At 70.5% G+C, this 57027-nt stretch carries 53 protein-coding genes, 1 pseudogene and 1 riboswitch (2 of these 55 running past the window's edge); of the genes and pseudogenes, 31 read left to right on the forward strand and 23 right to left on the reverse strand.

All coding sequences use genetic code 11. From position 1 onward, the window contains the following. Together aroA and NGF19_RS04325 are read right to left on the reverse strand one after the other, a co-directional pair. Nucleotides 1–1208, reverse strand: the 5' portion of a protein-coding gene (aroA, locus tag NGF19_RS04320) for a 3-phosphoshikimate 1-carboxyvinyltransferase (RefSeq protein WP_252422287.1). It extends 109 nt beyond the left edge of the window; 1208 of the gene's 1317 nt are visible here — the first part of the coding sequence; its start codon is at nt 1206–1208; the stop codon falls past the left edge of the window. 55 nt (nt 1209–1263) lie between these two features. Next, a complete protein-coding gene (locus NGF19_RS04325; protein WP_252422288.1) occupies nt 1264–1986 on the reverse strand; it encodes a M50 family metallopeptidase in 723 nt (240 codons plus the stop codon). Nucleotides 1987–2039: 53 nt separating this feature from the next. On the opposite strand from NGF19_RS04325, the gene NGF19_RS04330 reads away from it, so the two are divergent. From NGF19_RS04330 to NGF19_RS04365, 8 genes are all read left to right on the forward strand, one after another. Next, the gene (locus tag NGF19_RS04330) at nt 2040–2864 is read left to right on the forward strand and encodes an SOS response-associated peptidase (RefSeq protein WP_252422289.1); all 825 of its coding nucleotides are present in this window, start codon (nt 2040–2042) and stop codon (nt 2862–2864) included. Between the two features lie 46 nt (nt 2865–2910). Next, a complete protein-coding gene (locus NGF19_RS04335) occupies nt 2911–3591 on the forward strand; it encodes an alpha/beta hydrolase family protein (RefSeq protein WP_252422627.1) in 681 nt (226 codons plus the stop codon). Between the two features lie 240 nt (nt 3592–3831). Next, complete coding sequence (gene sigR / locus NGF19_RS04340) at nt 3832–4515, forward strand: RNA polymerase sigma factor SigR (protein ID WP_252422290.1); 684 nt, start codon at nt 3832–3834, stop codon at nt 4513–4515. Further along, on the forward strand, nt 4512–4814 hold the full coding sequence (rsrA, locus tag NGF19_RS04345; protein ID WP_252422292.1) for a mycothiol system anti-sigma-R factor: 303 nt from the start codon (nt 4512–4514) through the stop codon (nt 4812–4814). The genes sigR and rsrA overlap by 4 nt, the downstream gene beginning before the upstream one ends. 230 nt (nt 4815–5044) lie before the next feature. After that, nucleotides 5045–6025, forward strand: coding sequence for a tetratricopeptide repeat protein (locus tag NGF19_RS04350; protein ID WP_252422294.1), 981 nt, complete (start codon nt 5045–5047; stop codon nt 6023–6025). 171 nt (nt 6026–6196) lie between these two features. Next, nucleotides 6197–6847, forward strand: a complete 651-nt coding sequence (gene def / locus NGF19_RS04355; RefSeq protein ID WP_252422296.1) for a peptide deformylase — start codon at nt 6197–6199, stop codon at nt 6845–6847. A 352-nt stretch (nt 6848–7199) separates the two neighbouring features. Then, entirely contained in the window at nt 7200–8285 is a 1086-nt protein-coding gene (gene cyc1, locus NGF19_RS04360; protein WP_252422297.1) for an epi-isozizaene synthase, read from the forward strand. Continuing rightward, on the forward strand, nt 8282–9667 hold the full coding sequence (locus NGF19_RS04365) for a bifunctional albaflavenone monooxygenase/terpene synthase (protein WP_252422298.1): 1386 nt from the start codon (nt 8282–8284) through the stop codon (nt 9665–9667). Before cyc1 ends, NGF19_RS04365 begins: the two co-directional genes overlap by 4 nt. A 139-nt stretch (nt 9668–9806) precedes the next feature. On the opposite strand, the gene NGF19_RS04370 is transcribed toward NGF19_RS04365, so the two are convergent. From NGF19_RS04370 to NGF19_RS04395, 6 genes are all read right to left on the reverse strand, one after another. Further along, a complete protein-coding gene (locus NGF19_RS04370) occupies nt 9807–10823 on the reverse strand; it encodes a ribonucleotide-diphosphate reductase subunit beta (RefSeq protein WP_252422299.1) in 1017 nt (338 codons plus the stop codon). Further along, nucleotides 10823–13246 carry a ribonucleoside-diphosphate reductase subunit alpha gene (locus NGF19_RS04375; protein ID WP_252422300.1) on the reverse strand — a complete coding sequence of 808 codons (2424 nt, stop codon included), beginning with the start codon at nt 13244–13246 and terminating at the stop codon, nt 10823–10825. Before NGF19_RS04375 ends, NGF19_RS04370 begins: the two co-directional genes overlap by 1 nt. Nucleotides 13247–13371: 125 nt before the next feature. Continuing rightward, nucleotides 13372–13512: riboswitch (cobalamin riboswitch) on the reverse strand. 78 nt (nt 13513–13590) lie between these two features. Next, nucleotides 13591–14097: a GNAT family N-acetyltransferase gene (locus NGF19_RS04380; RefSeq protein ID WP_252422301.1), complete on the reverse strand. Its 507-nt coding sequence runs from the start codon at nt 14095–14097 to the stop codon at nt 13591–13593. 129 nt (nt 14098–14226) lie between these two features. Further along, nucleotides 14227–15825, reverse strand: coding sequence for a monocarboxylate uptake permease MctP (gene mctP / locus NGF19_RS04385; protein ID WP_252422302.1), 1599 nt, complete (start codon nt 15823–15825; stop codon nt 14227–14229). Beyond that, the gene (locus NGF19_RS04390) at nt 15822–16055 is read right to left on the reverse strand and encodes a DUF3311 domain-containing protein (RefSeq protein WP_252422629.1); all 234 of its coding nucleotides are present in this window, start codon (nt 16053–16055) and stop codon (nt 15822–15824) included. The genes mctP and NGF19_RS04390 overlap by 4 nt, the downstream gene beginning before the upstream one ends. Nucleotides 16056–16303: 248 nt before the next feature. Then, a complete protein-coding gene (locus NGF19_RS04395) occupies nt 16304–17068 on the reverse strand; it encodes a GntR family transcriptional regulator (protein WP_252422303.1) in 765 nt (254 codons plus the stop codon). Nucleotides 17069–17618: 550 nt separating this feature from the next. Here NGF19_RS04395 and NGF19_RS04400 point away from each other — a divergent pair. The 4 genes from NGF19_RS04400 to NGF19_RS04415 all read left to right on the forward strand — a co-directional run bounded on the left by NGF19_RS04400 (nt 17619) and on the right by NGF19_RS04415 (nt 22360). Next, nucleotides 17619–18893: an extracellular solute-binding protein gene (locus NGF19_RS04400; RefSeq protein ID WP_252422304.1), complete on the forward strand. Its 1275-nt coding sequence runs from the start codon at nt 17619–17621 to the stop codon at nt 18891–18893. A gap of 133 nt (nt 18894–19026) precedes the next feature. Next, nucleotides 19027–20013, forward strand: coding sequence for a carbohydrate ABC transporter permease (locus NGF19_RS04405; protein ID WP_252422305.1), 987 nt, complete (start codon nt 19027–19029; stop codon nt 20011–20013). Further along, nucleotides 20010–20858, forward strand: a complete 849-nt coding sequence (locus NGF19_RS04410) for a carbohydrate ABC transporter permease (protein WP_252422306.1) — start codon at nt 20010–20012, stop codon at nt 20856–20858. Before NGF19_RS04405 ends, NGF19_RS04410 begins: the two co-directional genes overlap by 4 nt. 8 nt (nt 20859–20866) lie before the next feature. Beyond that, nucleotides 20867–22360 (forward strand): glycoside hydrolase family 3 protein, encoded by a 1494-nt coding sequence (locus NGF19_RS04415; protein ID WP_252422307.1) that lies wholly within the window; start codon nt 20867–20869, stop codon nt 22358–22360. Nucleotides 22361–22440: 80 nt separating this feature from the next. Here NGF19_RS04415 and nagB read toward each other — a convergent pair whose 3' ends face one another. Then, nucleotides 22441–23226, reverse strand: coding sequence for a glucosamine-6-phosphate deaminase (gene nagB, locus NGF19_RS04420; RefSeq protein WP_252422308.1), 786 nt, complete (start codon nt 23224–23226; stop codon nt 22441–22443). Nucleotides 23227–23847: 621 nt separating this feature from the next. Here nagB and NGF19_RS04425 point away from each other — a divergent pair. Beyond that, nucleotides 23848–25323, forward strand: coding sequence for a sensor histidine kinase (locus NGF19_RS04425; protein ID WP_252422309.1), 1476 nt, complete (start codon nt 23848–23850; stop codon nt 25321–25323). 178 nt (nt 25324–25501) lie between these two features. On the opposite strand, the gene NGF19_RS04430 is transcribed toward NGF19_RS04425, so the two are convergent. Continuing rightward, nucleotides 25502–25759 carry a WhiB family transcriptional regulator gene (locus NGF19_RS04430; RefSeq protein WP_003992873.1) on the reverse strand — a complete coding sequence of 86 codons (258 nt, stop codon included), beginning with the start codon at nt 25757–25759 and terminating at the stop codon, nt 25502–25504. Nucleotides 25760–26079: 320 nt separating this feature from the next. Beyond that, entirely contained in the window at nt 26080–27048 is a 969-nt protein-coding gene (locus tag NGF19_RS04435) for a diacylglycerol/lipid kinase family protein (protein ID WP_252422310.1), read from the reverse strand. A gap of 157 nt (nt 27049–27205) precedes the next feature. Between NGF19_RS04435 and NGF19_RS04440 the strand changes: the two genes are divergently transcribed. Next, the gene (locus tag NGF19_RS04440) at nt 27206–27652 is read left to right on the forward strand and encodes a hypothetical protein (RefSeq protein WP_252422311.1); all 447 of its coding nucleotides are present in this window, start codon (nt 27206–27208) and stop codon (nt 27650–27652) included. 33 nt (nt 27653–27685) lie between these two features. On the opposite strand, the gene NGF19_RS04445 is transcribed toward NGF19_RS04440, so the two are convergent. The 3 genes from NGF19_RS04445 to NGF19_RS04455 all read right to left on the reverse strand — a co-directional run bounded on the left by NGF19_RS04445 (nt 27686) and on the right by NGF19_RS04455 (nt 29661). Further along, nucleotides 27686–28741 (reverse strand): RNA polymerase sigma factor SigF, encoded by a 1056-nt coding sequence (locus NGF19_RS04445; protein WP_252422312.1) that lies wholly within the window; start codon nt 28739–28741, stop codon nt 27686–27688. Continuing rightward, on the reverse strand, nt 28738–29151 hold the full coding sequence (locus tag NGF19_RS04450; protein WP_252422314.1) for an ATP-binding protein: 414 nt from the start codon (nt 29149–29151) through the stop codon (nt 28738–28740). The genes NGF19_RS04445 and NGF19_RS04450 overlap by 4 nt, the downstream gene beginning before the upstream one ends. A gap of 249 nt (nt 29152–29400) precedes the next feature. Next, the gene (locus NGF19_RS04455; protein ID WP_252422316.1) at nt 29401–29661 is read right to left on the reverse strand and encodes a UBP-type zinc finger domain-containing protein; all 261 of its coding nucleotides are present in this window, start codon (nt 29659–29661) and stop codon (nt 29401–29403) included. A gap of 108 nt (nt 29662–29769) precedes the next feature. Here NGF19_RS04455 and NGF19_RS04460 point away from each other — a divergent pair, with 108 nt between their 5' ends. Further along, the gene (locus tag NGF19_RS04460; RefSeq protein ID WP_252422317.1) at nt 29770–31365 is read left to right on the forward strand and encodes a Na+/H+ antiporter; all 1596 of its coding nucleotides are present in this window, start codon (nt 29770–29772) and stop codon (nt 31363–31365) included. On the opposite strand, the gene NGF19_RS04465 is transcribed toward NGF19_RS04460, so the two are convergent. Next, a complete protein-coding gene (locus tag NGF19_RS04465; RefSeq protein ID WP_252422318.1) occupies nt 31316–32323 on the reverse strand; it encodes a 1-aminocyclopropane-1-carboxylate deaminase/D-cysteine desulfhydrase in 1008 nt (335 codons plus the stop codon). The two genes, NGF19_RS04460 and NGF19_RS04465, sit on opposite strands and share 50 nt — an antisense overlap. Before the next feature lie 66 nt (nt 32324–32389). Next, nucleotides 32390–32623: a hypothetical protein gene (locus NGF19_RS04470; RefSeq protein WP_252422319.1), complete on the reverse strand. Its 234-nt coding sequence runs from the start codon at nt 32621–32623 to the stop codon at nt 32390–32392. A 267-nt stretch (nt 32624–32890) separates the two neighbouring features. Between NGF19_RS04470 and NGF19_RS04475 the strand changes: the two genes are divergently transcribed. The 3 genes and pseudogenes from NGF19_RS04475 to NGF19_RS31090 form a co-directional block, all read left to right on the forward strand. Continuing rightward, nucleotides 32891–34297: a family 2B encapsulin nanocompartment shell protein gene (locus NGF19_RS04475; RefSeq protein WP_252422320.1), complete on the forward strand. Its 1407-nt coding sequence runs from the start codon at nt 32891–32893 to the stop codon at nt 34295–34297. A 112-nt stretch (nt 34298–34409) separates the two neighbouring features. Then, complete coding sequence (locus NGF19_RS04480) at nt 34410–35519, forward strand: family 2 encapsulin nanocompartment cargo protein polyprenyl transferase (protein ID WP_252422321.1); 1110 nt, start codon at nt 34410–34412, stop codon at nt 35517–35519. 507 nt (nt 35520–36026) lie between these two features. Next, a pseudogene (locus NGF19_RS31090) lies at nt 36027–36173 on the forward strand (tyrosine-type recombinase/integrase); the annotation flags it as partial. 111 nt (nt 36174–36284) lie between these two features. Here NGF19_RS31090 and sodN read toward each other — a convergent pair. Continuing rightward, nucleotides 36285–36680 (reverse strand): superoxide dismutase, Ni, encoded by a 396-nt coding sequence (gene sodN, locus NGF19_RS04485; RefSeq protein WP_252422631.1) that lies wholly within the window; start codon nt 36678–36680, stop codon nt 36285–36287. Between the two features lie 146 nt (nt 36681–36826). On the opposite strand from sodN, the gene sodX reads away from it, so the two are divergent. Then, a complete protein-coding gene (gene sodX, locus NGF19_RS04490; RefSeq protein ID WP_252422322.1) occupies nt 36827–37261 on the forward strand; it encodes a nickel-type superoxide dismutase maturation protease in 435 nt (144 codons plus the stop codon). Here sodX and NGF19_RS04495 read toward each other — a convergent pair. Beyond that, nucleotides 37165–37794 carry a CGNR zinc finger domain-containing protein gene (locus NGF19_RS04495; protein WP_252422323.1) on the reverse strand — a complete coding sequence of 210 codons (630 nt, stop codon included), beginning with the start codon at nt 37792–37794 and terminating at the stop codon, nt 37165–37167. The two genes, sodX and NGF19_RS04495, sit on opposite strands and share 97 nt — an antisense overlap. 101 nt (nt 37795–37895) lie before the next feature. Here NGF19_RS04495 and NGF19_RS04500 point away from each other — a divergent pair, with 101 nt between their 5' ends. Beyond that, on the forward strand, nt 37896–38663 hold the full coding sequence (locus NGF19_RS04500) for a class I SAM-dependent methyltransferase (RefSeq protein ID WP_252422324.1): 768 nt from the start codon (nt 37896–37898) through the stop codon (nt 38661–38663). Between the two features lie 89 nt (nt 38664–38752). Here the strand turns inward: NGF19_RS04500 and NGF19_RS04505 are convergent, their stop codons facing one another. The 3 genes from NGF19_RS04505 to NGF19_RS04515 are packed head-to-tail and all read right to left on the reverse strand — an operon-like array spanning nt 38753 to nt 41475. After that, nucleotides 38753–39505, reverse strand: coding sequence for an amino acid ABC transporter ATP-binding protein (locus NGF19_RS04505; protein ID WP_252422633.1), 753 nt, complete (start codon nt 39503–39505; stop codon nt 38753–38755). Nucleotides 39506–39558: 53 nt separating this feature from the next. After that, on the reverse strand, nt 39559–40491 hold the full coding sequence (locus NGF19_RS04510) for an amino acid ABC transporter permease (protein ID WP_252422325.1): 933 nt from the start codon (nt 40489–40491) through the stop codon (nt 39559–39561). Nucleotides 40492–40524: 33 nt separating this feature from the next. Further along, a complete protein-coding gene (locus tag NGF19_RS04515) occupies nt 40525–41475 on the reverse strand; it encodes an ABC transporter substrate-binding protein (RefSeq protein ID WP_252422326.1) in 951 nt (316 codons plus the stop codon). A 534-nt stretch (nt 41476–42009) separates the two neighbouring features. Here NGF19_RS04515 and NGF19_RS04520 point away from each other — a divergent pair. From NGF19_RS04520 to NGF19_RS04530, 3 genes are all read left to right on the forward strand, one after another. Next, entirely contained in the window at nt 42010–43233 is a 1224-nt protein-coding gene (locus NGF19_RS04520) for an NAD(P)-dependent malic enzyme (RefSeq protein ID WP_252422327.1), read from the forward strand. A 135-nt stretch (nt 43234–43368) separates the two neighbouring features. After that, nucleotides 43369–44334: a zinc-binding dehydrogenase gene (locus NGF19_RS04525; RefSeq protein WP_252422328.1), complete on the forward strand. Its 966-nt coding sequence runs from the start codon at nt 43369–43371 to the stop codon at nt 44332–44334. A 92-nt stretch (nt 44335–44426) separates the two neighbouring features. Then, on the forward strand, nt 44427–45020 hold the full coding sequence (locus NGF19_RS04530) for a YwqG family protein (protein WP_252422329.1): 594 nt from the start codon (nt 44427–44429) through the stop codon (nt 45018–45020). 47 nt (nt 45021–45067) lie between these two features. Here the strand turns inward: NGF19_RS04530 and NGF19_RS04535 are convergent, their stop codons facing one another. After that, nucleotides 45068–46201: a PadR family transcriptional regulator gene (locus NGF19_RS04535; protein ID WP_252422330.1), complete on the reverse strand. Its 1134-nt coding sequence runs from the start codon at nt 46199–46201 to the stop codon at nt 45068–45070. A gap of 1 nt (nt 46202) precedes the next feature. Next, complete coding sequence (locus NGF19_RS04540; protein WP_252422331.1) at nt 46203–47141, reverse strand: DUF4097 family beta strand repeat-containing protein; 939 nt, start codon at nt 47139–47141, stop codon at nt 46203–46205. Nucleotides 47142–47435: 294 nt separating this feature from the next. On the opposite strand from NGF19_RS04540, the gene NGF19_RS04545 reads away from it, so the two are divergent. From NGF19_RS04545 to fxsT, 8 genes are all read left to right on the forward strand, one after another. Next, nucleotides 47436–47615, forward strand: a complete 180-nt coding sequence (locus NGF19_RS04545; RefSeq protein ID WP_003992906.1) for a DUF6104 family protein — start codon at nt 47436–47438, stop codon at nt 47613–47615. 343 nt (nt 47616–47958) lie between these two features. Further along, nucleotides 47959–48318, forward strand: a complete 360-nt coding sequence (locus NGF19_RS04550; protein WP_252422334.1) for a CU044_2847 family protein — start codon at nt 47959–47961, stop codon at nt 48316–48318. Continuing rightward, nucleotides 48311–50269 carry a VMAP-C domain-containing protein gene (locus tag NGF19_RS04555; RefSeq protein WP_252422336.1) on the forward strand — a complete coding sequence of 653 codons (1959 nt, stop codon included), beginning with the start codon at nt 48311–48313 and terminating at the stop codon, nt 50267–50269. The genes NGF19_RS04550 and NGF19_RS04555 overlap by 8 nt, the downstream gene beginning before the upstream one ends. A gap of 184 nt (nt 50270–50453) precedes the next feature. After that, nucleotides 50454–51449, forward strand: a complete 996-nt coding sequence (locus tag NGF19_RS04560; protein ID WP_252422337.1) for an AAA family ATPase — start codon at nt 50454–50456, stop codon at nt 51447–51449. 5 nt (nt 51450–51454) lie between these two features. Beyond that, nucleotides 51455–54736, forward strand: a complete 3282-nt coding sequence (locus NGF19_RS04565) for an SAV_2336 N-terminal domain-related protein (protein WP_252422338.1) — start codon at nt 51455–51457, stop codon at nt 54734–54736. Further along, on the forward strand, nt 54733–54882 hold the full coding sequence (locus NGF19_RS04570) for a hypothetical protein (RefSeq protein WP_252422339.1): 150 nt from the start codon (nt 54733–54735) through the stop codon (nt 54880–54882). Before NGF19_RS04565 ends, NGF19_RS04570 begins: the two co-directional genes overlap by 4 nt. Beyond that, nucleotides 54879–56102: an FxsB family cyclophane-forming radical SAM/SPASM peptide maturase gene (locus NGF19_RS04575; RefSeq protein WP_372505573.1), complete on the forward strand. Its 1224-nt coding sequence runs from the start codon at nt 54879–54881 to the stop codon at nt 56100–56102. Before NGF19_RS04570 ends, NGF19_RS04575 begins: the two co-directional genes overlap by 4 nt. Nucleotides 56103–56149: 47 nt before the next feature. Next, nucleotides 56150–57027, forward strand: the 5' end (the start) of a protein-coding gene (fxsT, locus tag NGF19_RS04580; protein WP_252422340.1) for an FxSxx-COOH system tetratricopeptide repeat protein. It continues 2125 nt past the right edge of the window; 878 of the gene's 3003 nt are visible here — the first part of the coding sequence; its start codon is at nt 56150–56152; its stop codon lies off the right edge, out of view.

The following is a 57027-nucleotide window of genomic DNA, read 5'->3' on the forward strand; positions in this document are numbered from 1 at the left end:
CCCGCGGTGGCCATGCGGTGGTCGTCGTACGTGTGGAAGACGCCGCCGTGCAGCGGGCGCGGGCGGATGTGGAGGCCGTCGGCGGTCTCCGTGACGTCGCCGCCCAGTTCGTTGATCTCCTTGGTGAGCGCGGCCAGGCGGTCCGTCTCGTGCAGCCGCAGATGGGCCACGCCGCGCAGGGTGGAGGGGGAGTCCGCGAGGGCCGCGACCGCCGCGATACCGGGCGTCAGCTCGCCGACCTCGCCGAGGTCCACGTCGATGCCGTGGAGGGCACCCGAACCGGTGAACTCCAGGCCGCGCTCGGTCAGGACGCAGGAACCTCCCATCTCGGTGAAGACCTCGCGCAGCCGGTCGCCGGGCTGGGTCGTGTGCGCGGGCCAGTCGGGGATCACGACCGTGCCGCCGGTCACCAGGGCGGCGGCGAGGAACGGCTGGGCGTTGGACAGGTCGGGCTCGATCGTGAGGTCACGGCCGAGCAGGGCGCCCGGCGTGACCCGCCAGACGTCGGGCTCGCCGCCCGACTCCGGGGTGTCCACCTGGGCGCCGACCGCGCGCAGCATGTCGACCGTCATCCGGATGTGCGGCAGGGAGGGCAGGGTCGAGCCCGTGTGGCGGACCTCGACACCCTGGTTGAAGCGCGGGGCGGACAGCAGCAGGGCGCTCACGAACTGCGAGGAGGAGGACGCGTCGACCGCCACCGGGCCGCCGTCCAGCGCGCCGTTGCCGTGCACGGTCAGCGGCAGCGCGCCGCGGCCGTCGTCGTCGATCCGGGCGCCGAGGACGCGCAGCGCGTCGATCACGCCGTTCAGGGGGCGCTCGTGGGAGCGGGCGTCGCCGTCGAAGCGGACGGGGCCGTCGGCGAGCGCGGCCACCGGGGGCAGGAAGCGCATCACGGTGCCCGCGTTGCCGACGTCGACCGTGGCCGGGCCCCGCAGCGCGGCCGGGATCACGCGCCAGGCCTCGCCGGAACCGTCGTGACCCACACCCTCCTCGATGCCGACGCCCATCGCGCGCAGCGCGGCGGCCATCAGCAGCGTGTCGCGGGAGCGCAGGGGGCGGCGCAGCCAGCCGGGCTCGGAGGCCAGGGCCGCGAGGACCAGAGCGCGGTTGGTGACCGACTTGGACCCCGGCACGTGGACCGTCGCGTCGACGGCTCCGCTCGCGTGCGGGGCGGGCCAGAGGGCGGTGGGTGCGGGGTTCAGGGTCATGCGCCCCACTTTAGTAGCAGGACAGGACCCAGAACCGTGGGCGGACCTGGGCTTGTCAGGTCTCCAGCAGCCACCGGCCGCCGCCCATCAGCGCGCACAGCGACACCGTGTGGAACAGGAAGAGCCACAGGGCCGCCGGTACCTGCGTGAGCTGGGACAACTGGTCCGCGTCCGAGTCCCCGACGCCTTCGCGCCGCCGCTTCGCCTGGAGCTCGAAGGCCGGTCGTACGCCGCCGACCAGCAGGAACCACACCACCGCGTAGCCGAACGCGCCCTGCACCTGCGGCCCGGCCAGCCAGGACACCAGCAGGAACAGGCCGCCGGTGACCACGACGGTCAGCACCCCGTACGCGTTGCGGATCATCAGCAGCATCGCCACGAGCAGCGCCGTGGCCAGCCACAGCAGCAGGGTGACGTGCCCGGCGGCGAGCAGGGCCGCGCCGCCGAGGCCGAGGAGCGGGGGAGCGGTGTACCCGGCGGCGGCCGTGAGGATCATGCCGAGGCCGTACGGCTTGCCGCGGCTGACGGTCAGGCCGCTGGTGTCGGAGTGCAGCCGGATGCCGGTGAGGGTACGACCGGTGAGCAGCGCCACCAGTCCGTGACCGCCCTCGTGCGCGATGGTGATGGCGTTGCGCGCGGTCCGCCACACACCGCGCGGCACGACCACGGCGAGCGCGGCGACGAGGGTGGCGAATACGACCCATCGCTCCGGGGCGGGCTGGCTGGCGAGCGCCCGGTCCCAGAGACCGGGCAGCGAGGTCAGGGCGAGGCTGTCCATCGGTGGTGGTGACTCCCGGGATCGGTCGCGGCGGATCTGGCAGTGTGGCACGTATGTGCGGACGGTATGCAGCGAGTCGCAGGCCCGAGGACCTCGCGGGGATCTTCGAGATCGAGCTGGGGGTTCCCCCCGAGGGTGCCGAGTCCCCGGCGCCCGACTACAACGTGGCTCCGACCAAGGAGGTCTACGTGGTCCTGGACCGTCCTGTGAAGGACGCCGCGGACCGGCGTCCGGTTCGCCAGTTGCGCAGACTGAAGTGGGGACTCGTCCCGTCCTGGGCCAAATCACCCGAGGGCGGTGCCCGGATGATCAACGCCCGCGCGGAGACCGTCCACGAGAAGCCGTCCTTCCGCCGTCCCTTCGCCGCCCGCCGGTGCATCGTCCCCGCGGACGGCTACTACGAGTGGGTCACCGGGAAGCAGGAGCGCGACCTGGAGGTCGAGGGGAAGAAGAAGCGACCGCGCAAGCAGCCGTACTTCGTCCTGCCCGCCGACGGCTCGGTCTTCGCGATGGCCGGTCTCTACGAGTTCTGGCGCGACCGGACGCTCCCGGACGACCATCCGCAGGCCTGGTGGACGACCTGCTCGGTGATCACGACGGAGGCGGAGACGACCCCGCTGGCCGCGGCCCCGCCCGACGGCCCGCGCTCCCTGGCCGAGATCCACCCCCGGATGCCCCTGATGCTCACCCCGGACCGCTGGGACGCCTGGCTCGACCCGGCCCGCACGGACCCCGGCGAGCTGCGCGCGCTGCTCACGCCCCCGCCCGCCGGACGCATGCGCGCGTACCCGGTCTCCACTGCGGTCAGCAACGTCCGCAACAACGGCCCGGAGCTGCTGAAGGAGCTGGACGGCCCCGAAGAAGGCACACTCTTCTGACGTGACGGACCCCGACGTGACAGACCCTGACATGACGGACCCTGACATGACGGACGTGGCGCTTGTGGCGGAGAACACCGAGAACACCGAGAACACCGAGCACACTGAGCACATCGAGACCGGGGCCGGTACGGCCCGCCTCACCTGGCACCGGGCCGCCCGCGCGCGGCTCGTTCTCGCCCTCGGCCACGGCGCGGGCGGCGGCATCGAGGCGCGGGACCTGCAGGCGCTGGCCCGGGTGCTGCCCGCGCACGGCGTGAGCGTCGCGCTCGTCGAACAGCCCTGGCGCGTGGCGGGCAAGAAGGTGGCCCCGGCGCCGAAGACGCTGGACACGGGGTGGCGCGGGCTGTGGCCCGCCCTGGAGAAGCCGGGGCTGCCCGTGATCGCGGGTGGGCGCAGCGCCGGCGCCCGGGTCGCCTGCCGCACCGCCACCGGACTCGGCGCCGCCGCGGTGCTCGCGCTCGCCTTCCCACTCCATCCGCCGGGCAGGCCCGAGAAGTCCCGGGCCGACGAACTGCTCGGCGCGGGCGTGCCCACCCTCGTCGTCCAGGGCGGCAAGGACCCCTTCGGGAAGCCGGAGGAGTTCCCCGACGGCCCGTTCGAGCTGGTCGAAGTCCCGTACGGCGATCACGGCTTCGCCGTGCCGAAGCGCGCGGACATCACCCAGGAGCAGGCCCTCGCGACCCTCACCGACGCCGTGGTGGCCTTCGCCGCGGCACGGAAGTGACGCCCGGGAATGTTGCGGGGCGGGCCGCTGTTGTGGGGGTCAGACAGCACCTTCCGCGCTGCACCGTCCGTACGAGAGGAAGTTCGCCGCATGGGTTCGACCATCTGCCCTCCCGCCCTGGACTGGACGGTGCTGCACGCGACCAAGGCCGCCCCGATTCGAGCGGCGGCGGGTAAGGATGTTCGTCTATCCTCCGATTCCAGTGGGACCGCATTCGGTCCTGCCACGTCGCTGGAGGAGGTGGGTCCGGTCGCTGGGACCGACGCGGGGGCCGAGCACGGCCGGCCGGGGCAGCCCGAGGGCCAGGGCACGGGCAGGGAGTCGTCCGCCGCGCGCAGCGCGCGCTTCGAGCGGGACGCGCTCGAATTCCTCGACCAGATGTACTCGGCCGCGCTGCGCATGACGCGCAACCCGGCCGACGCCGAGGACCTGGTGCAGGAGACGTACGCGAAGGCGTACGCGTCCTTCCACCAGTTCCGTGAGGGCACCAACCTCAAGGCCTGGCTGTACCGGATCCTCACGAACACGTTCATCAACTCGTACCGCAAGAAGCAGCGCGAACCCCAGCGCAGCGCGGCCGAGGAGATCGAGGACTGGCAGCTCGCGCGCGCCGAGTCGCACATGTCGACCGGCCTGCGCTCCGCCGAGTCGCAGGCGCTCGACCACCTGCCCGACTCGGACGTGAAGGAAGCGCTGCAGGCGATCCCCGAGGAGTTCCGCATCGCCGTCTATCTCGCGGACGTCGAGGGCTTTGCGTACAAGGAGATCGCGGACATCATGGGGACACCCATCGGTACGGTGATGTCCCGGCTGCACCGAGGTCGGCGTCAACTGCGCGGCATGCTCGAGGACTACGCCCGAGAGCGCGGACTGGTCCCGGCCGGCGCCGGGGAGTCGAACGAAGCGAAAGGCTCGGGCTCATGAGCTGCGGAGAGCCGCACGAGACGGACTGCAGTGAGGTCCTGGACCATCTCTACGAGTTCCTCGACAGCGAGATGCCGGATGTCGACCGCAGCAAGATCCAGCACCACTTCGAGGAATGCTCACCGTGCCTGGAGAAGTACGGCCTGGAGCGGGCCGTGAAGAAGCTGGTCAAGCGGTGCTGCGGCCATGACGACGTGCCGAGCGATCTGCGGGCCAAGGTCATGGGCCGGATCGAGCTGATCCGCTCGGGCGAGACGGTGCCCGACCACGATGTGACGGTGACCCCGCAGGAGTCCTGAACTCCCGCGTGAGGCAAGCCCCTTGGCCTTCCGCGCGCGACCCGTTCCGACGTCTCGCGCGGAGCGGTCATGTCCGCGCGGGCGCCGGGTGACCGATGGGTAATGAGCGCCCGTCCGGCCCTCCGTGGTTGGATGCGAGGAGAGGGCGTTCGGGGGCACATCGGCCCGCGGCCCCGCACGCGTCAAGGGACCGGCAGGCGGGACACGCGAGGGACTGGCAGGCGGGAATCGTGAGGATCTTCGGGAAGGGACGGCACCGGCCCTCCGCCTCCTGGCGGCAGGCGACCGACCGCGCGTTCACCCTGATCGGTGATGGCCGGTACGAGGACGCGGGAGCGCTGCTGACCCGCGCCGCGGACCTGGAGCCCTGGCTGTCGGAGTCCTGGTTCAACCTCGCCCTGCTGCACAAGTTCCGCCATGACTGGGAGCAGGCCCGCGCCGCCGGGCTGCGTGCCGTGGCCCTGCTGGAGAAGGAGGCGGGGGCGCCCGACTGGTGGAACGTGGGCATCGCCGCCACCGCCTTGCAGGACTGGCCGCTCGCCCGCCGTGCCTGGCAGGCGTACGGGCTGAAGGTGCCGGGCGGCGCCACCGTCTCCGGGGAGCCGACGGGGATGGCGCTGGGCAGCGCGGCCGTGCGGCTGTCGCCGGAGGGCGAGGCCGAGGTCGTCTGGGGGCGCAGGCTGGACCCCGCCCGTATCGAGGTGCTCTCCATCCCGCTGCCGTCCTCCGGGCGCCGCTGGGGCGAGGTCGTCCTGCACGACGGCGTGCCGCACGGCGAGCGCACGACGGCCACGGGGCACGCGTACCCCGTCTTCGACGAGATCGAGCTGTGGGCGCCCTCGCCGGTGCCCACCTGGGTCGTGCTGCTGGAGGCCGCGACCGAGGACGACCGGGACGCGCTGGAGCAGCTCGCCGCCGACGCCGGGTTCGCCGCCGAGGACTGGTCCTCGTCCGTGCGGCTGCTGTGCCGGATGTGCTCCGAGTCCCGGATGCCCTCCGACGAGGGCGACGGCGAGCATCTGGACCCGCACGACCACAGCGAGCCCGGACATCCGGGACCGCTGGGGCACCGCACGGCCGGGCGGCTGTGGGTGCCCGAGCGGGAGTGCGGCATCGCGGCGCCCGCCGCGCTGGTCCGCGGGCTGCTGGACGGCTGGGTCGCCGACAGCCCGGACTCCCGGGACTGGCGGGACCTGGAAGAGGTCTGCTGAGCGTCTGCCGAGCAGAAGACCCGCAGATCCCGTACCGCAGGCCCGCCGATCCCGTACCCGCAGGCCCGCCGATCCCGTACCGCCTCCGGGATCCCGGGGAGGAGACGCCCTCGCGCCCCGTAGGCTGTACTCGCAGGATTCGCAGAGGTCGCAGGAAGGCGTACGTCGGTCATGGCGCAGCAGGACACCGATCAGCAGCACACGGGCGTGCTCCCCGTGGACGACGAGGGTTTCGTCATCGACACCGAGGACTGCGAGGAGCGCGAGACGGCCTGGCGCGAGCGCGGGACGTCGCGGCCGATCACGGTCGTCGGCAACCCCGTGCTGCACAAGGAGTGCCGGGACGTCACCGACTTCGGTGACGACCTTCAGCAGCTCGTCGCGGACATGTTCGCCAGCCAGCGCACCGCCGAGGGCGTGGGCCTGGCCGCCAACCAGATCGGCGTCGACCTGAAGGTCTTCGTCTACGACTGCCAGGACGACGAGGGCCGGCGGCACGTGGGCGTCGTCTGCAACCCCCGTCTGGTCGACCTGCCCGCGGACAAGCGCCGCCTGGACGACAACAACGAGGGCTGCCTGTCCGTACCGACCGCGTACGCGCCGCTCGCCCGCCCCGACTACGCCGAGGTCACCGGGCAGGACGAGAAGGGCAACGCGATCAAGGTGCGGGGCACCGGCTACTTCGCCCGCTGCCTCCAGCACGAGACGGACCACCTGTACGGCTACCTCTACATCGACCGCCTCTCCAAGCGTGAACGCAAGGACGCGCTGCGGCAGATGGCCGAGAACGAGCCCCGCTACCCCGTGGTGGCCAACGACTGAGCGAGCCTTCCGATCCCCCGGGGCGAACCGTCGGCGCACGCGCTGAACGGCCTTGGGAACAACGGCAGTTGGGGCGAGCAAGCCCTCGATGACGGCGCCCGGCCGGGATTCCTCCCCGGCCGGGCGTCGCTCTTTCGCTCGTATGTGCGAGACATCCCGACCCTTGTACGCCTCACTGATCTCTCAGCAGTCGCAGAGGCGCATTCTTGGCACCTCGGGGGTAGTGAATGGGCAAATCCATTCCCGTGTCGGTCAGTTGTAGTGCTGAATGGAAACGACACGGGGATGCGCAACGGCGTGCGCCCGGCACGGCAGGGGGCGTGCGTTATCGGCGGCTGAGAGGGGTTTGTCCGTGCCAGCTTTCCCGCACAGCACTTCATCGACCACGACCGCGATCGCGGTTCCACCGGCACTGTCCCTGCCGGTGATCGAAACCGGGTTTCCCCGGCAACTGCACCCGTATTGGCCCCGCCTCCAGGAGAACACGCGCTCCTGGCTGCTGCGTCAGCGGCTCATGTCGGCGGACAAGGTCGCGGAGCACGCCGACGGGCTCTGCTACACCGACCTCATGGCGGGCTACTACATCGGGGCGTCCGAGGAGGTCCTCCAGGCGATAGCCGACTACAGCGCGTGGTTCTTCATCTGGGACGACCGCCACGACCGTGACATCGTGCACCATCGGCCGGCCGCCTGGCGGCGGCTCAGGTTCCGCCTCCACCGGGCGGTAGGCGCGCCGAAGGAGCAACTCCGGCACCCGGATCCGCTGGTCGCGGCGTTCGCGGACAGTGTGCTGCGGCTGTACGCGTTCCTCGGCCCACGGTGGAACGCGCGCTTCGAGCGGCACTTCCACGCGGTGATCGAGGCGTACGACCAGGAGTTCCGCAACCGCGCGCAGGGCGTCGTCCCGACCGTCGAGGACTACCTCGAACTGCGGCGGCTCACCTTCGCGCACCACATCTGGACCGATCTGCTGGAGCCGAGCGCGGGGTGCGAACTGCCCGACGCGGTACGGAAACACCCCGCGTACCGGCGGGCGGCGTTGCTGAGTCAGGAATTCGCCGCCTGGTACAACGATCTGTGCTCGCTCCCCAAGGAGATCGCGGGGGACGAGGTCCACAATCTCGGGATCAGCCTTATCCATCATCAGGGGTTGACCATCGAAGAGGCCATCAAGGACGTACGGCGCCGAGTGGAGGAATGCATATCCGAATTCCTGGTAGCCGAACGGGAGTTGTTACGGTTCGCCGACACGCTCGCGGACGGAAGCGCGGCGGGCCGGGAATTGAGCTTCGCGGTGAAGACGATCGTCGCCAATATGCGGAACTGGTTCAGCGCCGTGTACTGGTTCCATCATGAATCCGGCCGCTATCGGGTCGACAGTTGGGACGACCGCTCGACACCCCCTTATGTCGACAACGAAGCGGGAGGTGAGAAATGACCCTCGAATCCTCGGCCGGCGCCCCGGCCGCCGCCTCCGCGCGGGGCGCGTCCTTGCGTGTCCCGCCGCTCGCCGGTGGCGGCCTCCCGCTGCTCGGCCATGGCTGGAAGCTGGCCCGCGACCCGCTGGGCCTCCTGTGCGGGCTGCGGGACCACGGCGACGTCGTACGGCTCAGGCTCGGCCCGAAGACGGTCTACGCCGTCACCACCCCGGAACTGACCGGTGCCCTCGCGCTCAGCACCGACTACCAGATCGGCGGCGCCCTGTGGGAGTCCCTGGAAGGGCTGCTCGGCAAGCAGGGGGTGGCGACCACGAACGGGCCGCTGCACCGGCGCCAGCGCAGGGCGATCCAGCCCGCCTTCCGCAAGGAGGCCATCCCCGCCTACGGGCCGATCATGGAAGAGGAGGCATATGCGCTGGTGGAGCGGTGGCGAGCCGACCCGCTCATCGATGTCACCGCCGAGTCGTTCCGGGTGGCCGTCCGGGTCGTGGCCCGCTGTCTGATGCGCGGCAGCTACATGGACGAACGCTCCGACCGGATCTGCGCCGCGCTCGCCACGCTCTTCAGCAGCATGTACCAGCGCATGGTGCTGCCGCTCGGACCGCTGTATCGCCTGCCCATTCCGGCCAACCGCGAATTCGACCGCGCCCTGGCCGATTTGCATCTCCTGGTGGACGAGATCATCGCCGCCCGCCGGGCTTCCGGTCAGAAGTCGGACGATTTGCTGGCCGCTTTGCTGGAGGCGAAGGACGAGAACGGCGCGCCCATTGGGGAACAGGAGATTCACGATCAGGTCGTCGCCATCGTCACCGCCGGAAGTGAAACGGTCGGATCGATGGTGATGTCCCTCCTCCAGGTCCTCACCGACCACCCCGAGCAAACGGACCGCATCCGCGCCGAGGTGAAGACCGTCGTCGGTGACCGGCCGGTCGCATTCGACGATGTCCGAAAGCTGACGCACACCGTGAATGTCATCGTGGAGTCAATGCGCGTGCGCCCTGCCGTATGGATATTGACCCGCCGCGCGGTGACCGACGCCGAACTCGGCGGCTACCGCATCCCTGCCGGGGCGGACGTCGTCTACAGCCCGTACGCGATCCAGCACGACCCCCGCTCCTACGACCGGCCCACGGAGTTCGACCCCGACCGCTGGCTCCCGGAGCGTGCCAAGGACGTCCCCAAGTACGCGATGAGCCCGTTCGGCGTGGGCAACCGCAAGTGCCCGGGCGATCACTTCTCGATGGCCGAACTCACGCTCGTCACCGCGGTGGTGGCGTCCGCCTTCCGCTTCGAGCAGGCGCCCGGGTCCGATGACCGGCCCCGTATCGGCATCACGCTGCGCCCGCGCAAGCTGCGACTGCGGGCCGTGCCCGGTGAGTGATCCGGAGAACTGACGAACGGACGGGCTGACGTACGGACGGACCGGTGAACTGACAACGGCGCACTGCCAGGAGACCCGCAAACCCCTGGCCGTGCGCCGATGTCGGTGGTGCTACCGGGGCACCGGTAGCACCGGTCGCTCAGAAGTCCTCGTCGAGGTCGACGGTCCCCTCCACCGCGACCTGGTACGCCGAGGGGCGCCGCTCGAAGAAGTTGGTCAGCTCCTGGACACCCTGCAACTCCATGAAGGAGAAGGGGTTCTCGGAGCCGTACACCGGGGCGAAGCCGAGACGCGTGAGGCGCTGGTCGGCGACACACTCCAGGTACTGCCGCATCGATTCGGTGTTCATGCCCGGCAGGCCGTCACCGCACAGGTCGCGCGCGAACTGCAGCTCGGCCTCGACGGCCTCCCGGAGCATGTCCGTGACCTGCCCGCGCAGCTCGTCGTCGAAGAGGTCCGGCTCCTCCTTGCGGACGGTGTCCACGACGTCGAAGGCGAAGCTCATGTGCATCGTCTCGTCACGGAACACCCAGTTGGTGCCGGTGGCCAGGCCGTGCAGCAGACCCCGGCTGCGGAACCAGTAGACGTAGGCGAACGCGCCGTAGAAGAACAGGCCCTCGATGCACGCGGCGAAGCAGATGAGGTTGAGCAGGAAGCGACGGCGGTCGGCCTTCGTCTCCAACCGGTCGATCTTCTCCACCGAGTCGATCCACTTGAAGCAGAACTCGGCCTTCTCGCGGATGGAGGGGATGTTCTCGACCGCCGCGAAGGCCGCCGCGCGGTCCTCCGGGTCGGGCAGATACGTGTCGAGGAGGGTCAGATAGAACTGGACATGGACCGCCTCCTCGAAGAGCTGCCGCGACAGATACAGCCGTGCCTCGGGGGAGTTGATGTGCTTGTACAGCGTCAGCACGAGGTTGTTCGCCACGATCGAGTCGCCCGTCGCGAAGAACGCGACCAGCCGGCCGATCAGATGCTGCTCACCGGGCGTGAGCTTCGCCAGGTCGGCGACGTCCGAGTGGAGGTCGACCTCCTCGACGGTCCAGGTGTTCTTGATGGCGTCCCGGTAGCGCTCGTAGAAGTCGGGGTAGCGCATCGGGCGGAGCGTCAGCTCGAAGCCGGGGTCGAGCAGGTTCTGGGCGCTATGGGTGGGCATTACTGGCAGGCCTCGCAGGACTCGGGGTTCTCAAGGGAGCAGGCGACGGCGTCGGGGTCGGCGATCTGCTGGGCGGGGACGGTGGCTTGGGCGCGGGCCGCGCGGGCCGCGCGGGCGATCCGGGTCGCCGGGCGCGAGCGCAGGTAGTACGTCGTCTTCAGGCCCTGCTTCCAGGCGTAGGCGTACATCGAGGAGAGCTTGCCGATGGTCGGCGTCTCCATGAAGAGGTTCAGCGACTGGGCCTGGTCCAGATACGGGGTGCGGGCGGCGGCCATGTCGATCAGACCACGCTGCGAGATCTCCCACGCCGTGCGGTACAGCGTCCGTACGTCCTCGGGGATCCAGGCGAAGTCCTGCACCGATCCGTTCGCGTCGCGCAGCGCCTCACGGGTCCTGGCGTCCCAGACGCCGAGGTTCTTGAGGTCCTGCACCAGATACGAGTTGACCTGGAGGAACTCGCCGGAGAGGGTCTCGCGCTTGAACAGGTTGGAGACCTGCGGCTCGATGCATTCGTACGCACCCGCGATCGAGGCGATGGTCGCGGTCGGCGCGATGGCCAGCAGCAGCGAGTTGCGCATGCCGACGGCGGCGATGCGCTCGCGCAGGGCCGCCCAGCGCTCGGGCCAGGTGGGCGTGACGCCGTAGTGGTCGGGGTGCAGCACACCCCGCGCGGTACGGGTCTTCTCCCAGGCGGGCAGCGGACCGATGGGGGTCCCCCCTGCACCGGAGCTTGTCGCAGGCGCTTGGGGGCGCTCGGCGAGGTCGGCGGAGGCCTCGTACGCGGCGAGCATGACGCGCTCGGCGATCCGCGTGGACAGGGCCTTGGCCTCCGGCGAGTCGAAGGGCAGGCGCAGTTGGAAGAAGACGTCCTGCAGCCCCATGGCGCCGAGGCCGACCGGGCGCCACCGGGCGTTGGAGCGGGCCGCCTCCTCGGTCGGGTAGAAGTTGATGTCGACGACCCGGTCGAGGAAGGTGACGGCGGTACGGACGGCGGAGTCCAGCCGCTCCCAGTCGAGTTCACCCGCCACGGTGTCGACGAACGCGCCCAGGTTGACGGAGCCCAGGTTGCAGACCGCAGTCTCGCCGTCGTCCGTGACCTCCAGGATCTCCGTGCAGAGATTGGAGGAGTGGACGACATGGCCCGGCTCGGCCGTCTGGTTGGCGGTGCGGTTGGCGGCGTCCTTGAACGTCATCCAGCCCTGGCCGGTCTGCGCGAGGGTCCGCATCATCCGGCCGTACAGCTCACGGGCGGGCATCGTCTTGCGGGCGAGGCCCTTCGCCTCGGCCGCGCGGTAGGCGGCGTCGAACTCCTCGCCCCACAGGTCGACCAGCTCGGGCACGTCGGAGGGCGAGAACAGCGACCACGGCTCGTCGGCGGCGACCCGGCGCATGAACTCGTCCGGCACCCAGTGCGCGAGGTTGAGGTTGTGGGTGCGCCGCGCGTCCTCGCCGGTGTTGTCGCGCAGCTCCAGGAACTCCTCGATGTCCAGGTGCCAGGTCTCCAGATAGACCGCCGCCGCGCCCTTGCGCCGGCCGCCCTGGTTCACGGCGGCGACCGAGGCGTCGAGCGTCTTCAGGAACGGGACGATGCCGTTGGAGTGCCCGTTGGTGCCGCGGATCAGCGAACCCCGCGCGCGGATACGGGAGTACGAGAGGCCGATGCCGCCGGCGTGCTTGGAGAGGCGGGCGACCTGGTGGTAGCGGTCGTAGAGGGAGTCCAGCTCGTCCTTGGGGGAGTCGAGGAGGTAGCAGGACGACATCTGGGGGTGCCGGGTACCGGAGTTGAAGAGCGTGGGGGAGGAGGGCAGGTACTCCAGCCGGCTCATGAGCGCGTACAGCGCCGCGACCTCGTCCATGGCGTGGGCGGTGTCGTCCTCGGCGAGACCGGAGGCGACGCGCAGCAGGAAGTGCTGCGGGGTCTCGATGACCTTGCGGGTGATCGGGTGGCGCAGCAGATAGCGGCTGTGGAGGGTACGCAGGCCGAAGTACCCGAAGCGGTCGTCGGCGGCCGGGTCCACGAGCGCGTCGAGGCGGTCGGCGTGGTGGCCGACGAACGTGGCCGTGCGGTCCGCGATGAGCCCTTCCCGGTGCCCGACCGCGATGGACTCCGTGAAGGACGTGACCTGCTGCGAGGCCGCCTCGGCGGCGATGGAGAGCGTCAACAGGCGGGCGGCGAGCCGGGAGTAGGCGGGGTCCTCGGAGATGAGCCCGGCCGCGGCCTCCGTGGCCAGCTCGCGCAGCTCCGCCTCGTCCGCCCGCGCGGAGCGGCCCCGCAGCGCGGCGGCGGCCACCCGGCCGGGGTCGGCGTCGGGGAGGTCGGCGGTCAGCTCGGTCAGGGTCCGCAGCAGGGCGGCACCGGGACCGTCGGTCCCGTCGGTCGCCGCGAGTGTCGCTGAAGCCGGTTCGGCTGGCGCGATGGTCACGTAGGGCTCTCCCTCGCTCGGCACGGGGCCTGGCAGAGGGCGGAGGCGGGCTCACGAGCGCAGGGGCGCGTCGCGTCCACCGGCCCATTCCACGAGGCCCGGACGTCAGGGCGCCCGGACCGGACGGTCGGGCGCCGCTGTCGGCAGGTCCTCGGACTGGACCTCGTACACCACCCCGTCCAGGGACGGAGGCGTACAAGTACACCGTTGCGGGACAGTTCCGGATTCGCACCGGATTCCCCTGCGGCGACAGCGAGCACGAGCATACATCTTGTGCCGGGGCGCCATGCCACCCCCACATGTTGTGTCATGGTGGGCCGAACTCCCCATGACCTCGGGGCATGTCAGAGCGTCAGCGCATAGGTGAGAAGGGTGATGTCGTCGAGCTCGGGGAGCGGGTTCCAGTCGCGGTCGGGGGTGCGGGTGAAGCCCAGGCGCGTGTAGATACGGTGGGCGGTGTGCATGGTGCGTTGGGTCGACAGGACGAGGCGCGCACAGCCCGGGACGGCCCGCGCGCGGTCGACACAGGCGCGTACGAGAGCCTCGCCGACGCCCCGGCCGCGCGCGTCATGGGCGACCGCGAGCATGCGTATCTCGGCCTCCCCGGGCTCGGCGATATCGGCCATGGGGCCGCCGGACGGGACGAAGGTCACGCCGCCGAGCACCCGGTCGCGCTCGACGGCCACCAGCACCTCGGCGGCGGCGGCCCGCGCGGCCACGTCCCGCAGCACCCCGAGATAGGGGTCACTCCCGCCGAAGTCGAGCAGCCCGTCCTGGAGATAGGCCTGGGCGGTGATCTCCCCGAGGAGGCCGTACTCGGCGGACTGTGCTTGCCGGATCAAGATGTCCATGGGGGCAAGTGTGCGGGAGGGGTACGACAACGGGCCGCCGGATTTCCGTCCGACGGCCCGCGATCGGGTCCTGCTCAGTGCGTACTCACTGCCTACTTACTGTGCACTCACCGCGTGCTCGGCCCGCGCTCAGTGCGCCGCCTCGGTCAACTCGACCTGGACGCCCGGGTCCCCGGCGTCCGCGGTGTAGTCCTCCGGCTTGGTCTCGTCGACCCCTTCCGGGGCCTTCAGCGCCCGCAGGACGACCGTCACGACCACCGTGACCAGAACGTTCAGCACGAAGGCCGTCAGGCCGATGTAGCCGATCTCGCCGATCCCCGGGATCTCCTTCGCCGAGCCGCCGAAGTGCTTCTGGGTCGGGGAGGCGACGCCGTACGCGGCGACCGTGCCGTACACCATGCCGACCGCCCAGCCCGCCAGCAGCGCCCAGCGGTGGAACCAGCGGGTGAACAGGCCGCCGACCAGCGCCGGGAAGGTCTGCAGGATCCAGATGCCGCCCAGCAACTGGAAGTTGATCGCCACGGTCTTGTCCATCGTCAGGACGAAGACCAGGGCGCCCACCTTCACCAGCAGGGACACGAGCTTGGAGACCTTCGTCTCCTGCGCGGCCGTGGCGTCCGGCTTGATGAAGTCCTTGTAGATGTTGCGGGTGAACAGGTTCGCCGCCGCGATCGACATGATCGCCGCCGGAACCAGCGCGCCGATGCCGATCGCCGCGAACGCCACGCCCGCGAACCAGTCCGGGAACATGTCCTCGAAGAGCTGCGGAATCGCCAACTGCCCGTTGTCCACCTTGATCCCGGCGGCGATCGCCATGAACCCGAGCAGCCCCAGCAGCCCCAGCATCAGCGAGTACAGCGGCAGGATCGTGGTGTTGCGACGGATCACATTGCGGCTGCGCGAGGACAGCGTCGCCGTGATCGAGTGCGGGTACATGAACAGCGCGAGCGCGGAGCCGAGCGCCAGCGTGGCGTACGTCCACTGACCGCCCGCGGCCGGGACCACACCGCCCGCGCCCTGCGTCGTGAACTTCTCGCCCGCCTTCGCGAAGATGTCGTCGAAGCCGCCCAGCTTGATCGGGATGTAGATGATCGCCACCGCGATCACGATGTAGATCAGCGTGTCCTTCACGAACGCGATCAGGGCGGGGGCCCGCAGCCCCGAGGAGTAGGTGTACGCGGCGAGCACACCGAAGGCGAGCAGCAGCGGGAGGTCCTTCACGAACCAGTTCGCGTTCTCGCCGCCGCCCACGCCCATCACGTCCAGCACGGCCTGGATACCGACCAGTTGGAGGGCGATGTAGGGCATCGTCGCCAGGATGCCGGTGATCGCCACCGCCAGTGACAGGCCCTTCGAGCCGAACCGGCCGCGGACGAAGTCCGAGGTCGTCACATAGCCGTGCCGGTGCGAGACCGACCACAGCCGGGGCAGGAAGGTGAAGATCAGCGGATAGACCAGGATGGTGTACGGGACCGCGAAGAAGCCCGCGGCACCGGCCGCGTAGATCGCCGCCGGGACGGCCACGAACGTGTACGCCGTGTAGAGGTCGCCGCCGAGCAGGAACCACGTGACCCAGGTGCCGAACGACCGTCCGCCCAGGCCCCATTCGTCCAGGCTGTGCTCGTTCTCGGCCTTGCGCCAGCGCGCCGCGAGGAAGCCCATGACCGTGACGGCCAGGAAGAAGAAGATGAAGACGCCGAGAGCGACGCCGTTCACGCCGTCCTTCACTGCGACACACCCCCCTTCCGGGAGGCGCGGGCGCGCTGGTCACGCTGCCAGAGCTGGTACGCGAGCACCGTCAGGGCGGTGGAGATCAGTACCCACGCCATCTGGTACCAGTAGAAGAAGGGGATGCCGATCAACGTGGGGTCCGTCTTGGCGTAGGAGCCCACCCACAACATCGCCACGAAGGGCGCTACGAGACAGAGTGCGATGACGACGCGCAGGGGCGTCACCATCGCCTCTCTGCTCCCATCCGACTGATCCGACATGCGGGGGCTCCACTTCCTACTGATCACCTGTGTGATGGGCAGGAAATGTAGGTGACGGGGTGGCGGAGGGGAAGACCTTGTCCGCAGTTCGGTCCCGCGTATACCGGTTCGGCAACGGTCGGCCGCCCGTGGTTGTCAGTCCGTGTGTCGGTCCTGGTGTCAGTACCTGTCCCTGTGTGTCGGTCCTTGTCTGCCGGCCTGCCAGTCCCTGTGTGTCAGTCCTGGGGTCGCTTGAGCCGTGCGACGAACTTGTAGCGGTCCCCGCGGTACACGGAGCGCACCCACTCCACCGGCTTGCCCTCCTGGTCCAGCGAGTGCCGGGAGAGCATCAGCATCGGCAGGCCCACGTCCGTGCCGAGCAGGCCCGCCTCGCGCGGGGTGGCCAGCGAGGTCTCGATGGTCTCCTCGGCCTCCGCGAGCCGGACGCCGTAGACCTCCGCGAGCGCCGTGTACAGGGAGGTGTACTTGACCAGCGAGCGGCGCAGCGCCGGGAAGCGCTTGGCGGACAGATGCGTGGTCTCTATGGCCATCGGCTCGCCACTCGCCAGCCGCAGCCGCTCGATCCGCAGCACCCGGCCGCCGGCCGAGATGTCGAGGAGCCCGGCGAGGCTGTCGTCGGCGGTGACATAGCCGATGTCCAGCAGTTGCGAGGTCGGTTCGAGGCCCTGGGCGCGCATGTCCTCGGTGTAGGAGGTCAGTTGGAGCGCCTGCGAGACCTTCGGCTTGGCGACGAACGTGCCCTTGCCCTGGATGCGCTCCAGGCGTCCCTCCACCACCAGTTCCTGGAGGGCCTGGCGCACGGTCGTGCGCGAGGTGTCGAACTCGGCGGCCAGAGTGCGCTCGGGAGGTACCGGGGTGCCGGGCGGCAGCGTCTCCGTCATGTCGAGCAGATGCTTCTTCAGGCGGTAGTACTTGGGTACGCGCGCGGTGCGGACGGTCGGCCCGCCCCCGCTCTCCGCACCGCTGACGTCGGTGGTCATGCTCTGCCTTCCCGGCTCCGTACGCCGAAGCGGCCGACCGGCCGTCGGCCACGGCTCCATCGTGGCACGGCTTCATGGGGGAGCGATCCGCCGAGGATCCGCTCGCATGGTCCGCGCTCCCGGCCACGCGGCCGGGGATTCCCTCTGTATACCGTCGGCGCTCTTGCTGGTCTAGTCCACAGCGCCCGAAGGGGGCCGGTCGGACCGTGACCGGTGGGCCGCTCGGGCAGCAGCCGGTGGACCTGTTGAACATCGGCGGGTGTGCCTGCCGAGCAGTGGTCGGCGAGCCCGCCGGTTTCGCTGGATTCGTCCTCGAAGGTCATCGCATATCAGGATTCCTGCTTAAAGGTCCTTGCATATGTAGGTCCCATAACGGACCTCAGGAGCACCCTGAACGCCCTTGACACGCCTATTGGTCTGGGCCAAGCTCCCCGTACTGGTCTACACCATTGGTCCAGTCCCGGCCCCATGGGCGGTGTGCGCTGACACTTCGACCGTCGCTCAACCGCGGGGAGGCAGGGGGGTTTGTGGCATCCCTGAGGAGGGTGGCGTGAAGCGCAAGCTGGTAGCCGCGATCGGTATCGCGGGCATGATGGTCTCCATCGCGGCATGCGGGGACAGCGACGGCAAGTCCGGGGGCTCGGACGCCAAGGAACTCACCGTCTGGCTGACGGTCGACGCCCAGAACAACTGGCCCGCGCTGGTCAAGGCCGCCGACGACGCGGTGATCAAGAAGCACCCCGGCCTCAAGATCAAGCACGAGTACTACGGCTGGCCGGACAAGAACACCAAGCTCGACGCGGTCCTCGCCACCGACAAGGCGCCCGACGTGGTCGAGATGGGCAACAGCGAGATGCTCGGCTACATGGTCAAGGGCGCCTTCGCCCCCGTCGACACGGCGAAGTTCGACAACTCCGCCCAGTGGCTGGACGGCCTCAAGACCTCGGTGACCTACGAGGGCAAGACCTACGGTGTGCCGTACTACGCCGGTGGCCGCGTCGCCACCTGGCGCAAGGACGTGGCCGAGGCGGCCGGCGTCAAGGCGACCCCGAAGACGTACAAGGAACTGACCGCCGCCCTGGACAAGATCCAGAAGAAGGAAGGCGACAAGTTCAACGCCTGGTACCAGCCGACGCGCGACTGGTACGCCGCCATGTCCTTCGTGTACGACGCGGGCGGCTCCATAGCCAAGGAGGAGGGCGGCCAGTGGAAGGCCAACCTCTCCTCGGCCGAGTCCCTCAAGGGTCTCACCGCGTACAAGAAGGTCGTCGACGACTACATGCACGGTGACAAGACCAAGGACGAGTCCGACCGCTACATCGTCTACGGTCAGGGCAAGTCCGGCATGATCTTCGGTGCCGCCTGGGAAGGCGCGACCTCGGCCGACCCGAAGAACGACAAGACGGGCAAGCTCAAGGACAACCTCGAGAGCTTCGTGATGCCCGGCCCGTCCGGCAAGAACATCCCCGTGTTCCTGGGCGGTTCGGACCTCGCGATCCCGGTGAAGTCCACGAAGCAGGACCTGGCCGCCGAGTGGATCAACGCCCTCACCGGCCCCCAGGGCCAGAAGGGCCTGATGGCCAAGGGCAACCTGCCCAACAACAAGACCGACCTCGCCACGCTGAAGAAGGACCCGGCGACGGAGGTCCCGGCCACCGCGGCCGAGTCCAACTGGTTCGTCCCGATGGCCCCGGGCTGGGGCCAGGTCGAGAAGGCGCAGATCCTCCAGACCATGCTGCAGGAGATCGGCACCGGCAAGAAGTCGGTCGAGGCCGCCGCGAAGGACGCGGACACCGCGATCGACAAGGTCATCAACACCAAGTGACCCGCGCGGGGCTCCGTCCGGCATCTCCCGGTCGGGGCCCCGCCTCCCGCACGACCGCGCCGGGCGGCCCCGCCCGAGGCGGTCGTGCGGGGCTCTGCCGTCGTACGACCTGAGGGACGCTGAGGAGCGCACCATGAGTGCCGCAGACACCACCACCCCTGCCAAGGTGCCGCCGCCGCGGCCCGCGCCGCCACCGGACGTCCCCGAACAGCCGCGCCAGAAGCGGCCATCGGCGATCGCCGCGGCCCCCTGGGCGCTGCTCGCGCCCTGTCTGCTGATCCTCGTCCTGGTGATGGGCTATCCGCTGGTCCGGCTGGTCACCCTGTCCTTCCAGACGTTCGGCCAGTCCCAACTCTGGGGCTTCAAGCCCGCCGAGTCGGCCGGCTTCGCCAACTTCACCAAGGTGCTGGGCGACAGCGGGTTCTGGGCGGTCGTCCTGCGCACGATCGTCTTCGCCGCCGGTTCGGTGATCTTCACGATGGTCGTCGGCATGCTGATCGCGCTGCTGCTGCAGCGGGTCTCCGGCTGGGTGAAGACCCTCGTCAACATCGCCCTCGTGGCCAGTTGGGGCATGCCGATCATCGTCGCGACCACGGTCTTCAAGTGGCTCTTCGACTCGGACTACGGCGTCTTCAACGCGCTCCTCAGCAAGCTGCCCGGCGTCGACATGATCGGCCACAACTGGTTCGCGAGCGGACCCGAGGGCCTGTTGGTGATCATGCTCCTGGTGGTCTGGGGCGCCGTCCCGTTCGTGGTCATCACCCTCGGGGCGGGCCTCACCCAGGTGCCCAAGGAACTGGAGGAGGCGGCCCGGCTCGACGGCGCGGGCGCCTGGGGCGTCTTCCGCCATGTGACCCTGCCGATCCTCAAGCCGATCATCGTGATGCTCACGACGCTCTCGGTCATCTGGGACATGGGCGTCTTCCCCCAGGTCTTCGTGATGCGCAACGGCCATCCCGAGTCCGAGTTCCAACTGCTGACGACCTATTCGTACGACCAGGCGTTCATGCGCAACGACTACGGCCAGGGCTCCGCGATCGCCTTGATCACCGTGGTGCTGCTGCTCGGCGTCGTCGCCGTCTACATGCGCCAGATGCTCAAGATCGGAGAGGTGGAATGAGCGCGATCGCCGCGTCCGGGCGCCGAGGGGGGAAGTCCAGGCTCGGCTGGAACCTCCTCGGACTGCTCGTCTTCGTCACCGCGGGCTTCCCCGTCTACTGGATGCTCAACACGGCCTTCAAACCGGCGAAGGACGCCATCGACCCGGACCCGAGCCTGCTGCCGACCGGCCTCACGCTCACCAACTTCCGCCGGGCGCTGGACATCGCCGACTTCTGGGGGCCGGTGGGCCGCAGCCTCGTCGTGTCGCTGACGGTGGTCGTCATCGGCATCTTCGTCGGCCTGCTGGCGGCGCTCGCCATCTCCCGCTTCGCCTTCCGCGGCCGGAAGGTCGTGATCGTGGGCATCCTCGCGGTCCAGATGGTCCCCCTCGTCGCCATGATCATCCCGGTCTTCCTGCTCCTCAACGACCTCGGTCAGTACGACAAGCTCTCCGGCCTGATCGTCACGTATCTGACCTTCATCCTCCCGTTCACGGTGTGGACGCTGCGCGGCTTCATCGTCAACATCCCGCGCGAGCTGGAGGAGGCGGCCATGGTCGACGGCTGCTCCCGCACCGGCGCCTTCCTCCGCGTGGTCTTCCCGCTGCTCGCCCCCGGCCTGGTCGCCACCTCGGTCTACGGCTTCATCCAGGCCTGGAACGAGTATCTGTACGCCCTGATGCTGATGAGCCAGCAGAACCAGACCGCGACCGTCTGGCTCGGCAATTTCACCACCAAGCACGGCACCGAGTACGCCCCGATGATGGCCGGCTCCACGATGATGGCGGTGCCGATCGTCGTGCTCTTCCTCCTCGTCCAGCGCAAGATGGCCGCGGGCCTCACCGCGGGCGCCGTGAAGGGATAACGCCACCGATGACGACCTACGCCCGCGGTACCGACACCCTCACCCGTGACGCCCTGACCGTCCTCCAGCCCGGCTTCACCGGCACCACGGCCCCCGACTGGCTGCTGCGCCGGCTCGGCGAAGGCCTCGCGTCCGTGGGCCTGTTCGGCCGCAACATCACCTCGCCCGACCAACTGTCCTCCCTGACCGCCCAGTTGCGCGCCGAGCGCGACGACGTCCTCGTCGCCATCGACGAGGAGGGAGGCGACGTCACCCGCCTCGAAGTGGGCACGGGATCCTCCTTCCCGGGCAACCACGCGCTCGGCGCGGTGGACGACGTGGAGCTGACCCGCCAGGTGGCGCACGAACTCGGCCGCCGCCTCGCCGCCTGCGGCGTGAACCTCAACTGGGCGCCGTCCGCCGACGTGAACTCCAACCCCGCGAACCCGGTGATCGGCGTACGGTCCTTCGGCGCCGACACCCATCTGGTGGCCCGGCACACCGCCGCGTACGTCACGGGCCTCCAGTCCGCCGGAGTCGCCGCCTGCACCAAGCACTTCCCCGGACACGGCGACACGGCCGTGGACTCGCACCACGCGCTGCCCCGTATCGACGCGGAGCCCGCCGTGCTCCAGGAACGCGAACTCGCCCCGTTCCGCGCCGCGATCGCCGCGGGCACCCGCGCGGTGATGAGCGCGCACATCCTGGTCCCGGCCCTCGACCCGAACCGCCCCGCGACCCTGTCCCCGCGCATCCTGACCGAGCTGCTGCGCGGCGACCTCGGCTACGACGGCCTGATCGTCACCGACGGCATGGAGATGCGGGCGATCGCCGGGACCTACGGCATCGAACGCGGCAGCGTCCTCGCCATCGCGGCCGGCGCCGACGCGATCTGCGTGGGTGGCGGCCTCGCGGACGACGCGACGGTACGCGGCCTGCGGGACGCGCTCGTCACGGCCGTACGCTCGGGCGAACTGCCCGAGGAGCGGCTCGTCGAGGCGGCGGAACGCGTACGTGCACTGGCCCGCTGGACGGCGTCCGCGGCGCGGAGCGCCGCCGCCGGGCGGGAGACGACCGGCAGCGACGTCGGCCTGCTGGCGGCCCGGCGCGCCCTCACGGTCACCGGGGCGCAGGACTTCGCCCCGCTCATCGTGCCGCCCTACGTTGCCGCGTTCACCCCCGTCGCGAACATCGCCGTGGGCGACGAGACCCCCTGGGGCGTGGCTGCGGAACTGCTGCGGCTGCTGCCCGGCACGGAGACGGGCACCTTCGCGGGCGACGAGGCGGGGAAGGCGGCTTTGGCGGTCGCCGGAGAGCGGCGGATCGTGGCCGTGGTCCGCGACGAACACCGCCACCCGTGGATGACCCGGGCCCTCGACACGCTCCTCGCGCGGCGCCCCGACACGATCGTGGTCGAGATGGGCGTCCCCCAGGCCGCTCCCCGCGGCGCCCTGCACATCGCCACCTACGGCGCGGCCCGTGTCTGCGGCCGGGCGGCGGCGGAGGTCATCGCGGGCGCGTAGCCCGGCGGCGGAAGGGGCGGTCATCCCAGGGAGTCCTTGGACTCCCTGCCCTGACCGCCCCTTCTCCCTGCCTGGGGGCGCTACAGGCCCTGCCAGTCCGGCTTGTCGGCGTACGTGTGCCGGAAGTAGGCGGCGAGCTTCAGCTTGGACGCGGCGGCCTCGTCGACGACGACCGTCGCATGCGGATGGAGCTGGAGCGCGGAGGCCGGGCAGACCGCGGCGACCGGGCCCTCGACGGTCGCGGCGACCGCGTCCGCCTTGCCCTCACCGGTCGCGAGGAGCACGAGATGCCGCGCCTCCAGGATGGTCCCTATGCCCTGGGTGATCACATGGTGCGGCACCTGATCGATGTCGCCGTCGAAGAAGCGCGCGTTGTCGATACGGGTCTGCTCGGTCAGCGTCTTGATGCGTGTGCGCGAGGCGAGCGAGGAGCACGGCTCGTTGAACCCGATGTGCCCGTCGGTTCCGATCCCGAGCAACTGGAGGTCCACGCCACCGGCCGCGGCCAGCGCGCTGTCGTACGCCGCGCACGCGCCCGGGATGTCCTCGGCGGTGCCGTCGGGCCCCATGAACGCGTCCATGCCGATCCCGAGCGGCTCCAGGACCTCTCGCCGCAGGACGGAGCGGTACGACTCCGGATGCTCGGCCGGCAGCCCCACGTACTCGTCGAGCTGGGCGATCCGCGCCCGCGAGACGTCCACGGCACCGGAGCGCACCTTGGCCGTCAGCGCCTCGTACACGGGCAGCGGGGTGGAGCCGGTGGCCACACCGAGCAGGGCGTCGGGCTTGCGGCCGAGCAGCCGCGCCATGGCCTCGGCGATCAGTTCGCCGCCCGCCCGGGGGTCCGGGACGATGACAACTTCCACAGGGGGCCTGCCGATCTGAAGAGGGACTCAACTGGGACCCGGAGGGACTGTGTGGACTATGCGGTTGAGATGCTGTTGGGATCTATGTGGTTTAGACCAATCTAACAGAAGTGCCGTCTTCGGCGGGAGGGTTGAGATGGGGGCCGACGCGTGAGGTGACGCGTCATGTCGCCCGCGGATGCGTGGGCGGGCGGCCGGGTGGGTAGCTGGTGGGGTGGCTGGTAAAGAGACCACAACAAACCGTTGCCGACGCATGGACACGCGCCGGGGGACACAGGAACATGGTCTATGACGCATGGTCTACACCACAAAACGTAAGTAAAGTAAGTAAAGCGCGCGCATGGTGCCGTGGTTGAGGTGCGTGCGAGGTGCGTGGCACACATGAACCTCCGTCTTCCCCGCACAGGAAGACGGACCGAGGAACCGGCGCTCTCTGCCCTGACCGCTCCGGCTCCTCGACCTTCGGCCGACCGGGACCGCACACCCACGGCCGTTGCTGCTCCGGGCTGCGGTGCCGGGAGGGTTGAGGGTCCCTCCCAGGCGCCGCGGCCCGCGGGTGTCCCGGGAGGCGCCCCGAGCTGATTTCGAGCGATGTCCCAGGCCCCAGGTACGCTCGCAACTGTGCCCTCCATGAACGAGCTGGTCCGCCAGCACACCACCCTGAGCGACTCCGACCTGGAGTGGCTGCATCTGCTGGTGTCGGAGTGGCAGCTTCTCGCCGACCTCTCCTTCGCCGACCTGGTGCTGTGGGTGCCCACGCGTGACGGCACGCGCTATGTCTCGGTGGCCCAGATGCGCCCCAACACCGGCCCCACCTCGTACCAGAACGACATGGTCGGCCATCTCGTCCCGCGCGGCCGTCGCCCCATGCTGGACGCCGCCCTGGACGAGGGCCGGATCGTGCGCGAGGGCGACCCCGAGTGGCGCGAGGAGGTCCCGGTCCGGGTCGAGTCCATTCCCGTCCGGCGGGAGGGGCACATCCTCGGCGTCATCGCGCGCAACACCAACCTGCTGACCGTACGGACCCCGAGCCGCCTGGAGCTGACCTACCTCCAGAGCGCCTCCGACCTCGCCCAGATGATCGCCGCCGGGGCCTTCCCGCTCCCCGGCCAGCAGGTCGACATGGACGCCTCGCCGCGCGTCGGCGACGGACTGATCCGGCTGGACGCGGACGGCATCGTCCAGTACGCCTCGCCCAACGCCCTCTCCGCCTACCACCGGCTGGGCCTGGCCGCCGATCTCGTCGGACACCACCTCGGCCGGACCACCGCCGAACTCGCCCCGTCCCGGGGTCCGGTGGACGAGGCGCTCGCCAAGGTGGCCAGTGGCTGGGCACCGCGGGAGTTCGAGATCGAGGCCCATGACGGGGTGATCCAGTTCCGGACGATCCCCCTCAAGCCCAAGGGCACCCGGATCGGTTCGCTGGTCCTGTGCCGGGATGTCACGGAACTGCGCAGGCGCGAGCGCGAGTTGATAACGAAGGACGCGACCATCCGGGAGATCCACCACCGGGTGAAGAACAACCTCCAGACGGTCGCCGCCCTGCTGCGGCTGCAGGCCCGGAGGATCGGTTCCGCGCAGGGACGGGAGGCGCTCGAGGAGGCCGTACGGCGCGTGGGCTCGATCGCGATCGTGCATGAGACGCTGTCTCAGAACCTGGACGAGCGCGTGGAGTTCGACGAGATCGCCGACCGGGTGCTGGCGATGGTCACCGAGATCTCGCCCGGCAAGGTCACCGGCCGGCGCACCGGACGCTTCGGCATCCTGGACGCCGAGGTCGCCACCCCGCTCTCCATGGTGCTGACCGAGGTGCTGCAGAACGCCCTCGAGCACGGCTTCCAGCAGGACCGGACCGGCACGGTCGAGGTCTCGGCGGTGCGGGGCGGGACCACGAAGGAGGGCCGCCTGCTGGTCACCGTCAAGGACGACGGGATCGGCCTGCCCGAGGGCTTCGACGCGCACCGGGCGGGCAACCTCGGCCTGCAGATCGTACGGACCCTGGTGGAGGGCGAGTTGGGCGGCGACTTCGACATGGTCTCCGGCCCCGAGGGCGGGACGCGGGTCATCCTGGACATCCCGGTGCGGACGCACAAGTGAGCGGGCCGACCACAGCAATGAGCCCCGGACCACGAAGGGTCCGGGGCTGAAAGCTGATGTCCGGCTGATGCCGGCTACTGCGCGCTGCGGCTCGGGGGGCGGGAGACGCTCTCGCTGTCTACGACGTCGTGCCGTGAGGCACGGATGCCGCCAGGCTCAGGCTCGCGGGGTGGGTGTGTCAGGCGGAGGCCTGACGGGCCCGGTTGCGAGCGGCGCGGCGCTTCATGGCGCGGCGCTCGTCCTCGCTGAGACCACCCCAGACGCCGGAGTCCTGACCGGACTCGAGCGCCCACTGCAGGCACTGCTCGATCACCGGGCAGCGGCGGCAGACGGCCTTGGCTTCCTCGATCTGCAGCAGCGCGGGACCGGTGTTGCCGATGGGGAAGAAGAGCTCGGGGTCTTCCTCGCGGCAAACGGCGTTGTGACGCCAGTCCATGGCTGCTACCTCTCCTTGGTATTACGTGCAGGGATGCTTGTGAATGTGAACGCTTTCACGAATCCCTCGACAAGTGAAGGGCCGAGCGTCAGACGTGCTGACGTGGTCCTTTGGATTGAGGAGGGGTTCGGGCTCTCTGTGGGGGTCGATGGTGCGAGCCGTCCCGAGCGCCACGTAGAGACTCGCAAACCTCAGCGGCGGATACAACCCCTTCCGGAAAGTTTTTTTTGATTCCTTGGTGTCGACTAGGTCACAGCCGTACTTCCAAGGGGTGGACCCTGGCCTAAACGTTCGAGTGAAAGGACTTTGGGCTCTTCTGCTCACACAATCACACGCAGTGCACGGCGTACGCCTGTGAACGTCACGCTCGTACGGACGCCCAGGTGATCACCGTCCATCTGGAGGGGGAGTGGCGCCTTCGAATGCAAGGTGAACTCGGTCAGATCATGAAGAGAGACCGCGTTCTTGCCGTGCGGCCCGCGGTCGGGGGACGAAGTGAGCAACTGGGTCGCATACCGGGCAACCGAAGCCGTCGACATGCGACGGAGGGCGAGTATGTCGAGCCCGGTATCGAACGAGGCCTTAGGTGACGCGTACACCGGACGATTGCCGAGAAACGTCCAGGGCGCGGTGTTGCAGATTATGGACATGACGAGATCGGTGATCGGCTCTTCGCCGGCGCGTTCCAACGTGATCATTCCGTGCCTGCGATGCGGATCGTCCAGAAACTGACGCATCGCTTGGCGCAGATACAACGCATGGGTGGAACGCTTGCCCTGTTCCCGATGCTGTTCGACCCGGCCGACGACACCCGCGTCGAAGCCGAGTCCGGCATTGAAGGTGAACCAGCGCGCGGGCGCCGCCTCGTCCTCGGTCCCCGGGGTGCCCGCGGCGACCCCGAGGCCCACCGTGTACTCGCGGCGCTCGCGCAGCGCGTCGAGGAGCGCGCCCGTGGCCTCCACCGGCTCGTTGGGCAGGCCGAGCGCGCGGGCGAAGACGTTCGTCGAACCGCCGGGGACGACGGCGAGACCGGGGAGATGATCCGGGTCGGGGCCGCGGTACAGCAGGCCGTTGACGACCTCGTTGACGGTGCCGTCACCGCCGAGCGCCACGACCAGCTCGACGTCATTGCTCTCCGCCGCCTGCCGACCGAGGTCCCGGGCATGCCCGCGGTACTCGGTGGTCACCACGTCGAGCTTCATCTCACTCGCCAGCGCGTGGATGAGAACGTCACGCGTTCGTGCGCTTGTGGTGGTTGCCGCCGGGTTGACCACGAGAAGTGCACGCATGGGGTGCAGCGTACCTACTGAGGGGTACCGACCGGGACCGAGGTGGGAATTCCGTAAGAGAGGAGGGAGCCGCGGCTGCGCCGGGACGGGCGCCGAGGGCTTCGCCGAGACGGGCGCCGAGGCCGGGTCCCTCGGGGGCGACGGCTACCCTTCTGGGGTGAGCGCTGAGCAGAACCCCACCTCCTCGACCCCCGCCGCCGAGCCCCGTCCCGGGCGGCTGACCGTCGCCGCCGCGCTGGCCGGGCTGGAGGGGCTCGCCCTGACCGTGGGCGGTGTCTGGATGCTCGTCCTCGGCCTCACGGGCTCGGACGACCGTCAGCAGGCCGTCACCGGCGGCATCACCCTGATCGTGCTCGCGCTGCTGCCCCTGCTGGCCGCGCGGGGGCTGCTGCTGTGCCGCCGCTGGAGCCGGGGGCCCGCCGTGATCACGCAGATCCTCGCGCTGCCGGTGGCCTACAACCTGCTCCAGGCCGACAGCGTCGCGATCCCGGCCGGGATCGTGCTCGCGGTGGTGGCGGTCACGGCGCTGGTGCTCCTGGTGAACTCGGAGACCACGCGGGCGCTGGGCATCCGGGGCCCCGGGGGTGCACCGGACCAGAAGTAGCCGGAGGGCGACCGGTGTCCCGGTCGCCCTCGGTCACTCCTCGACCAGCAACTTCTCCCGTAGCTGCGCCAGGGTCCGGGCCAGCAGCCGCGAGACGTGCATCTGCGAGATGCCGACCTCCTGCGCGATCTGCGACTGCGTCATGTTGCCGAAGAAGCGGAGCAGCAGGATCCGCTTTTCCCGGGGCGGCAGATCCTCCAGCAGCGGCTTCAGCGACTCGCGGTACTCGACGCCCTCCAGCGCCTCGTCCTCCGCGCCCAGGGTGTCCGCGACCGCCGGTGACTCGTCATCGGTGTCGGGAACGTCCAGGGACAGCGTCGAATACGCGTTGGCCGACTCCAGGCCCTCCAGGACCTCCTCCTCCGAGATGGCCAGCTTCTGGGCCAGCTCGTGGACCGTCGGGGAGCGGCCGTGCTGCTGGGACAGCTCGGCCGTGGCCGTCGTGAGGGCCAGGCGCAGCTCCTGCAGCCGCCGCGGCACCCGCACCGCCCAGCCCTTGTCACGGAAGTGACGCTTGATCTCGCCGACGACCGTCGGGGTCGCATACGTCGAGAACTCGACCCCGCGCTCCGGGTCGAAGCGGTCGACCGACTTGATCAGGCCGATGGTGGCGACCTGCGTGAGGTCGTCCAGCGGCTCACCGCGATTGCGGAAGCGGCGCGCGAGGTGCTCCACGAGCGGCAGATGCATACGGACCAGCCGATTGCGCAGCTCCGCGTACTCCTGGCTGTCCTTCTTCAGCCCGCGCAGCTCCACGAACATGGCCCGCGCTCCGCTGCGGTCCTGCGGGTCGTGCCGTGCGCCGGCCGGTGTGCCCTGCTCGGCGTTTCGCTCGTGCTCGCTCATCGTCCCGCCCGTCACCCTTCCCCCGGCTCCCGGCTCCTTGCGCGCTCTCGACGTCGCTCGCGGGGGAGGACCCTCGGGAACGACCGCCGAAGCGTCGTCCTCCGGGTGTGGGCGGGCCTGCTCGGGAATGCCGTCCACGCCGCCTGCCGCACGCGGCGGCTCGCTCGGGCTGCCGGCGTTCCCGCTGGAAAGTTCCCGTGTGCCGCGCTCTTCGTCCCGCACCGGCCCGTCCCCGTTCGTCACGTCGGCCCGGGTCCCGCGCCGCGCTGTTTGTAGAGGCTGATGGACACGGTCTTGTCATCGGCGACCGCCGAGGAGACCTTGCCGGCCAGGGCCGACAGGACGGTCCACGCGAACGTGTCCCGCGACGGAGCGTGACCGTCCGTCGTCGGGGCCGAGACCGTGACCTCCAAAGAGTCGTCGATGAGCCGGAAGACACAACTGAGCACCGAGCCGGGCACGGCCTGCTGAAGCAGGATCGCGCAGGCCTCGTCGACCGCGATGCGCAGGTCCTCGATCTCGTCGAGGGTGAAGTCCAAACGGGCCGCGAGACCGGCTGTGGCCGTGCGCAGCACCGACAGGTAGGCACCCGCTGCCGGCAGCCGGACTTCCACGAAGTCCTGGGTCGCGGGCTCGCCTGCGATCTGGGACACCCTCACCTCCAAGGTGATACATGCTCTTTCGGGGGCCGAGGGTCGCCCCCCGGGGTAACGCCCTACTGGTTCAGCGGTGACGTTATCGCGCTCTCGATTTCCTGTCCCTGGGACCCCGACCCCTCGCCATCACTCATAGTAAACCTATGTATACGTACAGTGGCTAGGGGTGTGCGGGCCCAATTCGGAAGAGCGCGCGCCGGATTGACGTACCCCGGCGTCGGAGCCCCGAACCGTTCGCCACCAGGGTCACACGAGTCCATGGTCGACGAAGCACCAACGCCAGCTCTCGCCCGGTTCGAAGGTACGCATCACCGGATGGCCGGAATCCTCGTAGTGCGCCGTCGCATGACGCAGCGGAGAGGAGTCGCAGCAGGCCACGTGTCCGCACTCCAGACACAGCCGCAGTTGCACCGGATCCGTGCCGGCGGCGAGGCACTCCAGGCACGTCTCGCTCCGGGGGGCGGGCTCGGGTCGCGGCAGCGCATCGATGTGCGTGCACTGTTTCATGGTGGCCAGGTTACGACGGGTCCGCGGGAAGCGGAGCGAATTCGAGAGCGGACCGGAACGAGAGCGAACCGGACCGGCCGGACCGGAACGAGAGCGGACGGGAAGCCGATGGACGTATTGCCGCTGCTGTTACTGATCGCGGGCAGTGCCGCCGTCGCCGGTCTCGCGCGCCGCACCCCCGTACCGGCACCGCTGCTGCTCGTCGCGGTGGGTCTCGCGGTCTCGTACGTGCCCGGGGTGCCCGTGTACACCCTCGACCCCGGCGTCGTCCTGCCGCTGGTGCTGCCGCCGCTGCTGTACGCGGCGGCCACCGACAGCTCCTATCTGGGCCTGCGCGCCCAGATGCGGCCGGTGGCGCTGCTGTCCGTCGGGTACGTGCTCTTCGCGACCGTGGTCGTGGGCGGGGCGGCGTATCTGATCGTCCCGCATCTGCCGCTGACCGCGGCGCTGGTGCTGGGCGCGGTGGTCGCGCCGCCGGACGCGGTCGCGGCCACGGCGGTCGCCCGGCGGGTGGGGCTGCCGTCGCGGATCACCACGATCCTGCAGGGCGAGTCGCTGGTGAACGACGCGACGGCGATCACCGCGTACAAGGTGGCGCTGGCGGCGGCGATCGGGGAGGGCGCCACCTGGGCGGGCGGCCTGCGGGAGTTCCTGATCGCGGCGGTCGGCGGGGTCCTGGTCGGGCTGGCGCTGATGGTGCCGATCCACTGGCTGCGCACCCGTCTGACGGAGGCGCTGCTGCAGAACACCCTCTCCCTGCTGATCCCGTTCGTCGCCTACGGGGTCGCGGAGTGGGCGCACGCCTCCGGGGTGCTCGCCGTGGTCGTCGTCGGCCTCTACCTCGGCCACCGCAACTGGCAGGTCGACTTCGCCACCCGGCTCCAGGAGGAGGCGGTGTGGAGGATGGCCGCGTTCCTCCTGGAGTCGGCGGTGTTCGCGCTCATCGGCCTGCAGTTGCCGTTCGTCCTGCGGGGCGTCGGCCGCTACGAGGGCCTGAGCGCGGCCGGGTACGCGGTGGCCCTCTTCCTCGTGGTCGCCGTCGCGCGGTTCGTGTGGGTGTATCCGGCGACCTTCCTGCCACGCGTGCTGTTCGCGCACATCCGCAGGCGCGAGGAGAACCCCACCTGGAAGGCGCCGTTCGTCATCGCCTGGGCCGGGATGCGAGGTGTGGTCTCGCTCGCGATCGCGTTCTCGATCCCCCTCACGGTGCACGGCGGCGGCGCGTTCCCGCACCGCAATCTGATCCTCTTCCTGACCTTCACGACGGTGATCGGCACGCTCGTGGTGCAGGGGCTGACCCTGCCCCTGCTGATCCGGATGCTGCGCCTGCCGGGGCGCGACGCCCAGGCCGAGACCCTCGCGGAGGCCAACGCCCAGGCACAGGCATCCCGGGCCGCCGAACAGCGCCTCGACGAACTCCTCACCGACGAACGCAACGCCCTGCCGCCGCCGTTGGTGGACCGCCTCCGCACGGTCCTCGAACACCGGCGCAACGCCGTGTGGGAGCGGCTGGGTTCGGTGAACCCGGTGACCGGTGAGTCGCACGACGACACCTACCGCCGGCTCTCCCGCGAGGTGATCGGCGCGGAACGCGAGGTCTTCGTGCACCTCCGCGACCAGCGCGCCATCGACGACGAGATGCTCCGCATCCTGCTCAGACGGCTGGACCTGGAGGAAGCGGCAGCCTATCGGGAGACGACGTGAGCCTTGCCGGGGTGTCGGTCCGGCCCTCGCCGAAGGGCAACCCGGTGATCACCGCGGCCAGGGTCGTCCCCCGGCGGAAGGCGCCCTCCTCGGCCAGAGCGACAAGTCCATAGAGCAGCTTGGCGACATAGAGACGTTCCACCAGGAGGCCGTGGCGGGCCTCGAAGTCGGCCGCGAAATCCTCGAGTTCGTCGGAGACGCGGGCATAGCCACCGAAGTGGAAGCGGGTGTCCAGGGACCAGTCGCCCCGGCGGCCACCGAAGGCCCGGGTCTGGAGGGCGGCCGTGTCGGCGGCCAGGAAGTCCCCCTTGAGGACGGGGATCCCCAGCGCCCGCTGGTCCGGGGACAGGCCCGCGGCCAGACCCGCCAGGGTGCCGCCGGTGCCGCAGGCCACCGCGACGACATCCGCCCGGCCGCGCAACTCCTCACCGAGCGCCTGACAGCCGCGTACGGCCAGGGCGTTGCTGCCGCCCTCCGGCACCACGTACGCCTGCCCGGCGTCCGCCGCGCGCAGGATCCCGGCCAGGGTCTCCGGCTCGGACTTGCGGCGGTAGGTCGACCGGGCGACGAAGTGCAGCCGCATGCCGTCGCCCACGCACCGGGCGAGGGAAGGGTTGAGCGGACGGTCGGCCAGCTCGTCGCCGCGGACCACGCCGATCGTCTCCAGCCCCAGCAGCCGGCCCGCGGCGGCCGTGGCCCGCAGGTGGTTGGAGTACGCACCGCCGAACGTGAGCACCGGACGGCCGCCCGCCGCCCGCAGGTTCGGGGCGAGCTTGCGCCACTTGTTGCCGATCAGGTCCGGGTGGATCAGATCGTCTCGCTTGAGCAGCAGCCGGACACCCCGCCGCGCGAAGCGTTCGTCCGCGACCTCCCGCAACGGCGACGGCAGACGCGGACGCAGCACGGCGGGGTCGGGCGCCTTCGGCGGGCGCGGCACAGGCACATCAGGGCTGGTCACCCCACCATTGTCGGACACCCGTCCGGGGCGCGCCGGACCGGGCGGCGGCCCTGGCGGCTCCGGGCGTCAGGAGTGCAGGAAGCCGTCCCCATGGGTCGCGATGTGGCTCTCTATCGCCTGGAGCGCCCGCTGGGTCGCGTCGGGGGTGCCGCTGCCGCGACGCTCCGCGTAGTACGCCGCACCCAGCTTCCGCAGCAGTTCGTTGCCCGCCCGCTGCGCCTGCACCTCGTCGAACTTCTGCCGCCCCTGCGCCAGTCCGCGCTGCGCCTGCTCCTTCGCCCGGTCCAGGAAGCCTGTCATCCCCGTCTCCCCTCGTCGTCCGTCACTGGCTGGAACGGCCGGGCCGATCAAGGAGTTCCCGTACGCGGCACGCCACTTCGCCGTCGTCCCGCACCCAGCTCGCGACGTGACGCGACGAGAGCCGACGTGAGCCGACGTGAAGAAGTGATCAATTGTGCCCAGGCGCGCGTTGATCCATTCCCGCTCTTTCGGGTAATAGCATCGACACGCTCCGTACTGGAAGGCTCTTCCCCGCAGATCCATGCATGATCGGGAGGGCAAAACCACATGTCGGTAGGCGAAGAGGTCCGCGCGGAGCAGGACCGGCCGCAGCAGAGTCTCGGCACAGCGGCCGCACGGAACCTGGCCACCACGACCAAGTCCGTACCGCAGATGCAGGAGATCAGCTCACGGTGGCTGCTGCGCATGCTGCCGTGGGTGAATGTGCAGGGCGGCACGTACCGGGTGAACCGCCGCCTCACCTACACCGTGGGCGACGGTCGTGTGACGTTCGTGAAGACCGGCGACCAGGTCTCGGTCATCCCCGCGGAACTGGGCGAGTTGCCGGCCCTGCGTACGTACGACGACCTGGACGTGCTGGGCGAGCTGGCCCAGCGCTGCCAGCAGCGCAGGTTCGCGCCCGGCGATGTGATCGCCGAGTTCGGCAGCCAGGCCGACGAGGTGCTGCTGCTGGCCCACGGCAAGGTCCAGAAGATCGGCACGGGTCCCTACGGGGACGACGCGGTGCTCGGAGTCCTCGCCGACGGCGCCTACTTCGGCGAGCAGGCCCTGCTCGACCCGGACGCCATCTGGGAGTACACCGCCCGCGCGGTCACCACGTGCACGGTGCTCGCCCTGCCCCGCCGGGACGTCGACCAGATCGCGGAACGCGCCACGTCACTGCGCGAACACCTCCATCAGCAGCGCACGGTCCCGGAGCACAGCTCCAACCGGTACGGAGAGAAGGAGATCGACCTCGCCGCCGGCCACAGCGGAGAGCCGGACATCCCGCAGACCTTCGTGGACTACGAGGTCGCGCCCCGCGAATACGAACTGAGCATCGCGCAGACGGTCCTGCGCATCCACTCGCGCGTGGCCGACCTCTACAACCAGCCGATGAACCAGACCGAGCAGCAACTGCGGCTCACGGTCGAGGCGTTGAAGGAACGCCAGGAGCATGAGCTGATCAACAACCAGGACTTCGGCCTGCTCCACAACTGCGAGTACGACCAGCGGCTGCAGCCCCACGACGGCGTGCCCAGCCCCGACGACATGGACGAACTGCTCAGCCGCAGGCGGGGATCCAAGCTGTTCCTCGCCCATCCGCGCGCGATCTCCGCCTTCGGCCGCGAGTGCAACAAGCGCGGACTCGTCCCGGAGAGCATCGACATCGGGGGCAACCGCATCCCCACCTGGCGCGGGGTGCCGATCTTCCCGTGCAACAAGATCCCGGTCAGCAACGCCCGTACGACCTCCATCATCTGCATGCGTACGGGCGAGGACGAACAAGGCGTCGTCGGGCTGCGGCAGTCGGGCATCCCGGACGAGATCGAGCCCAGCCTGTCCGTGCGCTTCATGGGCATCAACGACCAGGCGATCATCAAGTACCTGGTGACGTCCTACTACTCGGCGGCCGTCATGGTGCCGGACGCGCTGGGCGTCCTGGAGAACGTCGAGATCGGCCGCTGGGGGTGACCCGGCCCCACCAGTGGCACGCCGTGTTCCCGCCGGACGGGACTAGGCCACCCTCCGGGCGCCCGCCCGGCGGTGAACACGGCACCCTCCGCGGGCGCTTCGAGGCGGTGCCATGGGCGAGTTGACGGAGCAGAGCCTCGTGCGGCGGGGCCCCGCCCCTTCCCGGGGGCTGCGCGCCCCGCTCCCGGGGCCCGCGGGACCGCTCGACGGCCATGAGGCCCCGGCGATCCTGGAGCGCGCCCGCGCCGTGGTCGACCCGGAGCTGCGCCGGGCGCTCGACTCGCTGCCCGGCTCGATGCGCAGGATCGCGCTCTACCACTTCGGCTGGGAGCAGGCGGACGGTACTCCGGCGGCGGGCAACGCGGGCAAGGCGATACGGCCCGCGCTCGTCCTGACCGCGGCCGGTGCGCTCGGTGGACACCGGTCCGCCGCCGTACGGGCCGCCGCGGCCGTGGAGCTGGTCCACAACTTCACGCTGCTGCACGACGACGTGATGGACCGGGACACCACCCGTCGTCACCGCCCCACCGCCTGGACCGTGTTCGGTGACGCCGACGCGATCCTCGCCGGGGACGCCCTCCAGGCGCTGGCCCTGCGGCTGCTCGCCGAGGACACGCACCCGGCGTCCGGGGCAGCCGCCGCCCGCCTCGCGTCCTGCGTGCTCGAACTGTGCGCCGGGCAGCACGCGGACACGGCCATGGAACGGCGCGGCCCCCATGAGGTCACCCTCGACGAGGTGCTCGCCATGGCCGAGGCGAAGACGGGCGCGCTCCTCGGCTGTGCCTGCGCCCTCGGCGGGCTGTACGCGGGCGCGGACGACGCGGATGTCGAGGCGCTGGACGCGTTCGGCCGCGAGGCCGGGCTCGCCTTCCAGCTCATCGACGACGTGATCGGGATCTGGGGGGACCCGAGCCGCACCGGCAAGCCGGCCGGCGCCGACCTCATGGCCCGCAAGAAGTCACTCCCCGTGGTCGCCGCGCTCACCTCCGGCACGGAGGCCGCCACCGAACTGGCCAAGCTGTACCAAGGACCGTACGAAGACGGCGAGTTGGAACGAACGGTGCTCGCCGTCGAGCGGGCGGGCGGCCGTGACTGGGCGCAGCAGCAGGCGGCCGACCGGATGGCGCGGGCGATGCAGGAGCTGTCCCGGGCGATCCCCGATCCGGAGGCGGCGGGCGGCCTGCTGGCCCTGGCCGAGTTCGTGACCCGACGCAGCACCTGACCCGGAGCCCCCGCGCACCCCCACCGATGCGCGGGGCTCTCGGGCTCTCCCCTCGACCACGGCCGCCGCACGGTCCTACCCTGACTCCATGGGCAGGAACGACTACGTCTGCCCCGCGTGCGGGCAGCCCGTCGCCAGAGCCGTAGGCCGCCGCAAGACCCTGGGCGCCTACGTCCCCGTATGGCGCCCCGGCCCTTGCCGCAACCCGGAATGCCCACGGAACACGCCACAGGAGCACGAGGCACCCCCCACGCGGCAGAACGGAGAGACCGACGACCGTCCTCCGCCAACTTCCCTATAGGGATGAGTAGTCGTACGCGTCCTGCAGGGGGAGTTGCTGGCGCGAGGGGGCTCGGGATCCTGTTGGGACGCATGACACCACCAGGGCAGCTGCAAGACGCAGGGCATCCGTCCGGGGTCCCGTGGCCTATCGCTCTTCCAAGTGACGGACGCGTGCACTCGAGGTGCTGTGCCGAGTCGCTGCCGCGTGGGCGGCGAGGGTGAACTGTCCGTGCGGCCATCGTCACGCTTGCCGGATCAGGCTTGCGTACAGGCGAGTTGCTCGGCCTGAAGGCGTCGGATGTCGACTTCAAGGCCGACTCCGTCCGCGTCGAGGGGCAGCGGCTTCAGTCCGGGAAGATCGGCCCGCCGAAGAAGACCGCACCCGGACCGTCATGGACGCCGTGCTCGGCGGCCCGCGGACCGGGTGCGGAAAGGTAGACCAGGCGATCAAAGGAATCGCAGGTCAAGCGGCATGATCCAAGATCAGGCCTTCTTCGTCTCCCAGAAGATCTTGTCGATCTGGGCGATGTAGTCCAGCGCCTTCTGGCCCGTGGCCGGGTCCGTGGACGCCTTGGCGGCCGAGAGGGCCTTCAGGGTGTCGTTGACCAACTGGTGCAGCTCGGGGTACTTCTCGAAGTGCGGGGCCTTGAAGTAGTCGCTCCACAGCACCGAGACGTGGTGCTTGGCGAGCTCGGCGCGCTGCTCCTTGATGACAATGGCGCGCGCCTGGAAGTGCGGGTCGTCGTTCGCGGCCATCTTCTCCTGAACGGCCTTCACCGACTCCGCCTCGATGCGGGCCTGGGCCGGGTCGTACACGCCGCAGGGCAGGTCGCAGTGGGCGCTGACCTTGACCTTGGGGGCAAACAGGCGGGAGAGCATGAAGCTGTCCTTCCTCGTGATCGTCGTCTCTTGGTGGGACATTACTCCGTAGGTGACGGGTTTTCGCGAGTGCCCCCATGGGCTTACGACAAAAGTCCAGGGTGAGACTGGTGCTGGTGGAGGATCGGACCGGGGAGGTGCCAGTGATGCCCGAGCTGTCACAGGAGACCGAGCGTACGAAGGCTCTGCTGCCGTTCGGGGCGGCGGAGGTGACGGGGCCGTCCATGGTGCCCACGTTGCAGCACGGGGACCGGCTCCTCGTACGGTACGGGGCGCGGGTCCGGCCGGGGGACGTGATCGTGTTGCGCCACCCCTTCCAGCAGGATCTGCTGGTGGTCAAGCGCGCCGTGGAGCTGCGCGAGGGTGGCTGGTGGGTGCTCGGCGACAACGCGTACGCGGGCGGGGACAGCACGGACTACGGCGCCGTTCCCGAGGAACTCGTCCTCGGGAAGGTGCGCTGGCGCTACCGGCCGCTCAAGGCGGGTCAGCGCTCGCTGTTCGCGCGGGCGGTCTGGGCGCTGTTCGCCGTCCGCCCCGTGCTCGGCGACCGGTCGGCCTCCAGGCGCTTGCGGGCGCGGTAGGCGGCCACGTTCGCGCGCGTGGCGCAGCGGTCCGAGCAGTACCGCCGGGAGCGGTTGGTCGAGGTGTCGAGGTAGGCGTTGCGGCAGGGGGCCGCCTCGCACACGCCCAGGCGGTCCACCCCGTACTCCGTGAGATGGAACGCCAGGCCCATCGCGGCGATCGCCGCGAATCCCGCCGTCGCGTTCGACGGGTGGTCCGCGAGGTGCAGATGCCACAAGGGGCGGCCGTTGTCGCCCCGCTGGTCGTGTCCGGAGATCTGCGGGCTCACCGGGAACTCCAGGAGGAGCGAGTTCAGCAGATCCACCGCGAGCGTCTCGTCGCCCTGGTCCGCCGCCTCGAACACCGAGCGCAGCCTGGCCCGCACGGAGCGGAACCGGGTCACGTCGGCGTCGGTCGCGCGCCGCGCCGCCGCCTGGTTGGCCCCGAAGAGGCCGCGGACGGCCTCCACCGTGGTCAGAGCGTCCTTGCCCCGGTCCGGTTCCTCGCTGTTCACGAGACGCACGGCGTAGTCGGAGTAATAGGCCAGTTCCACTTGTAGTCCTTACGCAGGCACTCTAAGGTCGTGATGCGGTCGGGTAACAGACGGTCGTGCGTCCAGGGTATTACGTGGCGGGACACTACGGAGGGGCGACGATGACGGACACCAACACCACGGCGGCCACCGACTGGCAGGCCTGGCAGGAGAGCTGGGACCGCCAGCAGGAGTGGTACATGCCCGACCGCGAGGAACGCTTCCGGATCATGCTCGACATGGTGGAGGCCTGCGTCGGCACCGAACCGCGCGTCCTCGACCTCGCCTGCGGCACGGGCAGCATCACGGCCCGGCTGCTCGACCGCTTCCCCGACGCCATTAGTACCGGTGTCGACCTCGACCCCGCGCTGCTCACCATCGCCCGCGGCACGTTCGCGGGCGACGAGCGGGTCACGTTCGTCGAGGCCGATCTCAAGGACCCGGACTGGCCCGCGCGTCTGCCGCACGGTGTGTACGACGCGGTCCTCACCGCCACGGCCCTCCACTGGCTGCGGAACGAACCCCTCGGGATCCTCTACGGGCAGCTCGCCGAACTCGTCCGCCACGGCGGCGTGTTCATGAACGCCGATCACATGATCGACGACACGACGCCCCGGATCAACGCGGCCGAGAGCATCCTGCGCCACACCCGCATGGACCGGACCCAGCGCGGTGGCGCGCTCGACTGGGCCGAGTGGTGGCAGCGGGCCGCCGAGGACCCGGTGCTCGCCGCGCCGACCGCCCGCCGCTTCGAGATCTACGGCTCCCACGCCGACGGGGAGATGCCCTCGGCCGCGTGGCACGCGCGCGTGCTGCGCGAGAAGGGCTTCGCCGAGGCCCGCCCGGTATGGTGCTCGCCCTCGGACACGCTGTTGCTCGCGCTCAAGTGAGGGCATGCGGCCAGGGCATGAGGTGAGGGCATGCGGTGAGGGGGCGGTACGGGGACCCCCGTACCGCCCCCTCACCAGCACAGCGGAGCCTAGAGCACCTTGGACAGGAACGACTGGGTCCGTTCGTGCTGAGGGTTCGTCAGGACGTCCCGTGGGTGCCCGGACTCGACCACCACACCGCCGTCCATGAAGACGAGCGAGTCACCCACCTCGCGGGCGAAGCCCATCTCATGGGTGACGACGACCATCGTCATGCCCGACTCGGCGAGGTCGCGCATGACGTCGAGGACGTCGCCGACCAGCTCTGGGTCGAGCGCCGAGGTCGGCTCGTCGAACAGCATCAGCTTCGGGTCCATCGCGAGCGCCCGCGCGATGGCGACGCGCTGCTGCTGGCCGCCGGAGAGCTGCGAGGGGTAGTTGCCCGCCTTGTCGGCCAGGCCCACGCGCTCCAGCAACTGCATGGCCCGTTCCCTGGCCTGGCTCTTGGCCACGCCCTTGACCTGGACCGGCGCCTCGATGACGTTCTCGGCGGCCGTCATGTGCGGGAACAGGTTGAAGCGCTGGAAGACCATGCCGATGTCCCGGCGCTTCTGCGCGACCTCGCGGTCCCGCAACTCGTAGAGCTTGTCGCCCTGTTGGCGATAGCCGACCAGCTCGCCGTCCACGTACAGCCGTCCGGCGTTGATCTTCTCCAGGTGGTTGATGCACCGCAGGAAGGTCGACTTGCCGGAGCCGGAGGGTCCGATCAGGCAGAACACCTCACCGGGCTTCACCTCCAGATCGATCCCCTTGAGGACCTCGACCGGGCCGAAGGACTTGTGGACGCCCTCCGCCTTCACCATGGGCACGCCGGCGTCGCTCGGCTCGGCGGTGGTCTTCTTGACGGTCTTCTCGGTCATGCCGCGACCTTCCTGCTCGAGAAGGACGTCAGATGGGCCTTCACCTTCTGCAACGGGGTGGGCGGTAGCTGCCGGCTGGAGCCGCGCGCGTAGTAGCGCTCGACGTAGTACTGGCCGACGCTGAGGATCGAGGTCATGATCAGGTACCAGGCGGCGGCGCAGAAGTACATCTCCACCGGGGAGCCTGAGGTCTGGCCGATGTCCTGGGCGAAGCGGAAGAGTTCCTGGAACTGGACGGCTGCCACGAGCGAGGTCGTCTTCAGCATGTTGATCACTTCGTTGCCCGTCGGCGGCACGATGACGCGCATCGCCTGCGGGATCACGATCCGGCGCAGCGTCTTGCTGTGGCTCATGCCCAGCGCGTGGGCCGCCTCGGTCTGGCCCTCGTCGACGGCGAGCAGACCGGCCCGGCAGATCTCCGCCATGTACGCGGCCTCGTTCAGACCGAGTCCGAGCAGCGCCGTCAGCAGCGGCGTCATGAACGACGACCAGTAGTCCTTGTAGATCGGACCGAGGTTGATGTACTCGAAGACCAGGCCGAGGTTGAACCACACGAAGAGCTGGACCAGCACCGGCGTGCCGCGGAAGAACCAGATGTAGAACCAGGCGATCGACGAGGTCACCGGGTTCTTCGACAGCCGCATCACGGCGAGCACGATGCCGCCGACGATGCCGATCACCATGGACAGGGCCGTCAGCAGAAGGGTCTTGCTCACACCCGTCAGGATGCGGTCGTCGAAGAAGTAGTCCGGCACGGCCTGCCAGTTGATCTTGCCCTGGCCGAACGCGTAGACGATCGCGACGAGCACCGCGATCGCGATGACCGCGGAGACGTACCGTCCGTAGTGCCGGACCGGGATGGCCCTGATGGCCCGCGGTCCGTCCGGGGGAGTCTCCCGGCCCGCCGTCTTGTCGATGTCAACAGTCACGGGTCATACCTTTCAGTGGCCGCTGCGGCGCGGTCACTTGCCGCCGTTGATGACGGACTCCTTCACGGCGCCGTCCCCGGCACCCCACTTGTCGAGGATCTTCTGGTACTCGCCGCTCTTGATGATCGCGGTCATCGCCGCCTGGAGGGCGTTGCGGAGCTGTTCGTTCCCCTTGGCGACCGCGATGCCGTACGGGGCGGCCTCGACCTGGTCGCCGACGATCTCGAAGTCCTTGCCACCGCCCGAGGTCTTCACCGCGTACGCGGCGACCGGGAAGTCGGAGGACACGGCGTCGACACCGCCGGAGCGCAGCCGCGTCTGGGCCTGCTGGTCGTCGTCGAAGGCCTCGATGGTGAGCTTCTTGCCGCTCGGACACTTCTTGGCCTCGATCTTGGCCAGGTCCTCGGAGACCGTGCCGCGCTCCACCGCGACCTTCTTGCCGCACAGGTCCGGCCAGCCCGTGATCCCGCCGGTCTGGCCCTTGCGCGTGTAGATGGAGACACCCGCGGTCAGGTAGTCGACGAAGTCGACGCCCTCGCCGACCTTCTTGCCGGTGTGCGGGTCGACGCCCTGCTGGCGGCTCTTGTTGTCGGTCATCGCCGACATGGCGACGTCGTAGCGCTTGGAACGGATGCCCGTGAGGAGGGCGTCGAAGGTGCCGTTCTCGAACTCGAACCGCACGCCGAGCTGCTTGCCCATGGCGTCGGCCAGGTCCGGGTCGATACCGGTCGTCTTGCCGGACTTGTCCTTGAACTCGACCGGTGCGTACGCGATGTCCGAACCGACCTTGATGACACCGGCCTGGCGGATCTCGTCCGGGAGCGAGTCGGCCAGCGGCGCCGACGTGTCGCCCGAGCCCCGGTCCTTGTTCTTCGTCTGGTCGCCGCAGCCGGTGAGCAGCAGAGTGCCCGCGACCGCGATGGCACCGACCGCGGCTATCCGGGAGCGCGTGGTGGCCGAGCGGCGGGTGGATCGTGCGGTCATGGTGGTTCCTCCGGCGGGATGGGATAGCCGATGGGTCGACGAGAACACACACCATTGGGTGTCGCGACCTCGCGTGGTTGAGGCATCTTGCCATTCGGACTCCAGCATTCAGGTGACCCGCTATGTCAAAATCGGATAACGGGTGACCCCCGAGCCGCTCATGGAAGGCCGAACGAGGCATGACCTTGTTCGGAATTCCCCCTTTCCGACCGGAAGATCTACGGCCCATCTCACGATGTGGTCACTCGCGCGCCGTATGCGTGGCCGTGTGGGGATGTGTCGCCGTCTTGTCCAGCTTTCCGGGCATGAGTCATCTCACCGGCGTGACCTTAGTGTTATGGACTCGTCCCGAACAGCATCCGTCCGGTAAGAAGGTTCCTTACACCCCGAATCCGGGGCTCAGGGCGCGTGTGCGGCGCGCCCGTCGCGTATGCGCTCGTGCGTATCACTGATGTGGGCCATACGCGGTGCCCGCCCACCCCTCAACCAGGAGTGGACACCCTCAAACCATGAACATCTAAGGGGTACGAGACAGTGGCAGCGGAGATCGTCAATCCTCGCAGCGACAACAGTACGGATCAGGACGGCGGGGTCGAGCCCCACGATTCCTTCGACCCGGCGTTCGCGCTGCACCGCGGCGGCAAGATGGCTGTGCAGGCCACCGTGCCGGTCCGCGACAAGGACGACCTGTCCCTCGCGTACACGCCCGGCGTCGCCCGGGTGTGCACGGCCATCGCGGAGCAGCCGGAGCTGGTCCACGACTACACATGGAAGTCCTCCGTGGTCGCCGTCGTGACGGACGGCACCGCGGTGCTGGGGCTCGGTGACATCGGCCCCGAGGCCTCCCTCCCCGTGATGGAGGGCAAGGCGATCCTGTTCAAGCAGTTCGGCGGAGTGGACGCGGTCCCGCTCGCGCTCGACTGCACGGACGTGGACGAGATCGTCGAGACCGTGGTCCGGCTCGCGCCTTCCTTCGGGGGCGTGAACCTGGAGGACATCTCGGCGCCGCGGTGCTTCGAGATCGAGCGCCGGCTCCAGGAGCGGCTGGACATCCCGGTGTTCCACGACGACCAGCACGGCACGGCCGTGGTCTCGCTGGCGGCCCTGCGCAACGCCGCGCGGCTGACCGGGCGCGGGCTCGGCGATCTGCGGGCCGTCATCTCGGGCGCGGGCGCGGCCGGGATCGCCATCGCGCGGATGCTGGTCGAGGCGGGCATCGGCGATGTGGCCGTCGCCGACCGCAAGGGCGTCGTCTCGCGCGACCGGGAGGATCTGACGCCGGTCAAGCGGGAGCTCGCGCAGTTCACGAACAAGGCGGGGCTGAGCGGCTCGCTGGAGCACGCCCTCGCGGGCGCCGACGTCTTCATCGGCGTCTCCGGCGGTACGGTCCCGGAGGCCGCCGTGGCCTCGATGGCCGAGGGTGCCTTCGTCTTCGCGATGGCCAACCCGAACCCCGAGGTGCACCCGGACGTCGCGAGCAAGTACGCGGCCGTGGTGGCGACCGGGCGGTCCGACTTCCCGAACCAGATCAACAACGTGCTGGCCTTCCCCGGGATCTTCGCGGGCGCGCTGCAGGTGCGGGCGTCCCGGATCACCCAGGGCATGAAGCTCGCGGCGGCCGAGGCGCTGGCGGCGGTCGTCGGGGACGACCTGGCGGCCGACTACGTGATCCCGTCGCCCTTCGACGAGCGGGTGGCCCCGGCGGTGAAGGCCGCGGTGGCCGCCGCGGCGCGGGCCGAGGGAGTCGCGCGGCGCTAGCCGTTGCTGTCGCCTGTGTGGTGATGGGCGGGGACGTACGTCCCCGCCCATCGTCGTCAAGGGGCCTGTCCCGGGGACGTGTGTCACAAGCGGCCCTGGTTCCGTCGTCCGGCGGCGGAGCCTATCGTCAGGGTCATGTTCGCCGCCTACGCTGCCCGCATCGACCGCGACCACCCCCTCACCGGCCTTGAGCTGGGAGAGCGCCCGGCTCCCGAACGGAGGCCCGGCTGGACGACCGTGACGGTCAAGGCCGCCTCCCTCAACCACCATGACCTCTGGTCCCTCCGGGGTGTCGGTCTGACCGAGGACAGGCTCCCGATGATCCTCGGCTGCGACGCGGCCGGTGTCGACGAGGACGGCAACGAGGTCGTCCTGCACTCCGTCATCGGCCAGAGCGGCTACGGGGTCGGGCCGAACGAGCCCCGTTCGATCCTCACCGAGCGCTATCAGGGCACCTTCGCCGAGCAGGTCTCCGTACCCACGTGGAACGTCCTGCCCAAGCCCCGGGAACTCTCCTTCGAGGAGGCCGCCTGCCTCCCCACCGCCTGGCTGACCGCCTACCGGATGCTCTTCACCAACGCCGGTGTGCGCCCCGGTGACTCCGTCCTCGTCCAGGGCGCGGGCGGCGGTGTCGCCACGGCCGCGATCGCCCTCGGCAAGGCCGCCGGGCTGCGGGTCTTCGCCACCAGCCGCGACGAGGCCAAGCGCAAGCGGGCGCTGGAACTGGGCGCCGTGGAGGCCCTGGAGTCCGGGGCGCGGCTGCCGCAGCGGGTGGACGCCGTCATCGAGACCGTCGGCGCCGCCACCTGGTCCCACTCCGTGAAGTCCCTGCGGCCCGGCGGCACGCTCGTCATCTCGGGCGCCACCAGCGGCGACCGCCCCTCCCACGCCGAACTCACCCGTATCTTCTTCCTGGAGCTGAAGGTCGTCGGCTCCACCATGGGCTCCAAGGACGAGCTGGAGGACCTGCTCTCCTTCTGCGCCACCACCGGCGTGCGACCCGTCATCGACCAGGTACTGCCGCTCGACCGGGCCCGCGAGGGCTTCGAACGCATGGAGACGGGCGACCAGTTCGGCAAGATCGTCCTGACCGTGAACTGACCTCGACGGGTGAGCCGTGGCGGTCGGGCTTGGACGGTGACGAGGAACCTAGGGTGGGGTTTGTCCAGGTCGTCCGAGCCTTTGGAGAACTCGTGTCCGAGCGCCTGTCGTCGCCCGTCTCCGAGCCCCTGCCCGTGGAGTTCGCCCTCGCGGCGGCGCCCGTCCGGGAGGCGGTGACCAAGCTCGGCGGCCAGCCCGTGTGGCTGGAGGAGCCGCAGTGGCCGCTGTCACGCCGGACCGGCGAACCCCTGCAGTTCCTCGGGCAGTTCACCCTGGACGGCGGCGCGCTGGGCTATCTCTTCATGGCGGACGGCGATGCCGAGGGCACCTTCGAACCGGAAGGCGGCGAGAACGCCCTCCTCATTCAGCCCGGCGGCCGGACCCCGGATTTCGTCTCCGTACGAGCCCAGGCCGAGGGGCCGACGGTGGGCGCCGACCACCTGCCGCGTCCGGCCGGGGCGGGCGGCACCGATCCGGACGGGCACGCCTGGCAGTTCCTCGGCGGACCCGGGATCGAACCGCGCTGGCTCCAGGGCGAGGAGACCCCCGGCGAGGGCTGGCGCCTCCTGGTGCAGCTCGACTCCGGCCGCCTGCCCTTCACCGTCGACTTCGGCGACTCCGGAGTCGGCTACGCCTTCACCGCACCGGACGCCAAGGAGGGCCGCTTCCTCTGGCAGTGCCTGTGACCGGACGCCGCCGCCCCGAGGGGCGTGACGTCGAGGCCGCCGCGTCCTCACCCCTTCGGCGCCCGCAGCGTCGCACCGATGTGTGCCGCCGCGGTCGACAGATGGCGGCGCGCCTCGCGTAGTTGATCCTCGCTCACGCCGTGGTCCCGGGCCATGTCGCGGATGTCGTCACGGAAGCGGTCCAGCAGCCGGTCGAGCGCGCGGGCCGGGTCACCCGAGAAGTCCTCGTGCGCCCAGGAGGGTTCGTAGGTTCCGGGGAATTCCTCCGGGGTCGTCGAGTACTCCGGTTCCTCCTGCGTCTTCGACGCACCCGATGTACTTGGCATGCCCGACGTGCCCGTACCTGGCGTACCCGCCGTACCTGGCGCGCCCGACCTGCCCGGCGCCCCCTTGCGTCCGGTGCCGAAGTCCTTTCCGAAGTCCTTCCCGAACTCGCTCCCGAAGGCCTTTCCGAACTCGCCGAATTCCTTGGCCAGTTCGGTCAGTCCCTCGCGTACGCCCGTCGGCCAGTCGCCTCGCGCGAAGTGGTCCTGGACCTGCTCCTGGACCCGCCGCGCCATGCGCTGCAGCTCCTCCTGTGCCTTGGCGCGCGCCCGCTCCTCGGCCTCGTCGGCCTGGCGCCGCGCCCGCTGGGCCTCGTCGCGGGCGCGCCTGCTCTCGTCCTTGGCGCGCCGGGCCTGCTCCTTCCACTCCTGCTTGGCGCGGCGCATCTCCTCCTTGGCGGCACGCCAGGACTCCTTGTCGGTCAGGTCCCCGTACTCCCCGTGCCAGCCGCGATGCTGCTGGGCGCCTTGCCGGGCCTCGGTGGCCGCGGCCCGCATCTCGCGGCGCAGATCGCCTGCCGCGCCCCGGACGTCCGCCCGGATCTCGGCGGCCAGTTCGGCGACCGACTCACGGATCTCCAGCTCCAGGTCCGCCAACTCGCCGCTGCGATCGGCCAGTTCGGCGCGGCCCGCGTCCGTGATCGCGTACACCTTCCGGCCGCCCTCGGTGGTGTGCGTGACCAGGCCCTCGGCTTCCAGCTTGGCCAGTCGCGGGTAGACCGTGCCCGCGGAGGGGGCGTACAGCCCCTGGAAGCGCTCCTCCAGCAGCCGTATCACCTCGTATCCATGGCGCGGCGCCTCGTCGAGCAGCTTCAGGAGGTAGAGCCGCAGTCGGCCATGGGCGAAGACAGGAGGCATGTCAGAGCCCCTTCCGCTCGGTCGGACCGGTCGTCGTGCCGTCGGAGGAAGTGTCGGACGCCTCACGCGGCTCGGGTATCGCGTGCTGGAGCCGCGGCTCCTTGTCCCAGGGCTCGTCCCCCGGTTCGTCCTCCGAGGGCGGGCGGCGCAGGAGGGCGATGGCGCCGGAGACCGTGGTCGCCTTCAGTGTGCCGTTGCCTCGGCCCAGGCGGCCCGTGACCCGCTTCGCGCCCCACTCGCCGCTCACGCGCAGTTCGTCGAAGGCGTTCGACACGGCGCCGCCCGTGGTGTTCGCATCGATCGCCGTGTCCACCGCGTGGGGGAGCCGGATGGCGATCTCACCCGAGACGCTCGTCAGCCGGGCGTCGGTGGGGCCGCCCGTGGGGGCCAGGTCCAGGATGATCGAGCCGCTCACCGAGTCCGCCTTCACCCGGGGGCAGGCGCCCTCGATGACGGTCAGATCGCCGTTGACGGAATTGAGCTGCAACTCGCCCGAGACGCCCTGGATCTCCACGCTTCCCGACACCGTCGCGGCATGGACCGGGCCGCTCAGGCCGACCAACGTGGCATCCCCTGTCACGCCCTTCACCTCGGCGCCGCCGTCGACCCCGGAGATCACGGCGTTGGCCCCGACCACGCCGACCTCCACGCGCGTGGACGCCGGGACTGTCAGGGAGACCACCGCGCTACGGCGTCGGCCCCTGGGGTCGAGCCACTTGAGGAAGCCCTTCCAGGGGAGGTCGTCGTACGCCACGGTCAGCGTGCCGTCCTTCTGCGTCACCACGAGGGGCGGGCCCTCCACCTCCGACACCTCCAGGCGGGCGGAACCCTCGTCGCTGCCCACCACGTTCACCGTGCCGTTGACGATGCGGACGTGCAGCGCCGTCACCGGGGTGTCGAAGGTGAGCCTCCTCGGCTCTGCGATGGACCACTCGGACATGTGCTGACCTCCTGGAACGGGCCGGACCGCGCGGCGGAACAGGGCCGGAGCCGGATGACTCGACGGGACGGGACACGACACGCCATATCGCGTCCTCGTAAGAACACGATATATCGCGGTGCAGCGGAGTCAAGACACTCGTTCCGGTGACCACCCGTCGCGGTCGGCAGGGGAGACCGTCGCGGCGCGCATCCGAACGCGGGCGGGACGACCCACGGCCTACTCTGATGGGGAGGCCCAGGGCCTGTGGGTCTGTGGGTCCGTCTGGAACTTCGTTCGCAACTGGAGCAAGAGTTGTATTTCACCGACCGAGGCATCGAGGAGCTGGAGAAGCGGCGCGGCGAGGAAGAGGTCACCTTCGAATGGCTCGCCGAGCAGCTTCGTACGTTCGTCGACCTCAACCCGGACTTCGAGGTGCCGGTGGAGCGGCTGGCCACGTGGCTGGCGCGGCTGGATGACGAGGACGACGAGTAGGGCTCATATCCAGGAGCAGGCTCGGATCCAGGTCTTGCCTCAGGGCGGGGCGCCCCGACGGGGGTGTCCCGCCCTTTCGGGTGCTTGTGTCCGGGCACTGCCGCTCAGCGCGATCGCTTGTCGGTCGCATGCCGAGCGCGTTGCTCTCGCTTGTCGGTCGCATGCCGAGCGCGTTGCTCTCGCTTGTCGGTCGCATGCCGACCGCGATGCTCTCGCCCGCCGACCGCAATGCCCACCGCAATGCTCTCGCCCGCAACCGCGACGGCCACTAGCCTCGTCGCAGTTCACGTGACGGCCGATCGCAGTCGGTCGTACCGACGCAAGGACTCGACGGGGGAGCGGCATGAGCCACATCCAGGGCGTCCGGCTGCCGGACGGCACGGTGATCACCGCCCGGATCGGTGCGGGGGAGGCGTACGGGGAGCAGGAGGACGTCGGCTTCACGGACGCGGCCCTGGCCAAGATGGACCAGTTGCAGGACCTGATCAGGGGCGTGGGCGGCAGCGTTCTCGACGCCGCCCGCGCGGCGAAGCCCAGTGAGGCGTCCATCACCTTCGGGGTGGAACTCGCCGCGAAGGAGGGGCTGGCCGTCGCCGTGCTCGCCCGGGGCGAGGCCAAGGCCTCCCTGCAGGTCACTCTCACCTGGCAGTTCGACGCCCAGCCCGCGACATCCGGCGACGGGGACCCGGCGGCGCATGACTGAGCGCAACGACAGACTCTGCGACCTCACCCGCGCCGCCACCGTCCATCTGCTGGCCGCCGACGGCGACGACCGGCCGCTGTGGGGCAGCGGCTTCTTCGTCGCGCCCGGGTGGGTGCTGACTGCGGCCCATGTCCTGCGCCCCCATCTGGCGGCCGACCGCACCCTCGGCTTCCGGGTGCGCGGCGAGGGCATCGACGCCGAGGCCCACCTCGCACAGTGGCTGCTCACCGACCCGCGCATCCCCACCGTCCCGCTGGAGGAGGACCTGGCCCTGGTGCGGCTGGCGGGCGACCCCGACGAGCATCCGCACGAATGCGTGTGGCTCGCCGACCGCGCCGTACGGCACTCCGGCGCCCTCAAGGCGTGCGGCTACTACCCCGGCCCGCCCGAGACGCACTTCCGGAGCGTGGACGCCGAGATCAACGGCCACGAGGACACCTACGGGCTGATCATCAAGCCGGACATCGAACTCCCGGCCGGTGTCTCGGGCGGCCCGCTGCTCGACCCCGGCACCGGAGCCGTCGTCGGGCTGATCAAGTCGCGCCGCAGACAGCAGGACGGCGGCAAGGCGGTGGCGATCTCCGCGCTGCGCCGCTTCGGCGACACCTACCGCACGGTCATGGCCGCCCATGACCGCTGGCACGGCGACGAGCCGCAATCCGCCGCCGGGGACAACTGGATCGACCTCCAGGGCGGCCCGTCGGACGGCGGTGGCGAGCGGTGGACCCCCGCCGACCGCCGCGAGGCCCTGCGGCTGCTCGCCGACCTGCCCGCACCGCCCGACGCGCCCACCGTCGAACTCCTGGCGGCCAAGGCCCGCAGCGGCAACAAGTGGCCCGGCGGCACACCCGAGTTGCTGACCTGGAGGGACGGCTACGGGCTGCTCTACGAGGGCGTCCAGCCGCTCGACGCGCTCACCTTCCTGCGCTACCTGAAGCACGTCGAGACGTACACGGACTCCCGGCGCGGGGACTGCGCCGCGCTCGGCAGATGGATCGACCGGCGGCTGCGCAGGGAACCACGCAAGCCCATGCACGACTTCGTCCGCGAGGTCAGCCTCCCCGCGGCGCTCAGGCCCGCCCCCGAGGACCTGCCGGACCAGGTCGTCATCCCCTACCCCGGGCCCGGCGAGGGCCCCACCGTCGCCGTCCTGCTCGACCCGGTGATCGGAGCGGACCCGGCCCGCTTCTTCTGGCAGATCTGGTACGACGACGGCGAGGGCGACCCCGAGATGTACGAGGCGGACGCCTCCGTCCACGGCTGCGCGCCCGAGGACCTCGTCCGGGCGCTGCGCGAGCCCCTCGGCAGGCTGCTGCGCGCCAAGGACCGCGACGGCAGCCCCGTGCCCCTCGAAGTCGCCCTGCCCGCAGGTCACTTCGACACCGCGGTGCACCGCTGGCGGTTCGACGACATCGCGGAACTCCATGACACCGGGCATCTCGCGGTTCGCCGCCGTGTGGTGCTGCGCGCGCTCGAACGCCGTGGGGATCCGGACAAGTTGTGGACGGAGCGCTGGCAGGCGATGCTCGGCCGACGCCGCTTCCGCGCCTGGCGCACCCCCGCGCGGCACGACGTCCCGAGCGCCCGTGGCTACCGCGAGGCCGCCTTCGACCGTATCCCGGTGATGTGCCGGCCCGCCGGGCGCGAACCCGGGCGCACCTCCATGCGGCTCGCGCTGGAGAACGGCCACGGCGTCGCGCTCTGGCACATCGACGGACACGCCTCGCGCGCCTGCCCGGAAGCGTGCGACACGCTCTACGCGCGCGTGGAGGAGCTGCTCGGCACCATGGGAGCGCTCGCCGAACTCCCCGACCGCTTACGGCAGGTACGCCAGGACGTCAGCGAGCGCCGGGCCGACCGCGCCTGGGCCGAGCCGATGGCGCTTCTGTACGACGATCCACGCCGCCCCTTGCCTCCTGAGGAGGCCGAGACCTTGGACGCGCCGCTGTGAATGCCACTGTGAGCGCCGCTGCGAACACCGCTGTGAGCGCCGCGTCGAGCGCGCGCCGCGCATGGCCGAAACAGCTTCTGCGACCGGCTGATCACGGGTACGGTTTCAGGGGCCCGTTGCGGGCGCACAACGCCCCCGTCGGCCAGGACGTGGATCACCACCGACCGTCGGCGAGGAGCGCAGCATGAGCGAGTGGTTCATCTACCGGGGCACCGGGCATCCCGATCCGAGCAGGATCGAGGGGCTGCCGCCGCCACCGCCGTGGCGGGCCTTCGACGCCCCGCCCGTGGCGTACGAGGTGCCGGACCTCGACTCCGCCACCGGCCGCAGGCTCGGCAAGCCCGTCCCGCTGCCAGTCCAGGACGCCGAGACCCTCGAACTCATCAACGCCGCACTGTACTTGCGGCGCCCCCTGCTCGTCACCGGCGAACCCGGCGTCGGCAAGTCGACCCTCGCGCACTCCGTCGCCCATGAACTCGGCCTCGGCCGCGTCCTGGAGTGGCCGGTCGTCAGCCGCAGCGAACTGCGCGACGGGCTCTACACCTACGACGCCATCGGCCGCCTCCAGGACGCCCAACTGCCCGGCGACGCCTCGGCACAGGACATCGGCCGGTACATCAAGCTCGGCCCGCTCGGCACCGCGCTGCTCGCCGCCGACCGGCCCCGCGTGCTGCTCATCGACGAGCTGGACAAGAGCGACATCGACCTGCCCAACGACCTGTTGAACGTCCTGGAGGAAGGCCGCTTCGCCATCCCCGAGTTGGAGCGGATCGCCGACCGGACCCCGGTGGTCGAGGTCCTCACGGACGACGGCCGCCGGGTGGCCGTGACAGGCGGCCATGTACGCTGCCGTACCTTCCCGTTCGTCGTCCTGACCAGCAACCGCGAGCGGGAGTTCCCCACCCCGCTGCTGCGCCGCTGTATCCCGCTCGACCTCAAGGCTCCGCGCGACGAACGCCTCGCCGCCCTGGTCCAGGCGCACTTCGGGTCGCTGGGGTACGACGACAACCGCGACATCGTCGAACGGTTCACCCGCGCCGGGGCGGACGGGGCGCTGCGCCCCACCGACCAACTGCTCAACGCGATCTTCCTCGCCCAGCACGCCGCGCGGGATGCTTCCGAGCGTCGCGAGGAACTCTCGGAGCTGCTGATGCAGCCGCTCGACCGCGGGCCGCGGTAGCCGCCATGACCTCCCGGGCGCCCGGTCCCCTCGCCGACGCCGTGAGCCCCGCGCTCACGGCGCTGGTGGCGCGCCTGCGGGACGCGGGGATCGTACCGGGCGTCGAGGAACTCGCCGACGCGCTGTGGCTGGCCCATTGGCTGCCCGCCACGACGGAGCGGTCCGACCCGGCCGAGGAGGTCGTACCGGGCGGAAGCTCCCAACGGCCGGACGACACCGGCCCGTTGCCCCCGAGTGCGCGGCTCCCCCGGCTCCCGGCCGAGCACACCGAGCCGCAACCACCCGACGCGGCCCGGCTGTTCGCACCCGAACCAGGAGAGACCGGTACCGCCGTCCCCTTGGCGCCGATAGGCGTCCCGACCGCGCCCGCCCTCCCCGAACCCCTCGCCCTGCAACGGGGGTTACGCCCCCTCCAGCGCTACCGCGCGCCCGTACGGCCCGTCCCGCGCGTCCTGGACGAGACCGCCACGGCCGAACGGGCCGCCGAGTCCGGGCTCGTGCTGCCCGTCCTGCGCACCGACCGGCGCCGCGAGGCCCGGATGCTGCTCGTGATGGACGTCTCCACCTCCACGGTGGTGTGGCAGCAGGCCCTCGACGAACTGCAGCAGGTCTGCGCGCGCGCCGGAGCCTTCCGCGAGGTGCAGGTCCAGTATCTGCACGAGGCACCGGGCGGCCTGCCCGGCTGCTCCGCCACCCCTGAGCCCACCGGCCCGCTGCACGCTCCCGAGCAGCTCAGCGACCCGACGGGACGGCGCGTCACCCTGGTGCTCAGCGACTGCGCCGGGCCGATGTGGCGCGGCGGCGCCATGCAACGGCTGCTGCACCGCTGGGCCGCGACGGCACCCGTCGCCGTCGTACAACCACTGCCGCAGCGCATGTGGCTGCGCACCCATCTGCCCGCCCGACGCGGGCTGTTGCACCGCCGCGAAGGGCCCGCGGGCGCCCTGGAGTTCCGGCCCGAGCGGGGACGTACGGAGCGTGGGGCGCTGCCCGTGCCCGTGCTCGCGCTGCGGCGCGCGTCGGTGGAGGGCTGGGCGCGGTTGGTGTCCGGGGCCACGGGACAGTCCCTGGACGCGGCGGCCGGGTGGGTACGGGCCGACCACGCGCCGTCCGCGGCGCCGGTACGGGCCGCGGCGGACCTCAGCGGAGCGGAGCGGGTGCGCGCCTTCTGGCGCCCCGCCTCCTCGGAGGCGCGCCGACTGGCCGTGTATCTGACCGCGGTGCCGCTCCATCTGCCCGTGATGCAACTGGTCCAGCACGCGATGCTCGCGCGCAGCGGACCCGATGTGCTCTCCGAGGTGCTGCTCAGTGGACTCGTCCGGCGCCGCGAGGACACCGGCCGACCCGACGGCGTGCGCTACGAGTTCCTGCCCGGGGTCGCCACGGAGCTGCGCACGCGCCTGACTGTCGAGGACGCCGAGCTGCTGTTCAAGCACTGCTCCGAGTACGTGGGACGGAAGTTCGGCCGCAGCGTGCGCAACTTCCCCGCGCTGGCAGGGGCGTTCCTGCACGGCGCGGTGCTCCGCGAGCAGCTCCTGTCGCCCACGGGTGGACCGGGTGAGGACGAGCCGGTCGGCCTGCGGGCGTTCGCCGAGGTGTCGGCGGAGGTGCTGCGGGACCTCGGCGCCCGGATGCCGGTGGTGCCGGTCCGTCCCGAACTCAGCGACAGGGAACTGCTGGAGAGGGGGCGCGCGGCGCTCGCGCGGTTCGGACGTGAGGGCCTCACCCGCGAACTCGACGCCGCGGTGGAGTACTTGCGACGGGCCACCGGGGTCGCGCGGACGCAAGCGGGCCAAGGGGCCGCCCATGAAGCCCTGGCCCAGGGGCTGTTGGCCCGCTGGCAGGTACGGGGTGTGGGGGAGGACCTTCGGGAAGCCTGGGAGTCGCTCGACGGCCGAAGGCCGCTGTCCCCCGACGGAAGGCTCGTACGAGGGCTGGTCTGCTGGGCCCAGGCGCGGAAGGTACGGACTCGGGGGATCGGCTTCCCGGGCATCCCGGACAGCCTGCGCGAGTGGGCGGGGACGGTATCGGGGAGCGCCGAGGACCACGCGTACGCCCTGCTGCTGTACGTGGCGGACCGGGATCTCACGTCGGTGCTGAGCGACGGGGGGATGCCCGAGCGGCTGTCGACCGCAGGGGGAACGCTGGCGGAGGTACGCCGGGCCCTGGCGGAAGCGGGTCCCGGCACCGGGGAAGACCTCGGGCCCGAGGAGTGGTACGTGCTGCATCTGCTCCGGGCGGCCGTAGCCGCAGGAGTACGCATCGACCTCGGCCTCTCGGAGCCCGCCCATCTCGTACGGGGACGCATCTGGCTCGACCTGGCCCGGCACTACCAGGGGAAGGGGCCGATCGAGGGGGTGGCTCCCGATACCGAGCGGGCGGCGGACCTGGCCTCGCGTGCCGCGGGCGACCTCCTGGTGGCGGCCGACGACGGCAGCGGGCTGTCCGCCGCCGAGCACTGCCGGGCCTGGCTGGACCTGGCCTCCGCCGAGGAGATCGCCGACCGGCGGGAGCCCGAGCGGCTCGCCCATGTACTGGAACACGCGCTGATCACGGCGGGCGGCGATCCCGAGCTGAGGCTCGAATGCCATATGCGGGCCGCCCGGATCCATCGCGCCCGGTTCAGGAGGACCAAGGACCCGGCCGAGCTGGACAGCGCGATCGCGGCCTGGACGGACGCCGAATGGCTGCTGAGCGAGGACGATCCCCGGCGGCCCGCCGTGCTGGCCGACTTCGGCGCGGCCCTGATCCACCGGTCGGGGACACCCGCGCGGTCCCAGGACGTCGCCAAGGCCATCGACCTGCTACGGCGCGCGGTCGACGAGTCCCCACCGGACGATCCGGAGCTGCCACGACGGAGAGGAACCCTGGCGTACGCCCATGTCCTGCGGTACGGAGCACAGCTCGTCCAGTCCGACCTGTACGAGGCAGAGTGGCTGTTCGGCGAGGCCATCCGCGGTTCGGACGACCAGGCGTTCCTGGCCAAGGCGTGGATGAGCCGGGGGGCGGCGCTCGTCCTGCTGGCCGCTCACGCGGACGCGCGTCCGCGCCAGAACGAGGCGCTCGACTGCTTCTCCCGGGCCGCCGTCCACGCCCGCGCAGCCGGGGACGAGGAACTGCTCGCCGACGCCCATGAGGCGCGAGGTCGCGTCCGGGAGCAACTGGGCGAGCCCGAAGCCGCGTTGACCGAATTCCGCACCGCACTCGACCTCACCGGGAACCCCGACACCATCGACGCCCTCCGCACCCACATCTCCCGCCTGGCCCCGGAAGCGCCCGAAGAGTGACCACCCCCGACGACACCCCCAGACCCCTCCAGGAGATCACCCCTCCCGAACACACCGATCACCCCGTACTGGCCGCCGTCCTTGCCGAAGTCCGCGCCCGGAACGGGGAGTCCACCGTCGTCGCCCACTACGAAGACGCCCCGTGACCGTCCACCCGCACCCCCACCCGCGCTGGCCGCATGCCCTCCTCGACACCGGGGCCCACCGACCCACCCCCTTCCGGCAGTTCGTGCTGAAGCTGCACAGCCGCTGCAACCTCGACTGCGCCTACTGCTACCTCTACCGGGGCCAGGACCACGGCTGGCGTGACCGCCCGCCCCGTACCGACCCCCGTACGATGCACCGCACCGCCGCCCGCGTCGCCGAGCACGTACGCACCCACGGCCTCGACCACATCCGGATAGAACTCCACGGCGGCGAGCCCCTGCTCGCCGGTCCCGCGCCCGTCCTCGCCTACGCCCGTGCCGTCCGCGAGGCCGTCCCCGCGCACTGCGCGGTCACCGCCACCGTGCAGACCAACGGCACCCGCCTCACCGACGCCGTCCTCGACCGGCTCGCGCGGGCCGGTGTCCGGGTCGGGCTCAGCCTCGACGGCGGACGCGCCGCCCACAACGCCCGCCGCGTCGACCACGCCGGGCGCCCCGCCTGGTCCGCCGCGCGCGCCGCCGCCCTCCGGCTCGCGGCGCGCCCGGCCACGTACGCCGGAGTCCTGTGCACCATCGACCCGGACACCGATCCGCTGGACGTCTACCGCTCCCTGCGCGTACTGGACCCGCCCGGCGTGGACTTCCTGCTCCCGCACGCCAACTGGGCCCATCCGCCGCCCGGTTCGAGCCCCGGCAGCCCCGGACGCCACCGGCCGCGGCCCACCCCGTACGGCGACTGGCTGGCCGCCGTCTTCGACGCCTGGTGGGACGAGCGGCGGCCCCCGACGCGGGTGCGGCTCTTCCAGGAGATCGCCGCGCTGCTGCTCGGCGCGCCCAGTTCGGCCGAGGCGGTGGGGCTCTCGCCGATGGCCGCCGTCGTGATCGAGACGGACGGCGCGATCGAGCAGGTCGACTCGCTGCGGTCGGCCTATCCGGGCGCGGCGGAGACCGGACTCGACGTCTTCCGGCACACCTTCGACGCCGCACTGCGCCATCCCGGCATCGCCGCACGGCAGTTGGGCGAGCGCGCGCTCGCGAAGGAGTGCCTGGACTGCCCGGTGGGGAAGGTGTGCGGAGGCGGCAACTACGTCCACCGGTACGCGCCCGGCACCGGCTTCCACCACCCCAGCGTCTACTGCGCCGACCTGGAACGACTCATACGGCACATCGCGCATCGGCTGGAACACACCGCCCGTACGACGGGCCGAAGCGGAAGCTGACGACAACTCACCTGTGACACAACTGCTTTGACGCACAATTGACGGACGTGTGGACAGTCGTGACCGGGTTCAACCGAGGGGACGGCGAGATGACGGCGGAGCTGGAACACGTCACGGTGGTCTTCGCCGGGCAGAGTGAGTCCTGGGCCCGGTGGATCGACCACCAGATCCAGGCCGCGGGCCGGGCCACGACGCTCATCCGATGGAACCCGCTGCGCCGGCCACCGACCGTGGAGGCGCTCGCCGACCTGCTGAGCGCGCCGGGGCGGGTGCTGCTCCTCCTCGACGACTGGTACGAGCGGCTCGGCCGCGAGCGGTTCACGGCATGGGCGGACGTCCTGCGACAGGGACTCCCGGCATACCGCGACCGGCTCGCCGCCGTGAGCGTCACCGCCCGGCCCATGCCCGAGGAGGTCATCGCCCTCGCACCCGTCGAACTGCGGGGCCTGCGCCCGGAAGTGGCGCGCAGCCGCGTCCTGGAGTGCGCGGGCGTCCCGGCTCCCGGCATCCTGGTCGACCTGCGCCGCGGCCCCCGCTTCCCGGACGACCCGCCGGAGGTGTGGCAGGCCCCGCGCCGCAACCGCCGCTTCATCGGGCGGACCGAACTGCTGGAGAAGATGTACGGGGCCTTCTCCGCCGGGCGTACCGAGGGCGCCGCCGTGGTGCTGCTCGGTCCGGGCGGCTTCGGCAAGACACAGCTCGCGCTGGAGTACGTCCACCGGTTCGCCGGTGAGTACGACATCGTGTGGTGGGTCAACGCCGCCCAACGGGTCACCGCCCGCGAGCAGTTCGCCGAGCTGGCGCCCCGGCTGGGACTGCCGGACGCCGGGGACCTCACGGCCACCATCAAGGCCGTACGACGTGAACTGGACCGCACGCTCCGGCCCTGGCTGATGGTCCTGGACGGGGCCGAGGACCCCGACCG

Source organism: Streptomyces macrolidinus, assembly GCF_023887685.1.
In the GTDB taxonomy this organism is placed as follows: domain Bacteria; phylum Actinomycetota; class Actinomycetes; order Streptomycetales; family Streptomycetaceae; genus Streptomyces; species Streptomyces macrolidinus.

Bases quoted from the DNA above. Each gene is read 5' to 3' on its own strand.
- NGF19_RS04415 (WP_252422307.1), top strand. From the start codon at position 20,867: ATGACGACCTACGCCCGCGGTACCGACACCCTCACCCGTGACGCCCTG.
- NGF19_RS04540 (WP_252422331.1), bottom strand. From the start codon at position 47,141: ATGTCCGAGTGGTCCATCGCAGAGCCGAGGAGGCTCACCTTCGACACC.
- NGF19_RS04475 (WP_252422320.1), top strand. From the start codon at position 32,891: ATGTCGGTAGGCGAAGAGGTCCGCGCGGAGCAGGACCGGCCGCAGCAG.
- NGF19_RS04550 (WP_252422334.1), top strand. From the start codon at position 47,959: ATGAGCCACATCCAGGGCGTCCGGCTGCCGGACGGCACGGTGATCACC.
- NGF19_RS04390 (WP_252422629.1), bottom strand. From the start codon at position 16,055: ATGGTGACGCCCCTGCGCGTCGTCATCGCACTCTGTCTCGTAGCGCCC.
- NGF19_RS04525 (WP_252422328.1), top strand. From the start codon at position 43,369: ATGTTCGCCGCCTACGCTGCCCGCATCGACCGCGACCACCCCCTCACC.
- sodX (WP_252422322.1), top strand. From the start codon at position 36,827: ATGCCCGAGCTGTCACAGGAGACCGAGCGTACGAAGGCTCTGCTGCCG.
- NGF19_RS04325 (WP_252422288.1), bottom strand. From the start codon at position 1,986: ATGGACAGCCTCGCCCTGACCTCGCTGCCCGGTCTCTGGGACCGGGCG.
- NGF19_RS04500 (WP_252422324.1), top strand. From the start codon at position 37,896: ATGACGGACACCAACACCACGGCGGCCACCGACTGGCAGGCCTGGCAG.
- NGF19_RS04365 (WP_252422298.1), top strand. From the start codon at position 8,282: ATGACCCTCGAATCCTCGGCCGGCGCCCCGGCCGCCGCCTCCGCGCGG.
- NGF19_RS04430 (WP_003992873.1), bottom strand. From the start codon at position 25,759: ATGGACTGGCGTCACAACGCCGTTTGCCGCGAGGAAGACCCCGAGCTC.
- NGF19_RS04380 (WP_252422301.1), bottom strand. From the start codon at position 14,097: ATGGACATCTTGATCCGGCAAGCACAGTCCGCCGAGTACGGCCTCCTC.
- NGF19_RS04460 (WP_252422317.1), top strand. From the start codon at position 29,770: ATGGACGTATTGCCGCTGCTGTTACTGATCGCGGGCAGTGCCGCCGTC.
- NGF19_RS04455 (WP_252422316.1), bottom strand. From the start codon at position 29,661: ATGAAACAGTGCACGCACATCGATGCGCTGCCGCGACCCGAGCCCGCC.
- NGF19_RS04405 (WP_252422305.1), top strand. From the start codon at position 19,027: ATGAGTGCCGCAGACACCACCACCCCTGCCAAGGTGCCGCCGCCGCGG.
- NGF19_RS04470 (WP_252422319.1), bottom strand. From the start codon at position 32,623: ATGACAGGCTTCCTGGACCGGGCGAAGGAGCAGGCGCAGCGCGGACTG.
- NGF19_RS04565 (WP_252422338.1), top strand. From the start codon at position 51,455: ATGACCTCCCGGGCGCCCGGTCCCCTCGCCGACGCCGTGAGCCCCGCG.
- NGF19_RS04480 (WP_252422321.1), top strand. From the start codon at position 34,410: ATGGGCGAGTTGACGGAGCAGAGCCTCGTGCGGCGGGGCCCCGCCCCT.
- NGF19_RS04515 (WP_252422326.1), bottom strand. From the start codon at position 41,475: ATGACCGCACGATCCACCCGCCGCTCGGCCACCACGCGCTCCCGGATA.
- NGF19_RS04505 (WP_252422633.1), bottom strand. From the start codon at position 39,505: ATGGTGAAGGCGGAGGGCGTCCACAAGTCCTTCGGCCCGGTCGAGGTC.
- NGF19_RS04435 (WP_252422310.1), bottom strand. From the start codon at position 27,048: ATGCGTGCACTTCTCGTGGTCAACCCGGCGGCAACCACCACAAGCGCA.
- NGF19_RS04535 (WP_252422330.1), bottom strand. From the start codon at position 46,201: ATGCCTCCTGTCTTCGCCCATGGCCGACTGCGGCTCTACCTCCTGAAG.
- NGF19_RS04335 (WP_252422627.1), top strand. From the start codon at position 2,911: ATGACGGACGTGGCGCTTGTGGCGGAGAACACCGAGAACACCGAGAAC.
- def (WP_252422296.1), top strand. From the start codon at position 6,197: ATGGCGCAGCAGGACACCGATCAGCAGCACACGGGCGTGCTCCCCGTG.
- NGF19_RS04370 (WP_252422299.1), bottom strand. From the start codon at position 10,823: ATGCCCACCCATAGCGCCCAGAACCTGCTCGACCCCGGCTTCGAGCTG.
- NGF19_RS04410 (WP_252422306.1), top strand. From the start codon at position 20,010: ATGAGCGCGATCGCCGCGTCCGGGCGCCGAGGGGGGAAGTCCAGGCTC.
- NGF19_RS04395 (WP_252422303.1), bottom strand. From the start codon at position 17,068: ATGACCACCGACGTCAGCGGTGCGGAGAGCGGGGGCGGGCCGACCGTC.
- rsrA (WP_252422292.1), top strand. From the start codon at position 4,512: ATGAGCTGCGGAGAGCCGCACGAGACGGACTGCAGTGAGGTCCTGGAC.
- NGF19_RS04555 (WP_252422336.1), top strand. From the start codon at position 48,311: ATGACTGAGCGCAACGACAGACTCTGCGACCTCACCCGCGCCGCCACC.
- sodN (WP_252422631.1), bottom strand. From the start codon at position 36,680: ATGCTCTCCCGCCTGTTTGCCCCCAAGGTCAAGGTCAGCGCCCACTGC.
- NGF19_RS04560 (WP_252422337.1), top strand. From the start codon at position 50,454: ATGAGCGAGTGGTTCATCTACCGGGGCACCGGGCATCCCGATCCGAGC.
- NGF19_RS04330 (WP_252422289.1), top strand. From the start codon at position 2,040: ATGTGCGGACGGTATGCAGCGAGTCGCAGGCCCGAGGACCTCGCGGGG.